At 49.0% G+C, this 57,671-nt stretch carries 3 protein-coding genes (2 of these 3 cut by a window edge); all 3 read left to right on the top strand.

Annotated elements, in window-relative coordinates; all coding sequences use genetic code 11:
• Positions 1 to 19,187, top strand: the 3' portion of a protein-coding gene (gene lgrB, locus HP399_RS31025) for a linear gramicidin non-ribosomal peptide synthetase LgrB (protein ID WP_255653594.1). The gene continues 4,021 nt to the left of window position 1, outside the view; only the last 19,187 of its 23,208 coding nucleotides appear in the window; its start codon lies beyond the left edge, outside the window; it ends in the stop codon at positions 19,185 to 19,187.
• A gap of 4 nt (positions 19,188 to 19,191) precedes the next feature.
• Positions 19,192 to 42,405, top strand: coding sequence for a linear gramicidin non-ribosomal peptide synthetase LgrC (lgrC, locus tag HP399_RS31020; RefSeq protein WP_173619272.1), 23,214 nt, complete (start codon positions 19,192 to 19,194; stop codon positions 42,403 to 42,405).
• 74 nt (positions 42,406 to 42,479) lie between these two features.
• Positions 42,480 to 57,671: the 5' portion of a linear gramicidin non-ribosomal peptide synthetase LgrD gene (gene lgrD, locus HP399_RS31015; protein WP_173619273.1), read on the top strand. The gene runs 63 nt beyond the window's last position; only the first 15,192 of its 15,255 coding nucleotides appear in the window; it begins with the start codon at positions 42,480 to 42,482; its stop codon lies beyond the right edge, outside the window.

The following is a 57,671-nucleotide window of genomic DNA, read 5'->3' as shown; positions in this document are numbered from 1 at the left end:
TAGAAAACCTAATCGGGTTCTTTGTCAACATGCTGGTTCTTCGTACTGACCTGTCTAACGAGCCTACATTCGTTGAGCTGTTACGACGTGTTCGTGAGACGGCATTTGATGCTTTTGCCAATCAGGATATTCCTTTTGAAAGATTGGTCGATGAATTACAAATTGAGCGCAGTCTTAGCTATTCGCCGCTATTCCAGGTACTTTTCTCCGTACAGGGAATGTCAACGGGTGTACGGAAAGGCGAGACGATATCCATTACACCTAATGAAGTCAATCTCAACAAGACGACCAAATTTGATTTGACTCTCACTATGATTGAAGACGAGGATTACGGATTCAAGGGTGTGTTTGAATACAGCACAGATCTATTTGATCGTACGACGATTGAGCGCATGGCTGAGCATTTCCGCAATCTTTTGCAAGCTATTGCGACCAACCCAGCACAGAAAATAACGGAAGTGGAACTGTTAGGCGATGTAGAACGAGATCAGCTACTCGTCGGTTGGAATGATACTGAGGTTGATTATTCCCGCGATCTTTGCGTGCACGAACGTGTTGCCCAACTGGCACAAACGTTGCCTGATCAGATTGCCGTTTCGGGTGAGCAAGGTGCAATCACCTATGCAGACCTGGATGCGAAGGCCAATCAGCTCGCTCATCTCTTGCTAAAACAAGGGGTTGGCTCGGAAGACTTGGTAGGAATCTGCGTGGAGCGTTCCATCGAGATGGTGATCGGTCAACTCGCGATTCTCAAAGCAGGTGCCGCTTATGTGCCGATGGACCCTGCATACCCCCAAGAACGACTCGCTTTTATGATCAGGAACTCACAGATGTCATTGGTCTTAACCCAAGAGCGGTTGGTAGGTGCATTACCAAAAGACGCTGCAACGTTCCTTTGCTTGGATCGAGATTGGCATGTCATTGCTGAGATGAGTTCGGTTGCGCCAGCGGTTACGGCCAAAGCAGAACAACTCGCCTATGTCATCTATACGTCAGGTTCTACAGGAACACCAAAGGGAGTGGAGATCGAGCACGGATCACTCTTGAATCTAGTCAATTGGCATCAGCGAGCGTACAACGTAATCGCTGCGAACCGTGCATCGCAAATAGCAGGTACAGCTTTTGATGCTTCGGTGTGGGAGATTTGGCCGTATTTGACGGCAGGTGCTACGATTTGCCTGCCACAGGAAGAGATTCGTCTCGTACCGGAAAAACTGCGTACTTGGTTAGTCGAATCAGGCATCACAATAAGCTTTTTACCAACGCCTTTGGCAGAGAGCCTGCTTACCTTGAATTGGCCAGCCGACTCAGCATTGCGCTACATGTTGACGGGTGGTGATACCTTGCACCATTACCCGTCTGCGAATGTACCGTTTACGTTGGTAAACCAATACGGACCAACAGAAAATACTGTCGTTGCTACTGCTGGCATCGTGCCCGTGCAGGGAGAACGAGAAGCGGCTCCTTCCATTGGACGTCCCATTGACAACGTATCTGTCTATGTACTCGACGCAAGCAGAAAGCCTGTGCCTGTAGGAGTTGTCGGGGAACTTTACATCGCGGGGAAAAGCTTAGCACGCGGCTATCTGAACCGTCCTGATCTGACGGAAGCCAGCTTTGTACCCAATCCGTTCTCTACAGATGAAGGGGCACGGATGTATCGCACTGGCGACTTGGTTCGCTATTTGGTAGATGGCAATTTGGAGTTTATTGGACGCGCCGATGATCAAGTAAGCATTCGGGGATTCAGGGTTGAGCTGGGGGAAATAGAGTCGGCCTTGTATGCACATTCAGCTGTTTCGGAAGCAGTGGTGATCGTCAGGGAAGACTTGACGCCTGGAGTGAAACGACTGGTGGCTTATGCCGTGCTTCATGAGGGAGAAGAGGTACAGACGAATGAATTGCGTCAGTCTTTGAAAGATAGACTTCCAGACTACATGGTGCCATCTGTCATCATACTGATGGATGCCCTGCCTCTCACTCCAAACGGAAAAGTTGATCGCCGTGCTTTGCCGGTACCCGATGCCTTGCGAGCTCAATGGGAAGATTGCTTTGTTGCCCCACAAACAGAAATAGAACACAAGCTGGCCGAAATCTGGCAAGGAGTTCTAGGTGTAGAGTCAATCGGGATTCACGATAACTTTTTTGAACTGGGCGGCGATTCGATTCTGACTATTCAAATTGTGTCGCGTGCCAATCAGGCGGGTATCAGATTTACACCAAAGCACTTGTTTGACTCTCAAACATTGGCAGAATTGGCTGCAAGTGTCGTTGTTCTTGAGGATGCACCACAAGTGCAAATGGAGCAGGGTGTTGTTACAGGCGAATTGCCTCTGACACCCATTCAGACGTGGTTCTTTGAGCAGGAAATTTGCCATGTAAACCACTGGAATCAATCTGTCATGCTTGCTGTGCGTGAAGAGATGGATGCAAGTTTATTGGCAAAAGCTTTTGCGACGATTCTTGCTCACCATGATGCCTTGCGCCTGCGTTTTCGGAACGTCAACGGAAAATGGGAGCAATATCATGATGTCGTTTCGGATGAGGACGTGTTTCAGGTAGTAGATTTGACAGCTGTACTTGAAACGGACATAGAGGAACAAATGCAAGCCATTGCAGACCAGCTACAAGAAAGTCTGGATATCGAAAAAGGACCATTGCTTCGTGCTGCATACTTCCAATGCGGGGCCAAACAGCGTCTGTTCATTGCGATTCATCATCTCGCTGTCGATGGTGTTTCTTGGAGAATTATTCTGGAAGACTTGCAAATGGCCTATCAACAATTGACAGGGTTGCAACAGCTGAATTTGCCTCAGAAAACGACTTCTTTCAAGCAATGGTCGGAACAGTTGACACAGTACGCAGAGCAAAGCGTAGTCGACGAATACTGGGCGAATCTGGATACAAGTCATGTACTCAACCTGCCTGTTGACCATCCAAATGGAAAGAACACAGAAAGTCTGGCCGTTCAAGTAAAGATAAAACTGGATGTGGACGAGACTCGTGCCTTATTGCAGGAGGTACCAGCCGCTTACCGTACTCAGATTAACGACGTGTTACTCAGTGCTTTGATCCGAGCCTATAACAACTGGACGGGGCAAGAGACACTCTATGTTTCAGTGGAGGGACACGGGCGTGAAGAGATCATCGATGGCGTGGACATTTCTCGTACAGTAGGCTGGTTCACAATCATGTACCCGGTCTTGCTGGAAATGGAGCCAAAGACGCCTTGGGGTTCCCTGATAAAATCAGTCAAAGAACAATTGCGCACGATTCCTGACAAAGGGATTGGCTACGGCATTCATCGTTATGTAAGCAAAGATGAACAAACGTTAAATACCCTGCAAGCTTATCCGCAACCTGAGATTAGCTTCAATTATTTAGGACAATTTGATCAGGATCAAACGGCTGATTCTTCCTTGTTCCAGATCATTCCGAACTGGTCAGCATCAAATCTGAGCAAGGATGAAGCCCGACTCCATAAACTTGATTTCCAGAGCATGGTGGCGGGAGATCAGTTAGAAATGACCTGGACGTACAGCGGCGATATGTACGAACAACAAACGATTGAAGAGCTTGCTCGTGACTATGTGCAATCATTGCAAGCGATCATTGCCCATTGTCGCTCTGAAGAGGCAGGTGGCTATACACCATCCGATTTCGCATTGGCAGAGTTGGATCAAAAAAGCCTCGACAAGTTCATCGGAAACAATCGTCTGATCGAGAACATTTACACGCTCACCCCGTTACAAGAGGGGATGCTGTTCCACTCACTTTATGAGCAAGAAGGCGGGGACTACGTCGTTCAACTGGTCGTGAATTTGGATCACTTGAATGTGGCGATGTTTTCAGAAGCATGGCAAAAAGTTGTTGAGCGTCATGCCATCCTCCGAACCTCCTTCTTATGGAGCGGATTAGAAAAACCACATCAGGTTGTTCATACAAAAGTAAAAGCACATGTCGAACAACTGGACTGGAGTCACTTAACGAAAGAAAAGCAAGAAGCGAACTTGCAAACCTATCTCGAACAAGATCGCAAGCTAGGCTTTGATCTCGCTCACCCGCCATTGATGCGGTGGTCGTTGATTCGTCTAGATTCGAAAACCAGTCAACTCGTTTGGAGCTTTCACCATATGTTGTTGGATGGTTGGAGTACACCGATCGTCCTTAACGATTGGTTGGCCTATTATCAGGCATCTGTTGATGGTACCGAAGCAAAACTGTCTGTCGCTCCTCCGTTTTCCTCTTATATTGCCTGGTTAAAGCAGCAGAGTCTTGAGGTATCAGAGCAGTATTGGCGAAATCATCTGCGGGGCTTCCGAATACCAACTCCCCTTAGCATGGGGAACCCGGGTGGAAGGGCTGTGCAACAAAAAGAATACGCAGATCATATGACTCTTTTATCGAAGGAAACAACTGCGAGTCTGCAAACTTTTGCCCGTAGGCATCAACTGACGATGAATACGCTGGTCCAAGGTGCGTGGGCCTTGATTTTAAGTCGTTACGCAGGTGAGTCGGAAGTGGTATTTGGGACAACCAACCTGGGACGTCCTACAGATTTGCGTGGAGTGGACTCCATGGTGGGTCTGTTTATCAATACTCTGCCTGTTCGCGTACTTTTCTCGGAACAAATGACGGTGATCGACTGGCTGCAGAACATCCAACAGGAACAGAGTGAGATACGTCAGTACGAGTTCACGCCGCTCGTTGACATTCAAAGCTGGAGCGAAGTGCCACTTGGACAGGCGTTGTTTGACAGCATACTCGTTTTCGAGAACTACTTGTCTGGTGCAAAAACAAATGCCAATACAGACATGTCGCTAAACGCAATCAAAGCAGTTGAGCAGACGAACTATCCATTGACATTGGTGGCAGCGCCTGGCGAAGAGCTAATGCTCAAGCTGATTTATGAAACCAATCGATTCGAGCAGTTCACCATGGATAAGGTATTGGCTCAATTGATCAAAGTATTAGAGTCAATGATGGCTCAGCCTACGGAACATCTCTCTACCATTTCATTCATCACAGACGAGGAACGCCACAAGCTGGTAGTGGAATGGAACGCAACGGAAACGGAATATGCTCGTGACGCAGTGATGCACCAACTATTTGAAGCACAAGTAGTCGCAACACCGGATGCCGAGGCTTTAATCGTCGGAGAAGAAAGACTGACGTACGCGGAGCTGAACCGACGAGCAAACCAGTTGGCTCACTATCTGCGTGCGCAAGGCATCGGCCCAGAGGTCTTGGTCGCTGTTCTTATGGAACGTACGACTGAGATGATCGTAGCGATGATGGGTATTCTCAAAGCTGGCGGCGCGTATGTACCGATTGATCCCGCGTATCCACAGGAGAGAATCGGCTATACGTTGGAGGATTCGCAAGCGGCGATCCTGTTGACCCAAGAAAGCTTGCTGTCGATGCTGCCTGAACATCCAGCACAAGTGATCTGCCTGGATCGTGACTGGGAGCTCATCGCGGAGCAAAGCGAAGAGAACCTGCCAAATTTGGCGTTACCAACGAGCCTTTCCTATGTCATTTACACCTCGGGCTCGACAGGTCTGCCCAAAGGGGTAGCGATTCAGCACAGCAGTGTCCTTGCCTTTATCGCCTGGGCGAAAACCGTCTTTTCGGCTGAAGAAATGAGTGGGGTGCTCGCCTCCACTTCCATCTGCTTCGATTTGTCTGTTTATGAAATATTCGTGACCTTAAGCTACGGCGGGAAAGTCATCTTGGCTGACAACGCCTTGCATGTACCGAGCCTGCCAGCAGTCAACGAAGTGACCTTAATCAATACCGTTCCATCTGCGGCGAAAGAACTGGTGCGGATGAACGCGATCCCGTCGACGGTACGAGTGGTCAACCTAGCTGGAGAGCCACTGCCAAACACATTGGTGCAAAGCCTATATGCACTGGAGCATGTCGAAAAAGTCTTTAATCTTTATGGTCCGTCTGAAGATACGACCTACTCCACGTATGTACAGGTCACCAAAGGCGCCACGTCAGAACCGACGATTGGCCGTCCTTTGTCCAACACACAAGCGTATATTCTTGATACCAACCTACAACCTGTACCATTGGGCTTACCGGGGGAACTGTATCTTGGCGGGGAAGGATTGGCTCGCGGGTACCTGAATCGCCCAGAGCTGACGGCAGAACGTTTCTTGTCCAATCCATTCCACGCTGACCCGCATGCACGGATGTACAGCACTGGCGACTTGGTCCGTTATCTCCCAGATGGAGAAATCGAGTATTTGGGGCGAATTGACCATCAGGTAAAGATTCGCGGCTATCGGATCGAGTTGGGAGAGTTGGAGGCTGTCCTTCGAACCCATCCAGCTGTCAAGGAAGCCGTGGTGATGGCAAGAGAAGACAAGCTGGGTGACAAACGTCTGGCAGCGTATGTGACGACAGAAGAGGAAAGTAGGGAAGACGGCACTGACTTTGCGGCATGGGCAAAAGCAAAATTACCGGAGTTTATGGTTCCATCAGTCTTTGTCTGGCTGGACGCTATGCCACTCACACCGAACGGCAAGATCGACCGGAAGCAACTGCCAGAGCCGGAGTGGGGGCAGATGGCTTCTACACAAGAGTATGTAGCGCCACGCACCCAAACGGAGGAGCTGATAGCCACGAGCTGGTCGCACGTACTCGGGATCGAAAAAGTTGGGATTCATGACAACTTCTTCGAGTTGGGCGGACATTCTCTCTTAGCGACACGGGTCATTTCCCGTCTTCGTGACATGTTTGCAGGGGAAGTACCTATCCGTACACTTTTCGAAAACCCAACCGTTGCAGAACTGTCCGAAGCACTCGGAAGCTTTTTGCAAGAAACAACCGGAGCTTCGATCGTACCTGTTTCACGGGAAGGTCAACTGCCATTGTCCTTTGCGCAACAACGTCTGTGGTTCCTGGATCGTCTGATGCCAAACAGCGCCTTGTACAACATCCCGTCCGCGATGCGATTGCACGGGGATCTGAAACTGGAGGCTTGGAACAAGAGCTTGCAGGTACTGATCCAGCGCCACGAAAGCTTGCGGACAACCTTTGACCACGTCAATGGGCAAGCCGTTCAAATCATTCACCCTTACCAAGAGCAGTCGCTACGTGTAATCGACTTGAGCGAGCTACCAACGGACGAGTGTGAAGCAGAAACACAGCGTCTGGCAGGAATAGAGGCAGCTACGCCATTCAACCTGAGCGAAGGTCCGTTGTTCCGTACCACCTTGATTCGCATAAGCGAGCAAGAGGCCGTCTTCTTATTTAACATGCACCATATTATTTTCGATGGCTGGTCTATCGGTATTTTCATCAAAGAAATGCGAGCACTGTACGAGGCATTTGTTCACGGCAAAGAACCTGCATTAGCTGATCTGACATTGCAGTACGCCGATTACGCTGTATGGCAACGGAAGTGGATGGAAGAAGATGTGCTTACGCAACAGCTAGCGTACTGGAAAGAAAAGCTAGTCGATGCCGAACCACTATTAGCTTTGCCGACAGATCGTCCGCGTCCAGCCGTTCAAGGCCACGTTGGCGCGATGCATACCATTACACTTTCAGCTGAACTGTTAGCAAAGTTGAATTTGCTCAGCCGTGAAGAAGGATCGACGCTGTTCATGACACTGCTGACTGCCTTCCAAACTTTGCTCTACCGCTACAGTGGACAGGAAGACATCCTCGTCGGAAGCCCGGTTGCAGGACGAAATCGGGAGGAGACCGAGTCGCTCATCGGTTTTTTCATTAATACATTGGTGCTACGTACGGATCTGTCAGGAGAACCGACATTCCGTGATTTGCTGGCGAGAGTGAAAGAGACGGCGCTCGAAGCTTATGCTCATCAGGATCTTCCGTTTGAAAAATTGGTCGATGAACTAGCGCTAGAGCGTAGTCTCAGCTACTCGCCGCTGTTCCAAGTGATGTTTGTCCTCCAAAACTTCCAGCTAGATTTAGACGAAAAGGCTGGCATTCGCGTATCGGAATTCGATATGGACAAACACCTCGTCACCGCCAAGTTCGACCTGACGTTGACGATGACAGAAAGACAAAACGGATTGATCGCAACGTTTGAGTACAATACAGCGCTGTTTGATGAAACGACGATTGTGCGAATGTCACAGCACTTCCATCACTTACTCGAAGCCATCGTTCAGATGCCGGAGCAGACCATTACTCAATTGCCGTTTTTGCCTCAGGCAGAACGGGAGCAATTGCTTGTGGAATGGAACGACAGCACGACGGCTTACCCACGGGATCAACGTGTGGATCAATTGTTCCAGCAGACCGCGATGCTTTACCCGAATCGCATAGCATTGGTAGCGGGAGACCAGAGCCTCACATACTCCCAGTTAGAGACACGAGCCAACCAAGTAGCGAACTACCTGCAAAAACAAGGCGTTCGCTCAGGTTCACTCGTCGGTATCTGCGTGAAGCGTTCTCTCGAAATGCTGATCGGGGTGCTCGGGATTCTCAAAGCTGGTGGGGCTTATGTACCGCTCGATTCGGATTATCCAAAAGAACGTTTGGCCTACATGATGGACGACGCGCAAGTCACTGTTTTGCTCACGCAGGAGCAGCTTCTATCGTCACTTCCATCTGGAGAGCATACCGTGATTTGTCTGGATCGCGACTGGGCGATGATTGCCGAAGAAAGTGAACGTGCACCTGACATTGACACCACAGCGGAAAGTCTCGCTTACGTGATCTACACCTCTGGTTCTACCGGGTTGCCAAAAGGAACGCTTGTCATCCATCGAGGCATTGTCCGTCTCGTCAAAGAAACTGATTACGTGACGATCACAGAACAGGATGTTTTCCTGCAAGCATCGACGGTATCATTCGATGCGGCGACCTTTGAGATTTGGGGCAGCTTGCTGAATGGGGCAAAGCTAGTGCTGATGCCACCTGATCTACCTTCCTTGGAAGAGTTGGGACAGGCCATTCAGAAGCATAAGGTTACAACGCTTTGGCTGACAGCGGGACTGTTCACACTGATGGTGGATCATCACAAAGAATACCTGACGGGGGTTCGGCAACTGCTCGTGGGTGGAGATGTCGTCTCGGTTCCTCACGTAAGAAAAGCGTTGGAAATCGAAGGACTAACGATTATCAACGGGTACGGTCCAACGGAAAACACGACATTCACCTGCTGCTATCCGGTCACGGAGTTGCCAGAGACGAATAGTTCTTTCCCGATTGGCCGTCCCATCAAGAATACGACTGTGTACGTTCTTGATGGCAAAATACAGCCCGTCCCGATTGGCGTAACAGGTGAGCTGTACATCGGTGGAGATGGTCTGGCTACAGGATATTTGAATCGTCCTGATTTGACGGAAGAACGTTTTGTACCCAACCCGTTCTCAACCGATCCGCAGGCACGACTCTATCGAACGGGTGACTTGGTTCGTTATCTGCCCGATGGTCTTATCGAATTCATCGGCCGAATCGATAATCAGGTGAAAATCCGCGGATTCCGTATCGAGCTGAGTGAAGTAGAGGCAGTTTTAGCCAAACACCCAGATCTTGTCGCATCCGTTGTCATTGTTCGAGAAGATGAACCGGGCAAGAAACAGCTCGTAGCTTATGCGGTCAAAGAAGCGGAGCAAGAAATGGATACAGCCGAACTGCGCAAGCACTTCAAAGCACATGTTCCGGATTATATGGTGCCATCTGCTTTCGTCATGCTGGATGAATTGCCGCTTACGCCAAACGGGAAAGTAGACCGTAGGGCCCTGCCAAAACCTGACTATGCGAACACAAGTGATGAGCACTACGTTGCACCACATACCAATATCGAGCGCAAACTGTCTGAGATTTGGCAAGACGTTCTCAGAATCGAAGAAATCAGTATCAACTCCAACTTCTTCGAACTCGGAGGAGACTCGATCCTGAGTATCCAAATCGTCTCTCGGGCTAACCAAGCAGGGATTCGTCTTACACCTAAACAGATCTTTGAAAACCAAACAATCGCTGAACTGGCAGCTCTCGTTTCAACCACTGGAAACGGGGAAAACGCTATTCAACTGGCGGAGCAAGGCATTGTGACCGGAAATGTGTTGCTTACACCAATCCAGAAGTGGTTCTTTGCCGCAAATCAACCGTCTATCCATCACTGGAATCAATCCTTCTTGTTGACAGTCGAGGAACCGGTGGATACGGACGCATTGGAGCGTGCCATTACCGAGTTGCTTGCACACCACGATGCTTTACGCATGCGTTATACCAACAACGACGGTTTATGGTCACAACACATCGAGGGCTTGGGCGAACCTGCACCTTTCGATTTGGTTGATTTGACTGACATCTCACCAGAGGAACAATTCGCGCGATTGGAAGAAATTGCAGGCGAGAAGCAGGCGAGTCTGAACATCACAGAAGGCCCGATGTTCCGAGCAGTGTACTTCCACCTTGGAAAAGAACGCGCGGGACGACTCCTGCTCGCTATTCATCACTTGGTAGTCGACGGGGTATCCTGGCGCATTTTGCTGGAAGACTTGCAGGCGGCTTATGAGCAAGCTGTAAATGGTCAGGCGGTGCAATTGCCGTCAAAAACGACCTCGTTTAAGGCATGGGCTGAACAGTTACACGCTTATGCCAACTCTGATGCGCTCGAAATGGAAAAAAACTTTTGGACAAATCAAGCATATGAAGTGGAGCCACTTCCTGTAGACCGTACGTATGAGTCAGCCCAAAACACCGAGGCATCCACGAAACAGATTACACTTACGCTGACCGCCGAAGAGACGCGCAACTTGCTTCACGAAACGCTCCCTTCCTACCGGCTGCAAATCAATGACGTATTGCTTGCTTCCTTAGCAAAAGCACTGACTCGATGGACAAGAAAAGAGACGATGGTCGTACTTCTGGAAGGGCATGGACGCGAGGAGATTATCGAAGGGGCAGATTTATCCCATACGGTTGGCTGGTTCACAAGTATGTACCCGTTACAGATCTCTATCGAGCAAGAAAAAACTTGGGGACATACGCTGAAGACAGTCAAGGAACAGCTCCGCCAGATTCCAAATAAGGGTGTTGGCTATGGGATTTTGCGCTATCTAAGTGATGATCTTGAACTACACCACCACCTGAACGCCCAACCGAAACCGCAAATCAGCTTCAACTATCTTGGGCAATTTGATCAGACGGTGGCGGTTTCCTCTACTTTTGGCATAGCGTCTGAATGCAGTGGAGCCAATCTTGCCCCTGATTCGATTCGAGAGAACTTGCTAGATATCATTAGTGCGGTTACAGGAGATCAGCTACACGTCACCTGGTTGTACAACGAAAACATCCATGACGAACAGACGATTGCGGCGGTTGCTGATGATTACATGGAAGCACTGCGAGAGATTATGTCTTACACTCAATCGGCAGAAGAAATCGGCTACACACCGTCAGACTTCCCACTGGCTAATCTAAATCAGCAGTCTATCGACAAATACATCGCTTCGGATCGTCAGATCGAAAGTGTATACTCGCTGACTCCACTGCAAGAGGGGATGCTGTTCCACTCTCTGTATGAACAAGAGGGTGGCGATTATGTTGTACAGTTCCTCATGACAATGCGAGATATTAGCTTGGAAGCATTCGAGCAGGCATGGCAGAAAATAGTCGACCGTCATTCGATTCTTCGTACCTCCTTTATATGGGAAGGTTTGGAACAACCGCATCAAATTGTCCGAAAACAAGTAAAAGTAAGCATAGATAAAATCGACCTACGCCATGTGGATGTCGCTAAACAGGAAGCTGAAATCCAAGCGTACATGGAAAAAGACCGCGTGCGAAACTTCCAGTTTAATCAGGCGCCATTAATGCGTTGGACATTGTTTTCCACAAACGATAATACGTATCGCTTCTTATGGAGCTTCCATCATATCTTGCTAGATGGCTGGAGTATGCCACTTATCTTGCAAGATTGGCAGGCAAGTTACCAAGCGATCTATAGAGGCGAAGAAGAAAAATTAGAAGCAGTCCAACCATTCAGTCGCTATATCGCATGGATCAATAAGCAAGATAAGCAAGTTGCAGAGCGCTATTGGCGTGAGCAGTTAAAAGGTTTCTACGAGTCAACACCACTTGCTATAGGAAAAGCAGGCAGTCATGCCATACAGCCTAAAACCTACAGAGATCGAACCGTTTACTTATCCAAGGAAGTAACGGCCCACCTGCAAGCTTTTGCCCGCAAGCAGCAGTTGACGCTAAATACGTTAGTACAAGGGGCATGGGCACTCATCCTGAGCGGTTACAGCGGATCAGACGATGTTGTCTTTGGAACGACAGTTTCTGGTCGTCCAGCAGAGCTGCCAGGAGTGGAAAACATGGTAGGACTCTTTATTAATACGTTACCTGTCCGCGTCATGTTTGATCCAAGCCAAACGATACAGGAATGGTTACAACACTTGCAAAAGACACAATTAGACATCCGCCAGTATGAATACACACCACTTGTAGACGTCCAAGGCTGGAGTGAGGTTCCACATGGACAATCGTTGTTTGACAGTATTCTCGTTTTTGAGAACTACTTGAACAGCACGAGTGAGGATTCAGATTCTGGGGTGTCGCTGAGTGAAGTCCAAGCAGTGGAGCAAACCAATTACCCACTGACATTGGTGGCGGCTCCTGGCGATGAACTTGCTCTCAAATTGATCTATGAGCAAGGGCGTTTTGATACGGAAGTGATTGTTAAAGTATTAGAACAGATGTCGCAGGTTTTACATGCCCTAACTGCACAAGCGGAACAGCCGCTGACTACACTTTCATTTATTACGGATGAGGAACGCCACAAGCTGGTAGTGGAATGGAACGCAACGGAAACGGAATATGCTCGTGATGCAGTGATGCACCAGCTGTTTGAAGCACAAGTAGTCGCTACACCGGATGCCGAGGCTTTAATCGTCGGAGAAGAAAGACTGACGTACGCGGAGCTGAACCGACGAGCAAACCAGTTGGCTCACTATCTGCGTGCGCAAGGGATCGGTCCAGAGGTCTTGGTCGCTGTTCTCATGGAACGCACGACTGAGATGATCGTAGCGATGATGGGGATTCTCAAAGCTGGTGGGGCGTATGTACCGATTGATCCCGCGTATCCACAAGAGAGAATCGGCTATACCTTGGAGGATTCGCAAGCGGCGATCCTGTTGACCCAAGAAAGCCTGCTATCCATGCTGCCTGAACATCCAGCACAAGTGATCTGCCTGGATCGTGACTGGGAGCTTATTGCAGAGAAAAGCGAAGAGAACTTGCTCAATCTGGTAGAGCCAACGAACCTTTCGTATGTCATTTACACCTCGGGGTCGACAGGTCTGCCTAAAGGGGTAGCGATTCAGCACAGTAGTGTCATTGCCTTCATCGCTTGGGCGAAAACTATCTTTTCGGCTGAAGAAATGAGTGGCGTGCTCGCTTCCACTTCCATCTGCTTCGATCTGTCTGTCTATGAAATATTCGTGACCTTAAGCTACGGCGGGAAAGTCATCTTGGCTGACAACGCCTTGCATGTACCGAGCCTGCCAGCAGTCAACGAAGTGACCTTAATCAATACCGTTCCATCTGCGGCGAAAGAACTGGTGCGGATGAACGCGATCCCGTCGACGGTACGAGTGGTCAACCTAGCTGGAGAGCCACTGCCAAACACATTGGTGCAAAGCCTATATGCACTGGAGCATGTCGAAAAAGTCTTTAATCTTTATGGTCCGTCTGAAGATACGACCTACTCCACGTATGTACAGGTCACCAAAGGCGCCACGTCAGAACCGACGATTGGCCGTCCTTTGTCCAACACACAAGCGTATATTCTTGATACCAACCTACAACCTGTACCATTGGGCTTACCTGGGGAACTGTATCTTGGCGGTGACGGATTGGCTCGCGGGTACCTGAATCGCCCCGAGCTGACAGCAGAACAATTCTTGTCCAATCCATTCCACGCTGACCCGCATGCACGGATGTACGGCACCGGTGACTTGGTCAGGTATCTCCCAGATGGTCAAATCGAGTATTTGGGACGAATTGACCACCAGGTGAAGATTCGCGGCTATCGGATCGAGTTGGGAGAGTTGGAGGCTGTCCTTCGCACCCATCCGGCTGTCAAGGAAGCCGTGGTGATGGCAAGAGAAGACAAGCTGGGTGACAAACGTCTGGCGGCGTATGTGACGACAAAAGACGAAAGTAGCGAAGAGGCCACTGACTTAGCGGTCTGGGCAAAAGCAAAATTGCCAGAGTTTATGGTTCCATCAGTCTTTGTCTGGCTGGACGCTATGCCGCTCACACCGAACGGCAAGATCGACCGGAAGCAACTGCCAGAGCCGGAGTGGGGGCAGATGGCTTCTACTCAAGAGTATGTAGCGCCACGCACCCAAACGGAGGAGCTGGTCACCACAATCTGGTCGCATGTGCTCGGTATCGAAAAAGTCGGGATTCATGACAACTTCTTCGAGTTGGGTGGGCATTCTCTCTTAGCGACACGGGTCATTTCCCGTCTTCGTGACATGTTTGCAGGAGAAGTACCTATCCGTACGCTTTTCGAAAACCCAACCGTTGCAGAACTGTCCGAAGCACTCGGAAGCTTTTTGCAAGAAACAACCGGAGCTTCGATCGTACCTGTTTCACGGGAAGGTCATCTGCCATTGTCCTTTGCGCAACAACGTCTGTGGTTCCTGGATCGTCTGATGCCAGACAGTGCCTTGTACAACATCCCGTCCGCGATGCGATTGCACGGAGACCTGAAACTGGAGGCTTGGAACAAGAGCTTGCAGGTACTGATCCAGCGCCATGAAAGCTTGCGGACAACCTTTGACCACGTAGATGGGCAAGCCGTACAAATGATTCACGCTTACCAAGAACAGTCGTTACGTGTAATCGACTTGCGGGAGCTACCAACGGACGAGTGCGAAGCAGAAACACAGCGTCTGGCAGGAATAGAGGCAGCTACGCCATTCAACCTGAGCGAAGGTCCGTTGTTCCGTACCACCTTGATTCGCATAAGCGAGCAAGAAACAGTCTTCCTTTTGAACATGCATCACATCATCTCTGACGGTTGGTCGATGGGAGTATTCATTCGCGAATGGTTCACCTCCTACGAAGCGATTAGCCAAAACGATATACCAGCATTGGCTGATTTACCTGTGCAGTATGCTGACTACGCGGCTTGGCAACGCGAGTGGCTCCAAGGTTCGGTATTAGACGAACAACTTTCTTACTGGAGTGGAAAATTAGGTGGTGCTGAACCGCTTCTCACCTTGCCGACAGACCGTTCACGTCCTGCTGTACAAACGTACGAGGGAGCGATTTACTCAACGACGCTCGCAGGTGAACTTCTCGACAAATTACAAACACTTAGCCGTAAAGAAGAATCGACGCTGTTCATGACCTTGCTGGCTGCCTTCCAAACTCTTCTCTACCGCTACAGTGGACAGGAAGACATCCTCGTCGGAAGCCCTGTCGCAGGACGCAATAGACAAGAGACGGAACAATTGATTGGATTCTTCATTAATACATTGGTGCTCCGTACGAACATGTCAGGGGAACCGACATTCCGTGACTTACTGGCAAGAGTGAAGGAGACGGCGCTAGAAGCCTATGCCTATCAGGATCTTCCGTTTGAAAAATTGGTCGATGAACTGGCGCTAGAGCGTAGTCTCAGTTACTCGCCGCTGTTCCAAGTGATGTTTGTCCTCCAAAACTTCCAGCTAGATTTAGACGAAAAGGCTGGCATTCGCGTATCGGAATTCGATATGGACAAACACCTCGTCACCGCCAAGTTCGACCTGACGTTGACCATGGCAGAAAAACAAGATGAACTGATCGCAACGTTTGAGTACAATACAGCGTTGTTTGATGAAACGACGATTGTGCGAATGTCACAGCACTTCCATCACTTACTTGAAGCCATCGTTCAGATGCCGGAACTAACCATTACTCAATTGCCGTTTTTGCCTCAGGCAGAACAGGAGCAACTGCTTGTGGAATGGAACGACACCACGACGGCTTACCCACGGGATCAACGCGTGGATCAATTGTTCCAACAGACCGCGATGCTTTACCCGAATCGCATAGCAGTGGTAGCGGGTGACCAGAGTCTCACTTACTCCCAGTTAGAGACACGAGCCAACCAAGTGGCTAACTACCTGCAAAAGCAAGGCGTTCGCCCAGGTTCACTCGTCGGTATCTGCGTGAAGCGTTCTCTCGAAATGCTGATCGGGGTGCTCGGGATTCTCAAAGCTGGTGGGGCTTATGTACCGCTCGATTCGGACTATCCAAAAGAACGTCTGGCATACATGATGGACGATGCTCACGTTACTGTTTTGCTCACACAGGAGCAGCTTCTACCATCACTCCCACCTGGAGAGCATACAGTCATTTGTCTGGATCGCGACTGGGTGATGATGGACGAAGAAAGTGAACTGGCACCTGACATTGACACCACAGCGGAAAGTCTCGCTTACGTGATCTACACCTCTGGTTCTACCGGGTTGCCAAAAGGAACGCTTGTCATCCATCGAGGCATTGCCCGTCTCGTCAAAGAAACAGACTACGTGACGATCACAGAGCAGGACGTTTTCCTGCAAGCGTCCACGGTATCGTTCGATGCGGCGACCTTTGAGATTTGGGGCAGCTTGCTGAATGGGGCAAAGCTAGTGCTGATGCCACCTGATCTGCCTTCCTTGGAAGAGTTGGGACAAGCCATTCAGACGCATAAGGTTACGACGTTTTGGCTGACGGCGGGACTGTTCACACTGATGGTCGATCATTACAAAGAATACCTGACGGGGGTTCGGCAACTGCTCGTGGGTGGAGATGTCGTCTCGGTTCCTCACGTAAGAAAAGCGTTGGAAATCGAAGGGATCACGATTATCAACGGGTACGGTCCAACGGAAAACACGACATTCACCTGCTGCTATCCGGTCACGGAGTTGCCAGAGACGATTAGTTCTTTCCCGATTGGCCGTCCCATCAAGAATACGACTGTGTACGTTCTTGATGGCAAAATGCACCCCGTCCCAATTGGTGTAACAGGTGAGCTGTACATCGGTGGAGATGGTCTGGCTACAGGATATTTGAATCGTCCTGATTTGACGGAAGAACGCTTTGTACCCAACCCGTTCTCAACCGATCCGCAGGCACGACTCTATCGGACTGGTGACTTGGTTCGTTACCTGCCAGATGGCCTCATCGAATTCATCGGCCGAATCGATAATCAGGTAAAAATCCGCGGATTCCGTATCGAGCTAAGTGAAGTAGAGGCAGTTTTAGCCAAACACCCTTCACTTGCCGCATCCGTAGTCATTGTCCGTGAAGATGAACCAGGAAAGAAACAGCTCGTAGCTTATGCGGTCAAAGAAGCGGAGCAAGAAATGGATACAGTCGAACTGCGCCAACACTTCAAAGCACATGTTCCGGATTATATGGTGCCGACCGCTTTCGTCATGCTGGATGAATTGCCGCTTACGCCAAACGGAAAAGTAGACAGAAAAGCACTTCCAGTCCCTGTCTATGATCGCAGCCAAGATGTTCATTCGTTTGCACAGGCTACGAGCCTAATCGAACAAAGACTGACGGAAATCTGGTGCGCTGTTCTCCGAATGGATCGCATCGGCATTCACGATAACTTTTTTGAGCTTGGGGGCGACTCCATTCTCAGCATTCAAATCGTCGCGCGTGCAAACACAGCTGGCATCCATCTAACTCCGAAAAATCTTTTTGACCATCAAACGATTGCAGAGTTGGCAAAGGTTGCAGGCCATAGCACGAAAATGGAAGCAGAGCAAGGAATGGTAACAGGTGAAGCTCCACTATTGCCGATCCAAAAATGGTTCTTCGAGCAAGAGCAACCAACACCACATCACTGGAACCAATCGATGCTCCTGCAAGTAAATGAGCAATTGGACGAAGAGCATCTGGAGCGAGCCATTACCCAACTGCTCACTCACCACGACGCGCTACGCCTGCGTTATACCTACACAGATGGACAGTGGAAGCAGACACACGCAGAAGTCGAATCGGAAGGTTTGCTCATGCTGGAGGATCTTAGCATGGTCTCGCCAGCTCAGCACATGAGAAGAATCGAAAAACTTTCACACCAAGCACAAGCGAGCCTAGATTTAGAAAACGGACCGCTCATGAAGATCGTGTACTTCGATCTCGGATATGATCGACCGGGTCGCTTGCTGATTGTCATCCACCATTTGGCGGTAGACGGCGTATCGTGGCGAGTTCTGATCGAAGACTTGCAAACGGCATATAGGCAAGCTGCTGAAGGAACAGAGATTCAATTGCGAGCAAAGACAACCTCCTACAAGGCATGGGCAGTAAAAATGAATGAGTACGCATCTTCTGAACGTATTGTCGCTGAAAAGGAGTACTGGATAACTGCAGCAGACGAGATGGTCTCCTTTACACCGCCAATCCATGACGGTGAGTTGAACACAGAAGGGAACTGCCGGACGATTACGATTTCACTGGAAGAAGAAGAGACGGAAACCCTGTTACAGAAAGTACCGTCCCGTTATCGCGCGCAAATCAATGATGTTCTATTGACCGCGTTAGCATTGGCACACGCTAAGTGGACGGGAGAACAGTCCCTACTAGTCAACCTAGAAGGTCACGGTCGAGAAGAATTGTTCTCGGAGGTCGATCTCTCCCGCACGGTCGGCTGGTTTACGTCCATGTATCCACTCCTGATTCGACTGGATCAGAACATGACTCAGGAAAATGCGCTGGTAATAGTCAAAGAGAAGCTTCAACAAATTCCGAACAAAGGCCTTGGATACGGCATCCTGCGCTACCTGACGAAAGATAACGAGGTGTCCGAAAAGCTAGCGGCTATTCCGCAACCACCGATTAGCTTCAACTATCTGGGACAATTCAATCAGGCGGGAGAAGGAGATTCCCTGTTTGGATTTGCGACAGGAGAAAGAGGCTCCAACATCAGTCCGGACAACAGAAGGGCTCATCTGATTGATGTGGTAGGGGCAGTCACAGGAGGCAAGCTGAACCTAAGCTTCCTATACAGCGAGACATTGCATAGTGAAGCGAGCGTCGAGACTTTCGCCCATCAGTTCACGGAAATCCTGCGTTCACTGATACAAGCGGAGAAACAAAGCTATAGAGTCGAAGACTTCGAGGATGCAGACTTGAGTCAGACGGAGTTAAACAAGGTTCTCTCCAAGCTGAAGAAAAGAAAGGGGAATTAATCCAATGGGGGATTTTACTGATCTATACACCTTATCCCCGCTGCAAGAAGGGATGTTGTTCCATTCGCTGTACTCTGAGGGTTCAGCCTATATGGTGCAGAACATTGCCATTCTTACAGGCGAGCTTGACATCGTCAACTTTGAAAAAGCCTGGAACAAAGTGGTTCAAAGACATTCCATTTTGCGTACTGGATTCCTTTGGGAAGAAGTGGAGAAGCCGCTTCAGGTGGTCTTCGAAAGTGTTCCTTTTTCCATACGTCAGGATGACTGGTCACATCACACCGATGAAGAGCAAGAAACCATGCTGACATCGTTTTTGCAAAAAGAAAAAGAGGCGGGCTTCGATTTGAGCGAAGCCCCCCTCATGCAAGTAACGGTCATCAAAAAGGCCAACGATGTGCACCAGTTCATCTGGACCTTTCACCATTTGCTGTTGGATGGATGGAGCAGCCCTATTCTTTTTCAGGAAGTCCTCGACTTCTATGAGGCGTACTGCCAAGGCAAGGACTTGAGACTTCCACAGCCAAAGCCATTCAAAGATTATATCTCCTGGCTTCGCCGTCAGGACAACACGGAGTCTGAAAAGTTCTGGCGCGAGTTCCTAACGTCCGTCGAGAGTCCCACACCTCTTCCCTTTGAATCTTATCCCTTGAGAGGTTCAGAGCAGGAAAAAGGGATTCATGAATCGACTCGAACCTTGACTGATGAGGTCTCGAAAGCTCTCTTAAAATTAGCTCGAACGTATAAGGTTACGATCAACACTATCGTGCAAGGGGCATGGGCCATTCTCCTCAGCCGTTTGAGCGGAGAAGAAAGCGTGGTATACGGCGTAACTGGTTCCGGGCGCCCGAGCGAACTGCCAGGTGTAGAGCAGATGGTTGGAATGTTTATCAACACGTTGCCGATGAAAACGAAAGTCGAGCCTGAGCAAACGTTGGATCAGTGGTTCAAAGAGTTACAGGATCAGCAATCGAGAGTCCGACAGTATGAATACTCTCCATTGGTGGATATCCAGGGCTGGACGGATGTACCGCGTGGACTACCACTATTTGAAAGTATTTTCGTATTTGAGAACTATCCGCTGGGAGAAGGGGAAGAGAAGGAATTCGGTTTTTCCATCTCTAATGTACAGCACTTCCAAGAAGTAGATAATCCGCTCACGATTGTCGGGATTCCGGGCGAACAGTTTAGCATCAAAATGATATACAGGACAGACCGCTTTGAGCAGGCGGCAATCGAACGGACACTTGACCAAATGGCATCCATTCTAGTGGCCATCGTCGAGAATCCCAAACAACGCCTGTCCTCTATCTCTTTTATCAGTCAAGAAGAAAGACAGCATCTCCTGGTCGGGCTAAACGATACTACGAGCGATTACCCTGGTGATAAAACCGTTCAACAACTGTTTGCCGAAACAGCGGCCCAATACCCAGATCGTATCGCCATCGTTGCAGGGGAAAAACAGTTGACCTACGCCGAGCTGGAGGCAAAAGCCAACCAGCTTGCCAACTACTTGCAAAAGCAAGGAGTAGCAACAGGTACTTTTGTCGGACTTTGCGTAGAACGCTCGTTAGATATGCTCGTTGGTATGCTCGGGATTCTCAAAGCAGGTGGAGCGTATGTGCCACTCGACCCTGCGTATCCCCAACAACGTCTGGCTTTCATGCTGGCAGATGCCCAGATTTCCATTTTATTGACACAGGAGCATTTGTCTGACAAGTGGCAAGGACAAGAGCTTACCATTCTCAATCTCGACCATGCTGGGGAAAAATGGGCGGAAGAGAGCACACTTGCTCCCCAGGTAGATATGACAGCTGACAGCCTCGCGTATGTCATTTACACATCTGGATCAACAGGTACACCAAAAGGAGTGCTGGTCGTTCATCGCGGAATTGTTCGCCTGATCAAAAACACGAACTACGTGACCATTACGGAAGAGGACGTGTTCCTGCAAGCCTCTACTGTATCGTTCGATGCTGCTACCTTTGAAATTTGGGGTGCGTTGTTAAACGGAGCGAAGCTGGTGTTGATGCCGCCACATCAGCCTTCACTCGATGAACTGGGAGAGACGATTCAGAATCACAAGGTGACGATACTTTGGCTGACGGCTGGTCTGTTTACGGTCATGGTTGATCACAAGGTGGAGTACTTGCGCGGCGTGCGCCAACTACTTGTCGGTGGGGATGTAGTCTCCGCATCTCATGTACGCAAGGTACTTTCGCTTGACGGTATCACGGTGATTAACGGCTATGGCCCGACGGAAAACACGACATTTACTTGCTGCAATCCCGTCACGGAGCTTCCAGAAGGCGTCAACTCCTTCCCGATCGGCCGACCGATCAGCAATACCACGGTGTACGTATTAGACAAACATCAACAGCCTGTCCCTCTGGGTGCGGCAGGCGAATTATATATAGGCGGAGATGGTCTCGCTCTTGGCTATTTGAACAATCCGGAGTTAACCGCAGAACGTTTTGTGAAGAATCCGTTTGACCCACAAGGGGGTTCTCGCCTGTACCGTACTGGTGACTTGGTTCGTTATTTGCCTGATGGCACGATTGAGTTTATCGGTCGTATCGACAATCAGGTGAAAATCCGCGGCTTCCGCATCGAATTAGGTGAGGTGGAAGCAGCACTCAGCTTGCATCCGTCTGTGAACGAAGTTGTGGTCATGGTCCGTGAGATTACGCCGGGCGAGAAGCATTTAACTGCGTATCTTACCGTTTCAGGAGACATCACGCTCGAAACTTCTGATTTGCGTGCATGGACAAAAACGAAGCTACCAGAATTCATGAGGCCTTCATTTTATATTTTCCTTGATGTGATGCCTTTGACGGTAAATGGTAAAATCGACCGCAAAAAACTGCCGGAACCGGAATGGACAAATCCAGCTTCCGCCAAAGGCTACATGGAGCCGCGCAATCAGGTAGAAGAATTGATTGCCAACATATGGTCGCAGGTGCTTGGAGTCGAAAAAGTGGGGATTCACGATAACTTTTTCGAGCTTGGTGGACATTCACTTTTGGCGACACGAGTCATTTCACGTCTACGAGAGGCGTTTGGAATAGAGCAGACGGTGCGCTCCATTTTTGAACATCCGACCATTGCAGCATGGAGTGAACAGGGAGCAGCACTTCATTTGGGAGAGAAAGAAGCGATTGGTGGATCGATTCAACCTGTACCAAGACAGAGCAATCTCCCGTTGTCTTTTGCCCAGCAGCGATTGTGGTTCTTTGATCAATTCATGCCAGAAAGTCCGATGTACAACATTCCATCTGCCCTTCGCTTGCAAGGCGAACTCGACGTAGTGGCATGGGAGAAGAGTTTACAGGCGATCATTTTGCGTCACGAAAGCTTGCGTACCACGTTCCAAGAAATAGACGGACAATCCATACAAGTGATTCATCCGCATATGGACTGGAAAATGGACATTCTGGACTTACGCGATCGATCAGCTGAAAAGAAAGAGCAAAAGATAGAGCAATTGGCTGAAGCCGAAACGGCCCGAGCTTTTGCCCTTGGACAAGGGCCGCTGATACGCGCGACGATGATCCAAACAGATGATCACGCATATGTTTTCTTGATCAACATGCACCACATCATCTCTGATGGTTGGTCGATGGGCATATTCTATCGCGAATTGCTTGCCAATTACGAAGCCTTCAGTAAAAAAGAAACACCAGAGCTGGCAGACCTACCGATTCAATATGCGGATTTTGCCACATGGCAGCGTGAGTGGCTGGATGGCGAAATCTTAGAGCAGCAGGTTACGTATTGGAAAGAAAAACTGAGTGGAGCAGAACCTCTTCTAACACTGCCGACAGACCGTTCGCGCCCTGCTGTGCAATCCTATCAAGGAGCTATTTACACTGAGACATTTTCTACGGACTTGCTCGCCAAATTGAAAGTACTTAGCCAGGAGTCCAGTTCTACCTTGTTTATGACGTTGCTGGCTGCATTCCAAACCCTTCTTTATCGCTATAGTGGTCAAGAAGACATCGTTGTGGGAAGTCCGGTAGCTGGACGCAATCGTCAAGAAACAGAGAATTTGATTGGATTCTTCGTCAATACTTTGGCACTCCGAACCAACGTAACAGGAGATGTAACATTTACAGAATTACTGGCACGCGTTCGCGAAACAGCGTTGGAGGCATATGCACATCAAGATTTACCTTTTGAAAAATTGGTCGATGAGCTACAGCTAGAGCGTAGCCTCAGCTACTCGCAGTTGTTCCAGGTCATGTTTGTCCTGCAAAACTTCCCGCTGGAGGAAGTAGTAACGTCTGGCATTCAGCTCACACCATTGGATTCTGAGCGACATTTGACGACTTCCAAGTTTGATCTCACATTGACAATGAGAGAGCAGGCAGACGGACTCGTAGCTTCCTTTGAGTACAGCACAGATTTGTTCGACAGATCGACGATAGAGCGAATGACTGGACATTTGCAAAATCTGCTTGAGGCTATCATCTCCCAACCAGAGGAGTCGATTGAAAAACTTGATCTTCTAAGGGAGAGCGAACGAAATAAACAGGTGGTAGAGCTTAACAACACAGATAGCGACTACCCTCGGGATCAAACTGTTCCACAACTGTTTGCCGAAACAGCGGCCCAATACCCAGATCGTATCGCCATCGTTGCGGGGGAAGAACAGTTGACCTACGCCGAGCTGGAAGCAAAAGCCAATCAGCTTGCCAACTACTTGCAAAAGAAAGGAGTAGAAACGGGTACTTTTGTCGGGCTTTGCGTAGATCGCTCGTTAGATATGTTCGTTGGTATGCTCGGGATTCTCAAAGCAGGTGGAGCGTATGTGCCACTTGACCCTGCGTATCCAGAAGAACGTCTGGCTTTCATGCTGGCAGATGCCCAGATTTCCATTTTATTGACACAGAAGCATTTGTCTGACAAGTGGCAAGAACAAGAGCTTAGCATTCTCAATCTCGACCATGCTTGGGAGAAATGGGCAGAAGAAAGTACACTTGCTCCTCAAGTAGAAATGACCGCCGACAGCCTCGCCTACGTCATTTACACATCGGGGTCAACAGGTACACCAAAAGGAGTGCTGGTCGTCCATCGCGGGATTATTCGCCTGATCAAAAACACGAATTACGTGACCATTTCGGAAGAGGACGTATTCTTGCAAGCCTCCACCGTATCGTTTGATGCTGCTACCTTTGAAATTTGGGGTGCGTTGTTAAACGGAGCGAAGCTGGTGTTGATGCCGCCACATCAGCCTTCACTCGATAAACTGGGAGAGGCGATTCAGAATCACAAGGTGACGACACTTTGGCTGACGGCTGGTCTGTTTACAGTCATGGTTGACCACAAAGTAGAGTACTTGCGTGGCGTGCGCCAACTACTTGTCGGTGGGGATGTGGTCTCCGCATCACATGTACGTAAGGTACTTTCGCTTGACGGTATCACGGTGATTAACGGCTATGGCCCGACGGAAAACACGACGTTTACTTGCTGCAATCCCGTCACGGAGCTTCCAGAAGGCATCAATTCCTTCCCAATCGGACGACCGATCAGTAATACCACGGTGTACGTATTGGACAAACATCAACAACCTGTCCCTCTGGGTGCAGCAGGCGAATTGTATATAGGCGGAGATGGTCTCGCTCTTGGCTATTTAAACAATCCGGAGTTAACCGCAGAACGTTTTGTGGAGAATCCGTTTGACCCACAAGGGGGTTCTCGCCTGTACCGTACTGGTGACTTGGTTCGTTATTTGCCTGATGGCAGGATTGAGTTTATCGGACGTATCGACAATCAGGTGAAAATTCGCGGCTTCCGCATTGAACTAGGCGAAATCGAGACGGTGTTGCAGAGCCACCCGGCTGTAAAAGAAACCGTACTCATGGTGAGAGAGGAAACTCCTGGAGACAAGCGCCTAGCTGCCTACCTCGTTTTTGCAGAAGAAAAAGAGGTTACTCACATCGAGATGCGCTCCTATCTCAAGGATAAGTTGCCAGAGTACATGATCCCATCCGCCTTCATGAAGTTGGACAGCTTCCCGCTGACACCAAACGGAAAAGTGGATCGCCGGGCGCTACCAATCCCAGACTATTCCCGAAATGAGGCGGATAGCGGTTTTGTAGCACCTGCAACGGATCTGGAAATGAAATTGGCGGAAATCTGGAAAAGTGTGCTGGGTGTTGCGAACATCGGCATCTACGACAACTTTTTCGAATTGGGCGGCGACTCCATTCTCAGTATCCAGATCGTCGCAAGAGCCAATCATTCCGGAATTCGCTTCACACCCAAGCAACTTTTTGAAAATCAAACCATTGCAGAATTGCTACGTGTTGTTACTGATTTGAGCCAAGAAACTGATACAAAATGGAAAAATGAGCAGGGCGCTGTTACTGGAAATGTACCGCTCACTCCAATCCAAAAATGGTTCTTTGACTCCAATCAACCGTCGCTGCACCACTGGAATCAGTCGGTACTTCTGACTGTTCAGCAACCAGTAGACCTTGTTGTCCTGGAGCAAACAATCGAGAGCCTGCTGGCTCATCATGATGCGTTGCGTATGCGCTTTTCACACTATGACGGCATGTGGACACAAATGATGGAAGGTCTTGAAGAGAATGTTCCATTCCGTAGCGTGGATATTTCTAATCTTCCAAAACAGGAACAGGAGTCCAGGCTGGAGGAAATCTCACAAGAAGTACAAGCGAGCCTAAATATCACAGAAGGTCCCGTCGTACAGGCTGTGTACTTCAACATGGGCGAAGAGCAAGCTGGCCGACTGTTGCTCGTCATTCACCACCTAGTTGTTGACGGTGTATCGTGGCGTATTTTGCTGGAGGATCTGCAACATACCTATGATCAAATAGCAAACGGTCAAGACGTACAAATGCCAGCAAAGACGACTTCGTTCAAGATGTGGGCTGAGCAATTAGTCGCGTATGCCAATTCAGACGCCATCCTGCAAGAAAAAGAGTACTGGCTCAAACAAGCTCATGAAGTGAGTCCGATCCCGATTGATCACCTTTATGAACCGAGTCAGAACACGGAAGCGACAACCAAACAAGTAACATTCTCGTTAAACGCAGGAGAAACCCGTGCCTTGTTGCAGGAAACACTTTCTCCATACCGTTTGAAAATAAATGATGTATTACTCGCTGCCTTAACAAAAGCGATGCACCGCTGGACAGGGAAACAGACGTTATCTTTCCATCTCGAGGGGCATGGACGCGAAGATATTTTGGAAGGAGCAGATTTATCCCGCACAGTTGGCTGGTTTACGAGTATGTATCCTGTACAGCTTACACTTGACCATACGAAACCGTGGAGCGAACTGCTGAAAGCAGTCAAAGAACAGCTTCGAGCTATTCCGCAAAATGGGGTTGGCTATGGTATCCTGCACTACTTACGTCAGGATGACGAGCTGAAAGAGCAGTTGAAGACTCGAATGAAGCCAGAGATCAGCTTCAACTACCTCGGCCAGTTTGATCAGGTAGTTTCGTCTAACGCTACGTTTGGCATGGCTGCTGAATCGAGAGGCTCGAATCTTGCACCTGATTCTATTCGCGCGCTTTTAATCGATGTAAACAGCGTCATTTCCGGAGAACAACTGCATATCACTTGGTTTTACAACGAAAACATCCACGAGAAAAGTACGGTAGAAGCAGTTGCTCGCGATTATATGGACGCCTTGCGTGAGATTATGGCACATTGCCGCTCCGAAGAAGCAGGAGGTTATACTCCTTCTGACTTCCCGCTGTCTCGTCTAGATCAGCGTACACTTGACACCTATGTGGGTAGAGATCACTCCATCGAGAACATATATCCACTGACGCCGTTGCAGGAAGGAATGCTTTTCCATTCGCTGTACGAACAAGAGGGCGGAGACTATGTGGTTCAATTCTCCATGACGATCCATCATTTGCAGGTCGATGCACTCCAACAAGCATGGCAAAAAGTCATCGATCGTCATTCTATTCTGCGCACCTCCTTTATCTGGGATGGGGTAGTCAATCCGCATCAAATTGTCCGCAAGCACGTACGGGTGACTGTTGATGAAAGAGATCTGCGACATTTACCAATTGATAGGCAGAAAGCAGCGCTAGACGCATTTTTGGAAGAGGATCGCAAGCGGAACTTCTCTATTACTGAGCCACCTCTCATGCGTTTGACTTTGTTCAGGATTAGCAACGAAGCATATCGCTTTATCTGGAGCTTCCACCACGTATTACTGGACGGTTGGAGCTTGCCGCTTGTCCTAAAAGACTGGTTTGCCGCTTATCTAGCGCTGGCAGAAGGAAGAGACGTTCAGCTTGGAGCTGTACAGCCTTTTTCCCAGTATGTTGCGTGGATTCAGCGTCAAGACTTGGAAGCTGCAGAACGTTTTTGGCGCAACCATTTGAAAGGGATATACGGGCCGACACAAATCAATCTCGGACAAGCTCTCCAATCCATTGGAGAACCGAAAACCTACGACGAGCGCTTTATCCGATTCTCGCCCGAGTTTACAGAACATCTGCAATCATTTGCTCGTCAGCATCAGGTAACGCTAAATACATTCATACAAAGTGCGTGGGGCATGATCCTGGGAGCTTACAGTGGTGAAGCAGATGTCGTATTCGGGGCAACTGGTTCAGGACGTCCAGCCGATTTGCATGGCGTAGAAAATATGGTTGGTCTGTTCATCAATACGCTTCCGGTTCGAATCACACTTGATCCAAGCAAAACCGTTCGGGTATGGCTGCGCGAATTGCAAGAAATGCAATTGGAGATTCGCCAATATGAGTACACGCCGCTGGTTGACATCCAGAGCTGGAGCGAATTCGAGCGCAACACCTCTCTGTTCGAAAGTATTTTTATCTTTGAGAACTACCCGATCGACGAGTCTGTAAAAGAAGCGGACAGCAGTATTCAGATTTCTGATGTAGACTCTGCGGAGCAAACCAACTATCCACTTACCGTAGTATGTGGCCCTGGCAAAGAATTTGTCCTCAAAATCGTTTTTGATCAAAACCGATTCGATCATGTACGTATCGAACGTGTCCTAGAGCAAATGACTCGTCTGCTCCAATCGATGACAGCGAATCCTGATCAAACTTTGGCTGATGTGCGCATGATCAGCGAAATGGAACAAGAGCAGGTTTTGGGCGAGTGGAACGAAACGAAGGTGGATTATCCAACCGGGCTTTGCATTCATCAAGCATTTGAACACCAAGTAAAAATGACGCCAGATGCCATCGCACTCATGTACAAAGAGATGGAAATGACGTATGCCGAACTGAACCAGCGAGCGAACCAATTGGCGCATCATCTCCTTGCCCAAGGCGTGAAACCAGATACGCTCGTCGGTATTTGCATCGAGCGCTCTCCAGAAATGATCGTCGGGATTCTCGGTGTGATGAAAGCAGGTGCCGCCTATGTTCCAATTGACCCGGCACATCCGCTAGAGCGTATTGCCTACATGATCGAGGATTCGCAGGCAAACATCGTGTTGACCCAGCAATCTCTGGCAAACCATTTGCTTACAACGCAGGCTCAGGTAATTTGCCTTGATAGTAATGCTCTAGAGAATGAACCTGCTCACGATGTGGTGAGTGGGATTACAGAACAAAATCTTGCTTATGTCATTTACACATCTGGTTCCACTGGCTTGCCGAAAGGCGTAATGGTCGAACACCATAGTGCGGTGAATATGGCTTATTACCTGATCGATTTGTTCCAAGTCCAGCCGTCTAGCCGCGTCCTACAGTTATGTTCGTTCAGCTTCGATGTATCTGTCGCAGAGATCGTCATGGCATTGATTTCGGGTGCGACCTTAGTCATTGAGGATCGTGAAATGCTCTTGCCTGGCCCTGAACTCATCTCCGTCTTGCAAGAAAAACAAATTACGACTGTGATGACGGTTCCTGCTGTACTTGCGGCATTACCTGACGCCGACCTACCTGATCTGAAAACATTAGTGATCGGTGGCGAAGCACCAGGCTATGAGCTCATCACTCGCTATGCAAATCATCGTCAATTTTTCAATTGCTACGGACCAACGGAAGCAACTGTTTGCACCACGTTAATGCTTATGGATACGAATCTCACGAACACGCCAATTGGCCGCCCAATCGCCAATGCGACCATCTACGTATTAGATGCCAATTTGAAGCCTGTCCCTATAGGCGTACCAGGTGAGCTGTACATTGGTGGAAAAGGTTTGGCACGCGGTTACTGGAATCGTCCAGAGCTTACAGCGGAACGCTTTATCACTCAACCGTTTGGAGCGGAAGGCGAACGTCTTTATCGCACAGGCGATCAGGTGCGCTATCTGGAAGGCGGTAACCTTGAATTCCTCGGACGTATCGATAATCAGGTGAAAATTCGCGGCTTCCGCATCGAATTAGGCGAAATCGAAAACGCAATGAGAAAGCACTCTGCGATTCGGGAAGCTGTTATTACCGTACGAGAAAATCGTTTGGCTGCTTATCTGATTGCAATAGGTGAAGAGAAGCCGGCTACAGAGGAGCTCGCTCGCTATCTGAAAGAGACATTGCCAGATTACATGATTCCAGCAGGCATAGTCTGGATGGATGCTATTCCGCTTACGGTCAACGGAAAAGTAGACCACCGGGCACTGCCTACACCGGATTGGGGACTTTTGACCACACAACAAGAGTATGTCGCACCTCGCACACCAACAGAAGAAATAGTGACTAACATTTGGACACAGGTGCTTTCCGTAGAGCAAGTCGGGATTCACGACGATTTCTTTGAACGAGGGGGACATTCCCTCTTAGCTACCCAGGCGATTTCCCGTATGCGTCAAACTTTTGGCGTAGACATGCCGCTTCGTACGCTGTTTGATTATCCGACAACGGCTGCGATCAGTGAAAAAATTACGACATTATTACAAGGGGAAGCGGGTCACACTAACATCCCACTTGTGCCCGTGTCGCGTGACGGACACTTGCCGCTCTCGTTTGCGCAACAACGTTTGTGGTTTTTGGACAAGTTGTTGCCAGACAGTTCCGTATACAACATCCCATCTGCTGTTCGACTGAAGGGTGAGCTAGACGTCGATGCGTGGGAGCGCAGTCTCAAGCTGATCATCCAGCGTCATGAGAGCTTGCGTACAACTTTCTCCGATATCAATGGAGAAGCCGTTCAAGTCATTCATCCGGAGATCGAGTGGAACCTGGGACGAATCGACTTACGAGACTGGAGCGAAGAGGAGCGAGAAGTGGAAGCATTGCGTCTCGCCATAGAAGATTCAGAACAATCGTTTCATCTGAATCAAGGGCCGTTGTTGCGCGCCAAGCTGATTTGCATGGATGAACAAGCCTATGTATTTTTGCTCAACTTACATCACATCATTGCGGATGGCTGGTCTATGAGTGTATTCATGGGTGAGTTAGTCTCCATCTACGAAGCGTTATCTGCTGGAGAAACACCACAGCTTGCCGAAATGCCGCTGCAATATGCAGACTATGCCACATGGCAACGCAATTGGTTGCAAGGAGAGGTACTGGAGCAACAATTGGCGTACTGGAAAAAACAATTAGGCGATGCAGAACCACTTCTGATATTGCCGACAGATCGTCCACGCCCTGCCGTTCAGAGCCATAAAGGGGCAATGCATACGATTAGGCTCCCAGAAAAACTGCTTGCCGACCTAAAAGCACTCAGTCGTGAAGAAGGATCAACCTTATTCATGACCTTGCTAGCTGCCTTTCAGACCCTGCTCTATCGCTACAGTGGTCAAAAAGACATCCTCGTCGGAAGTCCGGTCGCAGGACGTAATAGACAGGAAATGGAGTCGCTTATTGGTTTCTTCATTAACACCTTGGTAATGCGTACGGATATGTCCGGGGAACCAACCTTCCGAGACTTGCTTGCAAAAGTACGAGAAACTGCACTGGAAGCTTATGCGCATCAAGACCTGCCGTTTGAAAAACTGGTAGATGAACTGGAGCTGGAAAGAAGCCTAAGCTACTCACCGTTGTTCCAAGTGATGTTCGTACTGCAAAACATCCCGATGGACGTACAAGAATTGTCCCAGATCCGCATCGAGCCTTTCCACAGAGGTCAGGAGGGCGTAAGCGCCAAGTTTGACATCACCTTGACCACCGTAGAAGCACCTGATGGACTTATCGCAACATTCGAGTACAACACCGATCTTTTTGATCCAGCAACGATAGAGCGCATGGGGAACCATTTCTCGAACCTGCTAGAGGCGATTTCGGCAAATCCGATGCAACCAGTCACAGCCATACCTCTCCTGAGCGATATGGAAAAGGAGCAGCTTCTCCATCAATGGAATGATACGAATGTACCTTTTGAACGTGAAACATGCGTGCATGAAAGGGTTGCAAGGATTGCACAAGCGTTGCCAAATCAATTAGCAGTTGTTTCCGAAGAAGGGCAGATCACCTATGCAGAACTAGATGCCAAAGCGAATCAGGTAGCGAACTACCTGCTAAAACAGGGAGTATCCTCTGAAACACTTGTCGGCATTTGCGTAGAACGTTCCATCGATATGCTCATCGGTCAACTGGGAATACTCAAAGCTGGCGGTGCTTATGTCCCAATGGACACGGCGTATCCACAAGAGCGTCTTGCTTTCATGATGAAAGATGCGAATATGCCAGTTGTAGTAACCCAAGAACGACTGTTAGGGCGATTGCCGGAAGGACCTGTAACATTCATCTGCTTGGATCGTGATTGGAATATCATTTCAGAAGAGAGCAGCGAGGCACCCAACATTGCAATGACAACAGAGAATCTTGCGTATGTCATCTATACGTCTGGCTCTACTGGAACGCCAAAAGGGGTAGAGATCGAGCATGCCGCCTTGTTAAATCTCATTTTCTGGCACCAACGGTCGTACAGCGTAGATTCAAACGATCGAGCTTCACAAATCGCAGGAACAGCCTTTGATGCTTCTGTTTGGGAAATCTGGCCGTACCTAACAAAGGGAGCAACGCTTTATCTCCCATCAGAAGATATTCGTCTGGTACCAGAGGAACTAAGAGATTGGCTTGTTGCATCGGGTATCACGATTAGCTTTTTGCCAACGCCATTGGCGGAAAGATTGCTTACCTTGGAATGGCCTATCAACACGAAGCTGCGCTATATGCTCACAGGGGGCGATAAGCTACACGATTACCCACTAGCAACAATGCCGTTTACTCTTATGAACCAATACGGTCCAACCGAAAACGCGGTTGTCGCCACAGCAGGTGCCGTTCCGACAGAAGCTACTCATGTATTCGCACCATCAATCGGACGTCCAATAGACAATGTGCAAGTATACGTCCTTGATGAAAAGCTGCAACCTGTGCCGATTGGTGTAGCCGGAGAGCTCTATATCGCTGGAGACAGTTTGGCACGTGGCTATCTGAAGCGCCCTGATCTAACCAAAGAGAGGTTCGTAGCCAATCCATACTCACAAAAACAGGGAGCCCGCATGTACCGAACTGGAGATCTGGTTCGTTACCTGCCAGATGGAAACATAGATTTCATTGGTCGTGCAGACGATCAGGTGAGCATTCGAGGATTCAGGGTCGAACTGGGTGAAATTGAAACGGCTCTGTACACTCATCCAGCGGTAAAAGAAACCATCGTACTCGTACGTGAGGATATTCCGGGCATTAAACGACTCGCTGCCTACGTCGTACTTGGAGAAAAACAAGAGATTCAAGCAAGTGACTTCCGTAGCTATCTAAAGGAAAAGCTGCCTGAGTATATGGTGCCAGCTGCATTTGTCATCATGGGTAACCTGCCGCTGACTCCAAACGGGAAGGTAGATCGACAAGCATTGCCTGTACCTGATTTATTACACACTGAAAAAGAAGGCAGTTTTGCAGCTCCGACAACTGCTATAGAGGCTACGCTTGCAGATATATGGAAGAATGTTCTAAGAATTGACAACGTTGGTATTTATGACAACTTTTTCGAGTTGGGTGGAGACTCCATCTTGAGTATCCAAATTGTTTCTCGAGCCAATCAGGCTGGAATTCGTTTGACACCGAAACAGCTCTTGAGAAATCAAACCATCGCGGAACTGGCAAGTGTCGTGACAGCGACTGACGGCATACAAACAGGAAAAATCCAAGCAGAACAAGGTATCTTGACGGGAGAGGTGCCGCTCACGCCAATTCAATCATGGTTCTTCACGACTGAACAACCGTCGATCCATCATTGGAACCAATCCTTGCTTTTGACGGTTCAACAACCCGTTGACCTAACTGTTCTAGAGCGTGTCGTCGAGAGTCTGCTCACTCATCATGACGCATTACGTATGCGTTTTAACCATACGGAGCAAGGTTGGAACCAATATATGGAAGGGCAACCTGAGATTATTCCATTCCGTAGTGTGGACCTGTCCGCTGTTCTAGATGAAGAACAAGCCGATCGTCTGGAGCAAATCGCAAACGAGGTGCAATCAAGTCTACATGTAAGTGAGGGACCCGTTTTCCAAGTCGTTTACTTCCATCTTGGTGCGGACCAACCTGGTCGTCTACTGATTGTTGCCCACCATCTGGTGATAGACGGTGTATCCTGGCGCATTTTGCTAGAGGATCTACAAACTGCTTACGGGCAACTTGTAAACGATCAAGAGGTGCAATTCCCTGCGAAGACGACTTCATTCAAGTCATGGGGAGAGCAATTGCAATCCTATGCGAATTCCGAAGCGATCGAGCCGGAAAAAGTGTTCTGGCTGGGCCAAAATGATGAAGTGAGTCCACTTCCAATTGACCGTGCCTTCGAGCCAAGTCAAAACACAGATGCAACCTCCAAACAAGTCAGTCTTGCGCTTACTATTGATGAAACTCGCGCGTTGTTGCAGGATACGCTTACGCCTTACCGTCTGCAAATCAATGATGTATTGCTTACCGCTTTAACCAAAGCAATGAATCGTTGGACAGGCGAAACACTAGTATCCGTTCATCTGGAAGGGCACGGACGTGAGGAGATTATCGAAGGAGTGGACTTATCCCGTACGGTTGGCTGGTTTACGAGCATGTACCCGGTACAGCTTTCGATTGACCCTTCAAAGCCGTGGGGTGACGCTTTGAAAGCGGTCAAGGAACAGCTTCGTCGCATTCCAAAGAAAGGTGTCGGCTACGGCATTATCCGATACCTCAGTCAGGATGAGGAGTTGAAAAAACTCCTAGATGAAAAGCCGAAGCCAGAAATGAGCTTCAACTACCTCGGACAGTTTGATCAGATCGTTCAAGCCGAATCGAGATTTGGTATGGCGCAAGAATCAAGAGGCTCCAATTTGGGGAAAGACACAATACGTCAGCACCTGATTGATGTAAACAGTGTCATAACCGGAGAACAGCTCCATGTCACATGGATATATAGCGAAAACATTCACGAAGAAAGCACGATCCAAGAGCTTGCTTGCAACTATCTGGAAGCTTTGCGTGAGATCATTGCGCACTGCCAGTCCGAAGAAGCAGGCGGCTATACGCCATCTGACTTTCCACTAGCGCGAATGGATCAACGTGCTATCGACAAGCATCTGGGACAGGATCGCCTGATCGAAAACGTCTATCCGCTCAGTCCATTGCAAGGTGGCATGCTGTTCCACTCCCTGTACGAGCAAGAGGGGGGAGACTATATTGTTCACTTTGCCATGACGTTGGAGGGCTTGTACGTCGATGCGTTTGAACAGGCGTGGCAAAAGGTAGTGGATCGCCATCCGATTCTACGTACCTACTTTGTTTGGGAAGGTTCAGAGGCTCATCAGATTGTACGCAAACAAGTAAAAGCAACAGTAGAAAAAATCGACCTTCGTCATTTGACGACGGAGCAGCAAAAAACGGAACTGGCTCACTATCTAGAAGCTGATCGAAGACGAAATTTCGAGATTGCTTCTCCACCACTCATGCGTTGGACGTTATTCCATTTACGTGAGGGAGTTTATCGCTTCACTTGGAGCTTCCATCATGTATTGCTTGATGGTTGGAGCGTACCCATTGTACTAAAAGACTGGTTTAGTGCTTATGTGTCCATAGCAGAAGATAGAGAGGTTTCGTACAGCTTCGTCCAACCATTCTCAGCCTACATCGATTGGGTACAGCGCCAAGACTTGAAAGCCGCCGAACATTTTTGGCGCGAGCAGCTTAAAGACTTCCACGAGTCTACACCATTAGCGATGAGTAGCTACTCTGGCGGCCGGGAACATATGCCGAAAGTGTACGAAGAAAAAGAAATTCGCTTATCGGTGGACATGACTTCACGTTTGCAAGCCTTTGTCCGTACACACCAGTTGACATTGAATACGCTTGTCCAAGGAGCATGGGCTCTCATCCTGAGCCGTTACGGCGCAACGGATGATGTCGTCTTCGGTGCAACAGTTTCCGGTCGTCCGGCTGATCTACCTACTGTAGAGGGCATGGTAGGTCTCTTCATCAACACCCTGCCGATTCGTGTTTGGATTGATGCGAACAAATCGGTGCGGGAATGGCTACGAGAGATTCAAGAACATCAAGTGGAGCTTCGCCAGTTTGAGTACACGCCGTTGGTTGACATCCAAGGCTGGAGTGAAATGGCGCGGAATGCTGCCCTGTTCGAGAGCATCTTCATTTTTGAGAACTACCCGATTGGTGAATCGGTAAAAGATGAGCATTATCAGCTGCAATTATCCGACGTAGAAACGATGGAACAAACGAATTATCCAATCACCGTCGTCTGCGGTCCGGGTAAAGAGTTCATCCTTAAGATCAAATACGACCAAAACCGATTCGCTTCTGAAAATATCGAACGTGTATTGCACCAGATGTCTTCCTTGCTCGAATCCATGATGGCAAAACCTGAACAGTGCCTCGCAGAGGTATCGATGTTCAGTGAAAGCGAGCTCCAGCAGGTATTAGTCGAATGGAATGACACGAGCGTAGATTATCCGGCACAGCTTTGCATCCATCAGGCATTCGAGAAACAAGTGGAAAAGACACCCGATGCTATTGCACTCGTCTACAAGAAGATGGAGTTGACCTATGCTGAGCTAAACAAACGTGCAAATCAGCTGGCACACAGGCTGATTGCATGCGGTGTACAACCGGATAAGCTAGTTGGCATTTGCGTCGAGCGTTCTCCAGAGATGATCATCGCTTTCCTTGGTGTAATGAAGGCAGGTGCTGCTTATGTGCCTATTGATCCAGCGCATCCGCAAGATCGCATTGCCTATATGATCGAAGATTCGCAAGCGAACATTTTGTTGACGCAAGTATCGCTGAAAGACATGCTACCAGTTCCTTCTAAACAGGTCATTTGCCTCGATAGCGATGAACTGGCAGATGAGCCAACCACAAACGTGGATAGCAGCGTCAATGAACATCATCTCGCTTACGTAATCTATACTTCTGGATCAACCGGATTGCCCAAAGGGGTGATGGTCGAGCACCACTCCGTGATCAATTTGACACATGCCCTGATCCATTCGTTCCAAATCGATGCGACGAGCCGGGTTTTGCAATTCACATCATTTAGCTTTGATGTTTCTGTCTCCGAGATCGCAATGACCCTGCTCGCTGGTGCCACGCTAGTCATTGAGGATCGCGAATTACTTTTACCTGGTCCGGAGTTGATCCAAGTCTTGCAGGAACAACGCATTACGATCGTGACAATGGCTTCTTCTGTAGTATCGGCCTTGCCACAAGCGGATTTGCCAGACCTGAAGACTCTGATTGTCGGTGGGGAAGCGTTAAGCCGTGAGCTTGTCGCCCGTCACGCGAAGGATCTCCAGTTCTTTAACTGCTACGGACCAACAGAAACAACCGTCACTGCTACGCTCATACGTTGTGAGAATAACGGTCAAAATCCATCAATCGGCAGACCCATCGCCAATGTGGAAGTGTATGTACTGGATGCAAACCGGCAACCTGTGCCAATAGGCGTACCAGGCGAGCTGTACATCGGCGGAAAAGGAATAGCCAGAGGGTACTGGAATCGTCCTGAACTTACGAAAGAACGCTTTATCAATCATCCGTTCGGCAAGGAAGGAGAACGCCTCTACCGGACTGGTGACCTAGTTCGCTATACGGAAGACGGACAGCTCGAATTCCTCGGACGAATCGACGACCAAGTCAAGATTCGCGGTTATCGAATCGAACTGGGCGAAATCGAAAATAGACTCAGACAGCATCCAGCCGTTCAAAATGTCGTCGTTATCGCGCGTGAGGAGCGAAAAGGAGACAAGCGTTTGGCAGCTTATCTCGTTGCAGCAAACGAACAACAACCGGGAGATGCTGAGCTTATCCACTACCTGAAAGAGACCCTACCGGAATACATGGTTCCAGCAGGGTATGTATGGATGGCAGAGATTCCACTCACGGTCAACGGGAAAGTAAATCGCCGCGCCCTTCCAGCACCGGATTGGGGACAAGGGGAGTCAGGGAAGGAATATGTGGCGCCGCGTACACCAACAGAGGAAATCGTCGCCCATATTTGGTCGCAGGTACTTTCTGTTGAGGGAATTGGAATCCACGATGACTTCTTTCATCTGGGTGGACATTCGCTCTTGGCTACCCAAACCGTTTCCCGCCTGAAAGAAACATTTGGTGTGGAAGTCCCACTCCGTGCCTTGTTCGAAAATCCTAGCGTGGCACAAATGAGCGAAAAATTAACCGGTTTACTGGAAGCCAAATCGAAAGTGGCCAGCATTCCACTCGCACCGGTTTCTCGCGATCAGCATCTACCGCTCTCATTTGCACAGCAACGCTTGTGGTTCTTGGATCGTTTAATGCCGAACAGCGCCTTGTACAACATCCCGTCTGCCATGCGGATGCAAGGACACCTCAACATCCTTGCATGGGAACGCAGTCTGCAGATGATCATCGAGCGACACGAGAGTTTGCGAACAACCTTCACTGACATCAACGGGGAAGCAATACAAGTCATTCACCCAGAAATCGCGTGGAGCCTGGGCAAGATTGATTTGCGTGATCTACCAGAAGAGGAGCGCGACACCGAGGTCCATCGCCTGGAGAGAGAAGAGGCAAACAACCCATTTGACCTACGTACAGGACCGTTACTGCGGGCCACGATCATCCAGATCGGCGAAGTGAATTTCGTCTTCCTGCTTAACATGCACCATATCGTATCTGACGGTTGGTCGATGAACATTTTCATACGTGAGCTGGTTACGATTTATGAAGCGCTTCGCAAGGAAGAAACGCCGCAACTCACCGAGATGCCACTACAATATGCAGACTTTGCAGCTTGGCAGCGTGAATGGCTACAAGGAGAGGCGCTGGAGCAACAACTCGCATACTGGAAAGCGAAACTCGGTGGCAGTGAGCCGCTATTGGCCTTACCGACAGATCGTCCGCGTCCACCTGTACAGACATATAACGGAGCCTTATACACGACGAGTTTCCCAACGGAGCTTGTGGAAAAATTACACACGCTCAGCCGACAAGAAGGCGCCACGCTCTTTATGACCTTGCTCGCTGCATTCCAAATCCTGCTTCATCGCTACAGCGGTCAAGACGACATTATCGTAGGAAGTCCGGTTGCTGGACGCAATAGACAAGAAACGGAGTCATTAATTGGCTTCTTCATCAACACGCTGGCGATGAGAACCGATATGTCTGGCGCCCCAACCTTCCGTGAACTACTTGCAAGAGTGCGCGAGTCTGCACTGGAAGCGTATACCCATCAAGACCTGCCCTTTGAAAAGTTGATAGATGAGCTGGAGTTGGAACGTAGCCTCAGCTATTCGCCGCTCTACCAAGTTATGTTTGCTCTGCAAAACTTCCAAATGCAGACTCATGAACTTGAGGGCATTCGGATTGCTCCGTTTGAAAGCAAGAACCAAGAAGTGATGTCCAAATATGACATCAGCTTGACTATGGCAGAAACGCCAAACGGCCTGATCGCTACATTTGATTACAATACAGATTTGTTCGACCAAACAACGATGGAGCGAATCGTGAATCATTTCCATCATTTACTGGAGGGAATAGTCGCCCAACCTGATCGCTCGATCATGGCGTTACCACTGCTTCGTCCGGATGAACGTGAACAGCTTATACTCGCGTGGAACAACACAGCTGCAAATTACACATATGAGAAGACAGTGCACGAGCTAGTCGCTGAAATGACAAGGAAAATGCCGGATCAACTGGCAGTCGTCTCCAAGGAAGGCTCGCTCACCTACGCAGAGCTGGATTCAAAAGCGAATCAACTGGCGAACTACTTGCAACAACAGGGGGTAACGACAGAGACTCTCGTCGGCATTTGCGTCGAACGCTCCGTCGAGATGCTGATCGGCCAATTAGGGATTCTCAAAGCAGGCGGCGCGTTTGTTCCGATGGACCCATCTTATCCAAAAGAGCGCCTTGCCTTCATGATGAATGACACGAACATGCCGATCGTATTGACCCAAGAAAGCTTGCTTGAAGCATTGCCAACAGGTGATGCAACGTTTATTTGTCTCGATATCGATTGGGATTTGGTTGCCAATGAGAGCACGGAATCACCCGAAATCACGACGACAACGAACAATCTCGCCTATGTCATTTACACCTCCGGTTCTACTGGAACACCAAAAGGAGTGGAAATCGAGCAACGCGCTCTATTGAATCTCATCTATTGGCACCAGCATGCTTACAACGTCACGCCAGAAGATAAAGCATCACAAATCGCCGGAACAGCCTTTGACGCCGCTGTCTGGGAAATCTGGCCGTATCTGACGGCAGGAGCGACGCTGTATCTGCCACAAGAAGAGATTCGTCTCGTACCGGAAAAACTGCGTGATTGGCTCGTCGACTCAGGAATCACGATCAGCTTCCTACCAACGCCATTAGCAGAGAGCTTGATGTCTGTTGAATGGCCGACCGATTCAGATTTACGCTACATGCTGACTGGCGGTGACAAACTGCATCAGTATCCATCGGCTCATCTGCCATTTACATTGGTAAATCAGTATGGGCCAACGGAAAATGCCGTCGTAGCTACAGCAGGCATCGTTCCTGTACAGGCTGGTCAGATAGCTGCACCGACAATCGGACGCCCAATCGACAATGTGCAAGTATACGTTCTTGATGCAAAGCTGCAACCTGTGCCGATCGGTGTTGCAGGCGAACTGTACATCGCAGGGAACAGCTTGGGTCGCGGGTATCTAAAACGTCCTGATCTGACACAAGAACGCTTCGTCGAAAATCCGTTCGCGCACATTCGAGGGGCAAAAATGTACAGAACAGGAGACCTTGTCCGCTACCTGCCGGACGGCAACATCGAGTTTATCGGTCGTGCCGACGATCAGGTGAGTATCCGTGGTTTCCGCGTCGAGCTGGGCGAGATTGAAACCGCCCTGTACACTCATCCTTCTGTCAAAGAAACGATCGTCCTTGCCCGTGAAGACATGCCAGGTGTGAAACGACTGGCCGCGTATGTCGTGTTAGAAGAAGGAGTAGAGGATCAAGCTGGCAACTTCGACAGCTACCTCAAAGAATTACTGCCGGAGTATATGGTACCAGCCGCATTCGTAATTATGGATGCTCTGCCACTCACTCCAAATGGCAAAGTAGACCGTCGTGCATTACCTATACCGGAGTACACGGTGAGGAACGGAGAATTCGTTGCTCCAGAGACGTTTGTCGAGAGAGTATTGGCCGAAATATGGAAAAAGGTTCTAGGAGTAGAGCAAGTCGGAATTCACGATAACTTCTTCGAACTCGGTGGTGATTCGATTCTAAGCATTCAGATCGTGGCTCGCGCAGCCCAATCTGGAATTCGCTTGTCACCAAAGCTCTTGTTCGAAAATCAGTCGATTGCTGAGTTGACTCATGCGATTGGGGAGTCGGTTAACATTTTTGCCGAGCAAGGCATCGTCACAGGGGAAGTGCCACTCCTGCCGATTCAGCGCTGGTTCTTCGAGCAAAAATTGGCAGATCGCAACCACTGGAACCAATCTGTACTTTTAACTGTCAAACCGATCGACCCAGAAATTTTGAGACAAGCTTTCTATCACTTGCTCGGACACCATGATGCCCTCCGCCTCCGCTTCTACCATCAGGATGGAAAATGGAAGCAAAACAAGGAGGATTGGACAGATATTATTCCATTTACCGTAGAGGAATTGGGTCATTTGCCGTATGAACAGCAAGTAAAGCGAATCGGGGAAATCTCTGAGGAAGCTCAGGCAAGCTTGCATCTCTCGGAAGGTCCGTTGCTCCGTGCCGTCTACTTCGATTTGGGCAGTGAACAGGAAGGCCGCTTGCTAATCGTCATTCACCACTTGGCAGTCGATGGTGTGTCTTGGCGCATCATCACGGAAGACTTGAATAAGGCCAGCACCCAACTGCTACAAGGCAAGCAGGTGCAACTGCCGCCAAAGACCAGCTCCTACAAGTATTGGGCTGAAAAATTGACGGAGCACGCTCAATCGGACAGCCTGCAAGAGGAAGCGGATTATTGGCTAAGCACCTTTGATACAGAAGTAAACGCTCTGCCAAAAGATTATGAGAACGGAAAGAACCGAGAGCTTACTGCTAGGATGGTTTCTGTTGCACTTACGCAGGAAGAAACCAAAGTACTCTTACAGGAATTGCCTTCGATCTACCAAACTCAGATCAATGACGTCTTGCTCACTGCATTGGCAGAAGCGATCTTCGTCTGGACTGGAAATCAAACCTCCCTCGTCCATCTGGAAGGACACGGACGTGAAGAGCTCTTCGACGATGTCGATCTGTCCCGTACCTTGGGGTGGTTCACGAGCATGTATACCATCCTCTTGGATACGAGTGGAACGACCTCTCTCAAAGAAGCGCTACAAACGACCAAAGAACAGCTGCGTAGCATTCCGAACAAGGGAATCGGCTATGGAATTCTCCGTTACCTGAACGAGGAAATGACTGAAAAGTTCAAGTCCTTGCCAAAAGCAGAGATTAGCTTCAACTACCTCGGTCAGCTTGATCAGGCAGTCGATGACACAGAATCCTTGTTTGGCTTTGCAAACGAAGCAAGAGGCGACAACTTCAACCGCAACTCAGAACGTCAGCATCTGCTGGATTTCGGTAGCTCTGTCGTTGGGGGACAATTGATTGTAACGATCGCCTTCAGTGAAGAGATTTATCGCAAAGAAACTGTCAAAGATTTGGTGGATTACTATGTAAACGCACTACGACAATTGATCGAGCTAGGTCAGACGGAGACAGCCACTACACCAACTACAAGTGATCTGTCCGAATTCGGTTGGGATGATGAAGAGATTGCCGACTTACTTGATCTCATCCAAGACAAGTAATGAATACAAACTGCATAGAGGCGTCAAACACGGTGCCTCTATGGCAAATTTTTTATGGGAGTGGGCAGGAGAAGATGAATAACATTGAAACGTATTATCCCGTTACTCCTTTGCAGCAGGGACTCATTTTCCACAGTTTGTTGGAACCAGAGTCCGGAGCCTATATCGTACAGATGGGGTTGAAGCTGCAAGGTCCCTTGAACATTCCGTTATTCGAACAGGCATGGCAATGCCTCGTAGACAGACACGCTATTTTTCGCACCAGGTTTATTGGCGGGAAAGTAAAAGAATACGTCCAGGTTGTCTTGAAAGAGCTGAAGGTTTCCCTGGTGGAACATGACATTATTCATCTTTCTTCTTCCGAACAAGAAGCGTTTCTTCATACCTTTACCAAAGATGATCGCAAACGTGGTTTCAATATCGAAGAAGCACCATTGATGAGATTAAATCTGTTCCGTTTGAATAGGAATACCTTTCAATTCTCGTGGACTTTGCACCACGTACTGATAGACGGGTGGAGTATGCCGTTAGTCTTCGGGGAAGTGTTTGCGGCGTACAACATGCTCTGCAATGGGCAGCCTGTACAACTTCCTCCGGTTAAATCTTACCGTGACTACATCGTCTGGCTGAAAAAGCAGGACTTGAAGCAAGCGGAGGCGTTTTGGCGCACGTATCTACAAGGCTTTACGGAAACCACGCCACTTTCATTCGGTCGAGCTTATAAAAACCCGTACCTTGATCAGAAAAATTATCGGGAGCTAGATCTGACCGTTTCCGAGCCAATCTCCAAATCATTACAGACATTGGCCCGTCAACATCGCCTGACGGTCAACACGATTGTGCAAGGCGCATGGGCACTGCTGTTGAATCGCTACAGTGGACAGGACGATATTATTTTTGGTGCCACTGTATCCGGACGTCCTGCCGATTTGCCTGGAGTCGAGACGATGATTGGTCTGTTTATTAATACACTCCCTGTCCGCGTGGAGGTAAAAGCAGAGGAGAGCGTTATCAATTGGCTCAAATCTCTGCAACAACAGCAAGCCGACTTCCGCCAGTACGAATATACCCCACTGGTGGAAATTCAAGGCTGGAGCGACTTGCCGCGTGGACAATCCCTGTTTGAGAGTATTCTCGTCTTTGAAAATACTCCTGTCGGTAATTCTAGTGGCGGTAGTGGAGAGAGTGAGCTTTCGATCGTGGATGTACATGCCGAGGAGCAAACCAATTATCCATTTACTCTGGTTGCGGCTTCAGGCAAAACAATCGACATCAAAGTCAAATTTGATGAAAGTCAGTTTGAGCTCCCATCTATTGAGCGAGTTCTTGATCAGCTTCATTCACTACTAATCTCTATCGCCAAAAACGCCAAGCAACGGATTGCCGACCTTTCTATGATCAGCGAAAACGAACGTGAACAGGTTCTCGTTCAGTGGAACCAGACGGCGGAGGAATATCCGAGCGGCCTGTGCGTTCATCAGGCGTTTGAACAACAAGTGGAGAAATCACCAGATGCGATTGCCGTTACCTTTAAAAACGTAGAGCTCACCTACAAGGAACTAAACGAGCGAGCAAACCAACTGGCCCATCAGCTCGTAAGCAAAGGGGTAAAACCGGATACACTCGTAGGCATATGCGTACATCGTTCCCCTGAAATGATCATCGGTATTCTCGGCGTCTTAAAATCAGGAGCTGCCTACGTACCGATTGACCCGGCTTACCCGCAAGAACGCATCGCCTATATGATCGAAGATTCACAAACAAATGTGTTGCTGACCCAGCAATCTCTCATGGACATCTTGCCAGCAACACAGGCGAATGTCATATGTTTAGACGGCAATCCTTTAATAAATGAACCTATCGCCAACGTTGCTTGCAATGTTACAGAACATAACCTTGCCTACGTTATCTATACCTCTGGTTCAACAGGACAGCCAAAAGGGGTAATGGTCGAGCACCACAGTGTGATAAACATGGCTCATGCCTTGATCCATGCTTTTGATATTCAGCCAACCAGTCGTGTTCTGCAATTTACCTCGTTTAGCTTCGACGTATCGGTGTCCGAGATGGTTATGGCCTTACTCGCTGGTGCGACGCTGGTCATCGAGGATCGAGAGTCCCTTTTGCCAGGCCCTGAGCTGATCCAGGTTTTGCAAGAACAACGCATTACCACCGTATCCATGGTTTCTTCCGTACTGGCAGCACTACCTGAAGCAGACCTGCCTGACCTTTGCACCTTGATTGTAGGCGGAGAAGCTCCGAGCCGTGAACTTGTGGCACGCTATGCGACGAATCGCCAGTTCTTCAACTGCTACGGTCCAACGGAAGCAACGGTCTGCTCCACTATGATGCGTTGCGAGGCTGGAATGAGTAATCCGCCTATCGGTCGGCCAATTGCCAACGCGACGATGTACGTTCTGGATGCTAACAGGCAGCCCGTGCCTATCGGTGTACCAGGTGAACTGTATATCGGAGGAAAAGGTTTGGCTCGCGGCTACTGGAATCGTCCAGAACAAACAGAAGAGCGCTTTATCACCCATCCGTTCGGCAAAGAAGGAGAGCTACTCTATCGGACTGGCGACCTGGTTCGCTATCTGGAAGACGGCAACCTCGAATTCCTTGGACGTATGGATGATCAAGTCAAAATTCGCGGTTTCCGCATTGAATTGGGGGAAATTGAAAATTCACTCAGACAGCATTCTGCCGTCCATGAAGCTGTGGTCATCGTCCGTGAAGAAAAAGCGGGAGGCAAACGCTTGGCCGCATATCTGGTAGCAACGGGAAACAAGCCAACCGCCGAGGAGCTCGTTCTTTTCCTGAAAGAATCGTTGCCTGAATACATGATACCAGCTGGCTTTGTATGGCTAGAGACGATTCCGCTCACGGTTAATGGAAAAGTAGATCGACGAGCACTACCAGTACCAGATTGGGGACAACTTTCCACGCAGCGTAATTATGTTGCCCCCCGTACTCCTACAGAGGAGCTTGTAGCCAACATCTGGTCGCAGGTTCTCTCGGTGGAACGAATCGGTAGCTACGACGATTTCTTTGAGCTTGGAGGCCATTCTCTTTTGGCTACGCAAACCATCTCTCGCTTAAAAGAAGCGTTTAGCATAGATTTACCGCTCCGTGCCTTATTCGAATATTCAACAGTCAACAGACTCAGTGAATTGATTGTATCCATGAACGAGGACAATTCTGGACTTTCCAGCATTCCGCTCGTACCAGTTTCACGTGATCGACATTTGCCGCTTTCCTTTGCACAGCAGCGCTTATGGTTCTTTGACCGCTTGATGCCAAACAGTGCGCTCTACAACATCCCAACTGCTGTTCGTTTGCAAGGAGAGCTTAACATTGAAGCGCTAGAGCAAAGCTTGCAGATGATTATCTGCCGTCACGAGAGCTTGCGTACAACGTTCTCCGATATCAACGGGGAAGCCGTTCAGGTGATTCATCCAGAGATTGATTGGAAACTGAGCAGAATGGATATACGAGAGCTGCCAGAAGATAGACGAGACGACGAAGGACAACGCTTGACCAAAGAAGATGCGAATAAGCCGTTTGACCTCGTCACAGGACCGCTCATGCGTGCGACGATTATTCAAACAGGAGAGCAGGATTTCATCTTCCTGCTGAACGTACACCATATCATCGCCGATGGTTGGTCAGCGGGTGTTTTACTCAGTGAATTATTTACCTGCTATCAGGCATTTAGCAAATCAGAAGTACCGCAACTAACCAACCTGCCTATACAATACGCAGATTATGCGGCATGGCAGCGCGAATGGCTTACAGGAGACGTTTTGGAAAAACAACTGTCCTACTGGCGTGCAAAGCTGGGTGCAGCAGAACCGCTTCTCGCCTTGCCGACAGATCGTCCTCGTCCTGCTGTACAGTCCTACGAAGGAAGCAGCATCACACTGATGTTTGACAAGGAATTGATGACGGATCTGCTTTCCTTGAGCAAACGCGAAGGTACGACGTTGTTTATGACGCTGCTCGCCGCATTCCAAGTATTTCTGTATCGATATACAGGACAAGACGACATCCTCGTCGGTACTCCTGTAGCAGGACGCAGTCACCAAGAGACAGAAGGATTAATTGGATTTTTCATCAACACATTGGCCATGCGAACAGATTTGTCAGGCGACCCTAGTTTTAGAGAGGTACTTAGTCGTGTGCGGGAAACAGCCTTGGGAGCCTATTCTCATCAAGATCTACCCTTTGAAAAGCTCGTAGACGAGCTGCAATTAGAGCGCAGTCTCAGCTATTCACCATTGTTCCAAGTGATGTTCGTTCTGCAAAATATTCCGGTTCAGGTAGAAGCCCTTGAAGGGATTCGCATTTTGCCACCAAAAGGGAATCAACAGGTAGAGACAACCAAGTTTGATCTCACCTTGACGATGGCAGAGACGGTAGAGGGTCTGTCCGCTACATTCGAGTACAACACATCACTATTTAATCAGAACACAGTAGAACGAATGATCGAACACTTTACCCAGCTGCTCAAAGCCGTTGCTGCCAACGCAAATCAAGACATCACCGCTCTACAACTGATGGGGGAGACGGAGCAGCAGCAGGTAGTATCTGAATGGAACAACACCGTAGTTGCTTACTCCAAGGATCTTTGCGTGCATGAACTGGTGGATCAGCTCGCTCATGAAATGCCAGACCGGCCGGCTGTTCTCACACGCGACCAATCTATTACCTACGCGGAATTGAATGCCAAAGCGAATCAACTGGCGCATTATCTGCAGAAACAGGGAATTGGTCAGGAAAATCTGGTAGGGATCTGCGTTGAGCGCTCTATCGAGATGCTGATCGGTCAACTGGCAATCATGAAAGCTGGCGGTGCCTACGTACCAATGGACCCAGCATATCCCAAGGATCGTCTCGCCTTCATGATGCAGGATGCAGGTATGTCGATTGTACTTACACAAGCCAGACTCGCAGAAAAACTCCCTGCGGGTACGAGCCAATTGATTTGCCTAGACTCAGACTGGGACTCGATCTCCCAAGAAAATACGACGACTCCAATGAACTTGACTACGACGAACCAGCTTGCTTACGTCATCTATACATCTGGGTCGACAGGTACGCCAAAAGGGGTTGAGATCGAGCACGCCGCGCTTCTCAATCTAATTTCTTGGCATCAACGCGTATATAATGTCACGTCCGCAGATCGTGCGTCGCAGATCTCCGGGACGGCATTTGATGCATCTGTATGGGAAATTTGGCCTTATTTGACAAAAGGAGCCACACTTTATTTGCCAGAAGAGGAAATCCGTCTTGTACCGGAAAAACTCCGTGATTGGATCATCCATTCTGAGATCACCATCAGCTTTTTGCCAACGCCTTTAACAGAGAGCTTGCTGGCTCTAAATTGGCCGAGCCATACCAAGCTTCGTTACATGCTGACAGGAGGAGACAAGCTCCATCACTATCCAAGTGCGAATCTGCCGTTTACCCTGATGAACCAATACGGTCCAACCGAAAACGCAGTTGTTGCCACAGCTGGTATCGTTCCGATAGGGACTGGACAAAGCTTTGCACCATCCATTGGACGTCCTATTGACAACGTGCAAGTCTATATTCTCGATGCGCGTATGCAGCCAGTACCCGTAGGAGTCACTGGTGAGCTATTCATTGGTGGAAGTTCCTTGGCGCGCGGCTACCTGAACCGTCCCGAACTGACACAAGAGCGCTTTGTCACTCATCCTTTTAGTGAAATAGAAGGAGCACGTCTCTACCGTACAGGGGATTTGGTGCGCTACCTGGAGGACAGCAACATTGAGTTCATTGGTCGTGCAGATGATCAGACGAGTATTCGTGGATTCCGCGTCGAACTGGGGGAAGTAGAAACAGCCATTCTCGCTCACCCTGCGGTAAAAGAAGCAGTGGTCACTGTCTGCACGGATCATCAAGGAACGAAGCGTCTTGCTTCCTACCTGGTTTTAGAAGCGGACACGGAGATTGCCACAAGTGACATCCGCAAAGCGCTAAAGGAAGTACTGCCTGATTACATGGTTCCTGCGTTTTTCATCCCGTTAGATTATCTGCCGCTCACACCAAATGGAAAGGTAGATCGCAAAAATTTGCCTGCACCTGATTTCAATCGTCCTGAGTTGGAAGGACAATTTGTCTCACCAACTACGGAGAAGGAGCAACACCTTGCCGCTATATGGAAAGAAGTTCTCGGTATTGACCAAATTGGAATACACGATAATTTCTTCGAGCTAGGCGGTGATTCGATTCTCAGTATCCAGATTGTGTCACGTGCCAATCAATCAGGTCTAAGGCTCACACCGAAGCAATTATTCGAATACCAAACCATCGCTGAATTAGCAGAGGTCGTAGAGGAAAAAGAAACGATCCTTGCTGAACAAGGTCCTATTATCGGCGAATTGCCACTCTTGCCGATTCAGAAGTGGTTCTTCCAGCTTCCGTTGAAGAACAGACATCACTGGAATCAATCCGTGCTGCTCTCCATCCAGGCAGGCATTGATCAGGAAGCACTGAAACAAGCGGTAGGGCACTTACTCCTTCAGCACGATGCTTTACGCATGCGCTATACACAGACAGAGTTCGGCTGGAAGCAAGAGATGGATGCGCCAAGTGATACGATTCCATTCCGGATCGAAAATCTGTCCCACCTTACACCAGATGAGCAATTCAAGGCCATCGAAAAGATTGCAGATGAGACGCAGGGAAGTCTGAATTTGTTTGAAGGGCATGTGGTTCAGTCCATTTATTTCGATTTGGGTCAAGATCAACCCAATCGTTTGTTGATCGTCGCTCACCACTTAGTCATAGACGGGGTATCGTGGCGCATCATTCTCGAGGACTTGCAAAACGCCTACCAACAAATTGCCGCAGGGCAAGAGGTGAAACTACCAGCGAAAACTACCTCCTACAAAGAATGGGCAGTTGAACTGGAGCACTACGCGAATTCAGATGCTTTGCAAAACGAAAAAAAATACTGGATGAGCAAATCCTCTGTCGATTCAGCACAACTACCTGTGGACGTGACAAATGATGGGGAGAATACAGAAGCAACAACAAAGTCCGTCAGCGCTACATTGACCAGCGAAGAAACCAAAGCACTCCTGCAAAACGTACCGCAGGCATACCGCACTCAGATCAATGACGTCCTGCTAACCGCTTTGGCGAAGTCACTTACTAGATGGACGGGTAATCGATCTGTGTTCGTAAACGTAGAAGGGCATGGCCGTGAAGAATTGTCAGAGAGAATCGATTTGTCCCGTACCATCGGCTGGTTCACCAGCATGTATCCGGTGCACCTTCAATGGGACGAAACATTCTCCGTAGGAAAAGCACTTTTGACGACCAAAGAAGAATTGCGTGCGATCCCAAACAAAGGGCTTGGTTACGGCGTTCTTCGTTACCTCCATGCGGATCAGAATATTGTTGATGAAATTTCCCATATTCAAGCACAAGTGCTGTTCAACTACATGGGCAAAATCGATCAGATTGTCGATGGCGATTCCTTATTTGGTTGGGCACCTGAGTCCAGCGGTTCCAACCTTAGCCCGGCCGCTGGGCGACACCACCTGATCGACGTAAATGGTGTCGTTGCAGGGGAACAACTGCATGTGACTTGGCGATACAGTGAGAAGATTCATCTAGAGAGCACGATTACAGCAGTCGCGAAGGACTTTATGGATGCGCTTCGTGAGATTATTGCCCATTGTGCGACAGAGGAAGCTGGCGGTTACTCACCATCCGATTTTCCTCTGGCAGAATTGGAGCAGAAGAACATCGACAAGCACATCGGTTCTGACCGACATATCGAGGATATCTATACACTTTCACCGCTCCAACAGGGGATGCTGTTCCACTCCCTGTATGCAAGCGACAGCGGGGATTACGTCGTTCAATTTGCCATTCATTTCAAGAACCTGAATGTGTCGGTATTCGAGCAAGCATGGCAAAAAGTTATGGACCGCCATTCCATTCTGAGAACGTACTTCATCTGGGAAGGTCTGAATCAAGCACATCAAATTGTCCGCAAAGAGGTAAACGTATCTCTTTGTCAGGAAGATTGGCGCCATTTGCATTCGGATGTACAGGATGAGATGTTTACCGCTTTTCTAGAGGAAGACCGTAGACGAAGCTTCGATATTACACATGCACCTTTGTCACGATGGGTTGTCTTCCGAACAGGAGAAGAAAGTTATCGCTTCGTTTGGAGCTTCCATCACGTTCTACTTGATGGTTGGAGCGTTCCTTTGGTACTGAATGAACTGTTTGCCTATTATGCCTCGATCAGCGAAGGGCAAGAAGTTAAGCTTGGACATCCTCAGCCGTTTTCCCAGTACATTGCTTGGTTGAAACGTCAGGATATGCAGGAAGCCAAGCGATTCTGGGTAAACCAACTAAAAGGCTTCCACGAACCAACCACCTTGGGAATGAGCAAAACAGTAGTCACTGCGGGACCGAAGCAATACTCAGAGAAGAGCATCCTCTTAACAGAAGAAACAAGCGAGCATTTGCAAAAATTCGTACGCGAACACCAGTTAACACTCAATACCTTGGTACAAGCGGCGTGGGGCTGGATTCTGGGAAGCTACAGCGGGGAAGAGGAAGTCATTTTTGGGGCAACAGGTTCAGGTCGTCCGGCAGACCTCTCCAATGTTGAGACGATCGTAGGCTCCTTCATCAATACCTTACCTGTACGGATATCATTGCAGACGAACGCGACCATGCTAGAGTGGCTGAGAGACTTGCAGCACAGACAGCTAGAGATACGCCAATATGAATACACTCCGCTGTTCGACATCCAAGGATGGAGCGAACTGCCGCGTGGATCTGCACTGTTTGAATCGATACTCGTATTTGAGAACTATCCGGCTGTACAAGCAGCAGGGCAAGAAACAGACGAGTCCAATTCAGCTTTGCCCAGTGTTTCTTTGGAAATTCACGACGTAGCAGCCGTCGAACAAACGAATTATCCACTTACCTTGGTGGCAGCACCAGGCAAACAAGTGGCCATCAAACTCAAGTATGAACAAAACCGTTTTGATGACGTGATGATCGACCGGGTCTTGAGCCAAATTACCCAACTCATGGTCACTATGAGCAAGTCCCCGGAGATGCTTCTGAGTGACGTGACTTTGATAGACGATATCGAGCGCGAGCAGGTACTCATCGAGTGGAATCGCACGGAGAAGGAGTATCCACGCGATCTTTGCATCCATGAAGCATTTGAACAACAAGTCGCGAAAACTCCTGAAAACATTGCACTTGAGTATAACCAACAAGCCTTAACGTATGCGGAGCTGAACCAAAAAGCCAACCAGATAGCACATCTGCTTCTCGCACAAGGAGTTCAGCCTGATACGACTGTTGCCATCTGCGTGGAGCGCTCCATGGAAATGATCATTGGCATTCTTGGTGTGTTAAAAGCGGGAGCAGCCTATGTACCGGTTGACCCAGCTCATCCCGAAGAAAGAATGACCTTCATGCTGGAAGATTCACAAGCAGCTGTGGTGCTGACACAAGCGAGACTTGCCGAGCCATTCACAAAAACGAACGCGAACGTCATCTGCCTGGATGAAGAATTGTTCTACGAGCAGATGTCCGTAGAAAACGCACAAAGCGATGTCGTATCAACCAATCTCGCCTATGTCATCTACACATCCGGTACCACTGGATTGCCGAAAGGGGTAGCTGTTGAGCATCGCAGTGTGATGAATATGGTGCAGGCTTACATGAATTACTTCGAAATAAACGAATCCAGCCGTATCCTCCAATTTACGTCATTTGGCTTCGACGTTTCCATTTCCGAGATTCTACAGGCTCTGCTCTCTGGAGGAACGTTAGTCATCGAAGATCGTGAGTCTCTGTTACCAGGTCCAGACCTCGTTCGCACCCTTCGTGAACGTCGCATCACCAAGGTATCGATGGCATCTTCGGTACTCGCGTCACTACCTGTTGAAGAGTACCCGGATCTGGTCTGCCTTGAGGTCGGAGGAGACGCATGCAGCCGTGAACTGGTTGCCCACTATGCAAAAGGACGAAAATTTTATAACTGCTACGGACCGACGGAAGCAACAGTTGGTACGGTCATCGCTCTTTTAACGGATGCTGACGATGCCCTGACTATTGGTCGTCCATTCCCGAATACCAAGCTGTACGTGTTAGATCGAAATCTTCAGCCAGTCCCTATCGGTGTTCCGGGAGAGCTGTACATTGGTGGCGAGAGTCTTTCGCGTGGTTATTGGAATCGTCCAGAGCTTACAGCAGAGCGTTTTATTCCGAATCCATTCGGTCAACCGGGAGAACGACTTTATCGAACAGGCGACCTCGTTCGTTATCTGCCAGATGGCAACGTGGACTACATCGGTCGTGTCGACGATCAGGTAAAAATCCGTGGGTTCCGTATCGAGTTAGGTGAAATTGCAGAGGCATTGAGACAACATGAGGCAATCAAAGAAGCAGTCGTTATTGCGCGAGAAGCTCGACCTGGTGACAAACGATTGGTAGCCTATCTGACCAATGCTTTGGAGCAGGAGACGTCCATAGACGAAATCAAGCTCTGGCTCAAAGAGAAACTTCCCGAGTACATGATCCCGTCGCATTTCATGTGGCTTCCGGAAATCCGACTTACGGTCAACGGAAAAATTGACCGCAAAGCATTACCTACGCCAGATTGGGGCCAGCTAACAGCCGTATATGTCGCGCCACGTACCCCAGTAGAAGAAATGGTCGCCAACGTCTTTACTGAAATCCTCTCCATAGAGAAAGTGGGCGTACATGACAACTTTTTCGAATTAGGCGGACACTCCCTGCTCGCAACGCAGACCGTTTCTCGCCTGCGGGAAATCTTTGGGGTAGAGTTGCAAATTCGTACGTTGTTTGAATACCCAACAGTCGAAGGGCTTAGTGAACAGCTGGTTATGCTCACCAAGCAAACATCCATCAAGATGGCTCCACCGATTGTGAAAGTATCTCGCAAAGAACCGCTCCCATTGTCATTTACCCAGCAGCGTTTGTGGTTCCTGGAGCAGTTCACGGAAGGAAGCTCAGTCAACAATATTCCATCCTTCCTACGTATCCAAGGGGACCTCAACATATTCGCGTGGGAAGAAAGCTTGAAAGCCATCATACAGCGTCACGAGAGCTTGCGTACTCGCTTTGAGGTTCGTGACGGACGACCTGTTCAAGTGATTCACCCTGAGGACGGTTGGGTAATGAACCAAACAGATCTGCGGGCTTTGGATCCAGCGAAACGAGAAGCAGAAGTCAAACGCCTTGCCGAGCAGGCCACACTCCAGCCATTTGACCTAACCAAAGGTCCGTTGCTCCGTGCAAATCTGGTTCAGCTCGACGAAAAAGACTTTGTGTTCCTGTTCGTGATGCACCACATTGCTGCAGACGGTTGGTCGATGGGAATTTTGATGAGCGAATTAATGACCAATTACAAAGCGTTTAGTCAAGGAGTGGCATCGCCATTTACGGAATTGCCGATCCAATATGCAGATTTTGCCGTCTGGCAGCGTGAATGGTTAAGTGGAGAGGTTCTTGATGGACAGCTCGAGTACTGGAGAGAAAAACTCAAGGGCAGCGAACCATTACTGCAACTGCCAACAGATCGACCGCGGCCACCTGTACAGACATACGAAGGAGAGAAGCTCTCCATTCAGTTTGGAGCCGACCTCTTGGAAGAATTGCGTAATCTGAGCGGAAAAGAAACGACGACACTCTTCATGACATTGGTTGCAGCCTTCCAAACTCTGTTGTACCGCTATACGAATCAAGAAGATATTCTCGTCGGTACTCCGATTGCGGGACGTAACAAACAAGAGACGGAGCAGTTGATCGGTTACTTCATCAATACACTCGTTTTACGCACAGATATGTCAGGTCAACCAAGCTTCCGCGAATTGCTTGCACGCGTTCGTGAAACAGCCCTGGGAGCTTATGCACACCAAGACGTACCGTTTGAAAAATTGTTAGATGAACTGCAGCTGGAGCGTAGCATGAGCTACTCGCCACTATTCCAGGTGATGTTTATTCTGCAAAACATCCCGATGCAGATAGATCCTGTTCATGATATTCAAATGAGCAGCTTTGACGTCGGCGCGGAAGCCGTGACCTCGAAGTTCGATTTGACGGTGACCATGTTGGAGACATCAGACGGTCTCATCGCAACCTTGGAGTACAACAAGGCGTTGTTTGATCACAGTACGATCATTCGAATGTTTGATCATTTCCACAAGCTTCTGGAAGAAATCATTGCCAACCCGGATCAGTCAATCACCTTGCTACCGCTCATGCGTGAGGAAGAGGAACAACGACTCATTACCGAATGGAATCGTACAGAAGCGCCATACCCGAAAGAAAAATGCGTGTATGAAATGATTGAGGACATGGTGGCGAAAGCCCCGGACAACATCGCTCTCATCGTAGGAGATCAAACGACTACCTACAGGGAGTTGAACAGACAAGCGAACCAGCTGGCTCATTATTTACGCAAGCAAGGAGTAGGACCCGAAGTGCTCGTCGGTGTCTGCACACAGCGGACAACCGAGATGATGATTGGACTTTTGGCCATTATGAAAGCTGGTGGGGCCTATGTGCCAATCGACCCAAGCTACCCAGCAGATCGCATTGCCTACATCATCGAACATTCACAGGTTCCAGTCCTATTAACGCAAGAAAATCTGCTGTCAACTCTGCCTGAGCACCACGCCAAAGTGATCTGCCTAGATAATGATTGGGAAGCAGTTGCCGACGAAAGCGAGGAGAACCCGACCAAGCTTGGGAATTCCGACAATTTGATCTATGTCATCTACACGTCCGGTTCTACAGGCAATCCAAAAGGAGTAGCACTCGAGCATCGCAGCGTCAGTTACTTCCTATCGTGGGCACACGACACGTTTACACCAGAAGAGATGAGCGGCGTACTGTTCTCCACGTCAATCTGCTTTGACTTGTCTGTCTATGAAATGTTCGCAACACTGACCATGGGTGGCAAAGTTATCATGGCGGAAAATGCATTACAATTGCCAGCCTTGCCAGCAGCCAATCAGGTGACACTGATCAATACCGTCCCGTCCGCAGCGATGGAGCTGGTGCGTATGAAAGGTATTCCAGCGTCGGTTCGCGTCATGAACCTATGCGGCGAGCCACTTTCTAACAAGCTGGCGCAGGAATTGTATACCTTTGAAAACGTAGAAAAAGTCTTTAATCTCTACGGACCGACAGAGGACACCGTTTACTCTACGCACTCCATCGTGAAAAAAGGAGCCATTAGCGAACCACTGATCGGACGACCGCAGTTCAATACGCAAGTATTTGTATTAGATAGCCATCGTAAACCAGTGCCAGTAGGGGTGCCGGGAGAATTGTACCTCAGTGGATCAGGCTTAGCACGTGGCTATCTCCACCGCCCCGATCTGACCATGGAACGCTTTGTGCAAAATCCGTTCCGTGAGCCAGGGGAGAGAATGTACCGGACTGGAGATCTCGTACGGTACTTACCAGATGGGAATCTTCAGTTTATGGGACGTGTTGATTACCAGGTCAAAATCCGCGGCTACCGTATCGAGTTGGGAGAAATCGAATCTGTTCTGAGACACCACCCTGAAGTCAAGGAAGTCGTGCTAGTCGCTCGTGAAGACAGAGAAGGAGACAAACGTCTAGTTGCGTACATCGTGTTCGAAGAGAATCACACAAGTACGTCTCATGACTTGAACCACTTCCTGACTGACAAGCTTCCAGCCTATATGATCCCGCAACACTTTATGATCATGGAGAGCTTACCGAAGACGCCAAACGGTAAACTGGATCGCAAAGCGCTACCGAAGCCAGAATACGACAGGTCGGAATCAGGCGTCGAATACAAAGCGCCGCAAACGCCAGTCGAGATCATGTTGCATACCCACTGGGCCGCCGTGCTGGAAATGGACAAAATCGGAGTTCACGACAACTTCTTTGAGGTTGGTGGTCACTCATTGCTCGCTACCCAGCTTATCTTCAAGATTCGCGAAGAGCTACAGCTTGAGGTACCGCTGCGAATCCTGTTCGAGACCCCGACTATTGCGGGTATGGCCAAGACCATCGAGGAAATTCTCAAACACGGTCTTTCTGCTGTTTCCCATGACATCGACGCAAAGGATCTCAAGGATGAAGTCGTACTCGATCCAGCGATTCAGCCTGAACATCCGTACAAGGGTGATCCAAGCCAGTTCCAAGCGGCATTGTTGACAGGAGCCACTGGTTTCCTTGGTGCTTTCTTGTTGCGTGACCTGCTACAGATGACAGACGCTGACATTTACTGCCTCGTTCGAGCTTCTGACGAAGAGGAAGGAATGGCACGACTACGCAAAACATTAGAGCTATATGAGTTATGGAATGAGGAGCAGGCGCATCGGATTGTTCCTGTAATCGGTGATCTGGCACAGCCACGACTCAATCTGACCGACGATCAGTTTTCCGAGCTGGCTGAGAAAGTGGATGTGGTCTATCACAACGGTGCTCTCGTTAACTTTGTCTATCCGTACGCAGCTCTGAAGAAAGCAAACGTAAAAGGGACTGAGGAAATCCTCCGCCTTGCTGCTGCCAAAAAGACCAAGCCTGTGCATTTCGTCTCAACGATTTTTACGTTTGCATCCGAAGAAACAGAAGAATCTATGGCCTTCCGCGAAGAGGACATGCCAGAGAACAGTCGCGTTCTCACTTCCGGTTATACACAGAGCAAGTGGGTAGCCGAGCATCTCGTCAATCTCGCACGCGAACGCGGCATTCCAGCGGCGATATACCGTTGCGGCCGGATGACTGGGGACAGCGAAACAGGAGCATGCCAGAAGGACGACCTGATGTGGAGAATTGCAGCAGGGATTATAGATCTAGGCAAAGCTCCTGACATGAGCGGCGATCTGGACATGATGCCAGTTGATTTTGCAAGTAAAGGAATCGTTCATCTCTCCATGACAGAACAGAGCTTGAGCGAAAACTTCCACTTGCTCAACCCGAACTCAACCGATTACGAAGACCTGATTTCAGCGATTGAAAACAGAGGATTTGTTTTGGATCGAGTCACCATGGATGAGTGGATTGAAGCGGTGCAAGAAGATACGAAAGAAAAAGGCAACGAGGCCAATTCAGCCGCTCCACTCGGCAACCTGTTCACAGACGGCCACACTAGCAGAGGAAGTGTAGTCTATGTAGGCAATAAAACGACTCGATTGCTGCGCCAAAACGACATTGAATGCGCGGAAATCGACGAAGAAGTTTTTGGT

This window comes from Brevibacillus sp. DP1.3A, assembly GCF_013284245.2.
Lineage (GTDB): Bacteria > Bacillota > Bacilli > Brevibacillales > Brevibacillaceae > Brevibacillus.
The sequence above is the reverse complement of the archived record's forward strand: the minus strand, read 5'-3'. Positions and strand labels throughout refer to the sequence as shown.

What these genes read in the sequence shown, in the direction of transcription:
- lgrC (WP_173619272.1), top strand. Translation starts at nt 19,192, where the DNA reads ATGGGGGATTTTACTGATCTATACACCTTATCCCCGCTGCAAGAAGGG.